Annotated in this window: 52 protein-coding genes and 4 tRNA genes (2 of these 56 cut by a window edge); 27 read left to right on the top strand and 29 right to left on the bottom strand. The window is 69.4% G+C overall.

What is annotated here, in order from left to right:
- From rpoB to ACO06I_RS03230, 8 genes are all read right to left on the bottom strand, one after another.
- On the bottom strand, positions 1-2,917 hold the 5' portion of the coding sequence (rpoB, locus tag ACO06I_RS03265; protein WP_421931192.1) for a DNA-directed RNA polymerase subunit beta. 1,172 nt of this gene lie to the left of the window's left edge; only the first 2,917 of its 4,089 coding nucleotides appear in the window; it begins with the start codon at positions 2,915-2,917; the stop codon falls past the left edge of the window.
- Positions 2,918-3,267: 350 nt separating this feature from the next.
- The gene (gene rplL, locus ACO06I_RS03260) at positions 3,268-3,648 is read right to left on the bottom strand and encodes a 50S ribosomal protein L7/L12 (protein ID WP_421931191.1); all 381 of its coding nucleotides are present in this window, start codon (positions 3,646-3,648) and stop codon (positions 3,268-3,270) included.
- Between the two features lie 45 nt (positions 3,649-3,693).
- Positions 3,694-4,209, bottom strand: coding sequence for a 50S ribosomal protein L10 (rplJ, locus tag ACO06I_RS03255; protein WP_304700488.1), 516 nt, complete (start codon positions 4,207-4,209; stop codon positions 3,694-3,696).
- Positions 4,210-4,617: 408 nt separating this feature from the next.
- On the bottom strand, positions 4,618-5,307 hold the full coding sequence (gene rplA, locus ACO06I_RS03250; RefSeq protein ID WP_421931190.1) for a 50S ribosomal protein L1: 690 nt from the start codon (positions 5,305-5,307) through the stop codon (positions 4,618-4,620).
- A gap of 3 nt (positions 5,308-5,310) precedes the next feature.
- Entirely contained in the window at positions 5,311-5,742 is a 432-nt protein-coding gene (gene rplK, locus ACO06I_RS03245) for a 50S ribosomal protein L11 (RefSeq protein ID WP_421931189.1), read from the bottom strand.
- Between the two features lie 111 nt (positions 5,743-5,853).
- Positions 5,854-6,423, bottom strand: a complete 570-nt coding sequence (gene nusG / locus ACO06I_RS03240) for a transcription termination/antitermination protein NusG (RefSeq protein WP_421931188.1) — start codon at positions 6,421-6,423, stop codon at positions 5,854-5,856.
- 5 nt (positions 6,424-6,428) lie between these two features.
- Positions 6,429-6,734: a preprotein translocase subunit SecE gene (gene secE, locus ACO06I_RS03235; protein WP_215340986.1), complete on the bottom strand. Its 306-nt coding sequence runs from the start codon at positions 6,732-6,734 to the stop codon at positions 6,429-6,431.
- Positions 6,735-6,802: 68 nt separating this feature from the next.
- Positions 6,803-6,878, bottom strand: a tRNA-Trp gene (locus ACO06I_RS03230).
- 188 nt (positions 6,879-7,066) lie between these two features.
- Here ACO06I_RS03230 and ACO06I_RS03225 point away from each other — a divergent pair.
- On the top strand, positions 7,067-7,240 hold the full coding sequence (locus tag ACO06I_RS03225) for a hypothetical protein (RefSeq protein WP_421931187.1): 174 nt from the start codon (positions 7,067-7,069) through the stop codon (positions 7,238-7,240).
- Between the two features lie 78 nt (positions 7,241-7,318).
- Here ACO06I_RS03225 and tuf read toward each other — a convergent pair whose 3' ends face one another.
- The 3 genes from tuf to ACO06I_RS03210 all read right to left on the bottom strand — a co-directional run bounded on the left by tuf (position 7,319) and on the right by ACO06I_RS03210 (position 8,742).
- Entirely contained in the window at positions 7,319-8,509 is a 1,191-nt protein-coding gene (gene tuf / locus ACO06I_RS03220) for an elongation factor Tu (RefSeq protein WP_421931186.1), read from the bottom strand.
- A gap of 24 nt (positions 8,510-8,533) precedes the next feature.
- A tRNA-Gly gene (locus tag ACO06I_RS03215) sits at positions 8,534-8,607 on the bottom strand.
- Between the two features lie 49 nt (positions 8,608-8,656).
- A tRNA-Tyr gene (locus tag ACO06I_RS03210) sits at positions 8,657-8,742 on the bottom strand.
- 123 nt (positions 8,743-8,865) lie between these two features.
- On the opposite strand from ACO06I_RS03210, the gene rlmB reads away from it, so the two are divergent.
- From rlmB to ACO06I_RS03190, 4 genes are all read left to right on the top strand, one after another.
- Positions 8,866-9,663, top strand: coding sequence for a 23S rRNA (guanosine(2251)-2'-O)-methyltransferase RlmB (gene rlmB / locus ACO06I_RS03205; RefSeq protein WP_421931185.1), 798 nt, complete (start codon positions 8,866-8,868; stop codon positions 9,661-9,663).
- Between the two features lie 126 nt (positions 9,664-9,789).
- Positions 9,790-11,463 (top strand): hypothetical protein, encoded by a 1,674-nt coding sequence (locus ACO06I_RS03200; protein WP_421931184.1) that lies wholly within the window; start codon positions 9,790-9,792, stop codon positions 11,461-11,463.
- A 73-nt stretch (positions 11,464-11,536) separates the two neighbouring features.
- Entirely contained in the window at positions 11,537-12,289 is a 753-nt protein-coding gene (locus ACO06I_RS03195; RefSeq protein ID WP_421931183.1) for a YjbE family putative metal transport protein, read from the top strand.
- 2 nt (positions 12,290-12,291) lie between these two features.
- Positions 12,292-12,975: a TerC family protein gene (locus ACO06I_RS03190; protein ID WP_421931182.1), complete on the top strand. Its 684-nt coding sequence runs from the start codon at positions 12,292-12,294 to the stop codon at positions 12,973-12,975.
- Between the two features lie 283 nt (positions 12,976-13,258).
- On the opposite strand, the gene ACO06I_RS03185 is transcribed toward ACO06I_RS03190, so the two are convergent.
- Complete coding sequence (locus ACO06I_RS03185) at positions 13,259-13,396, bottom strand: hypothetical protein (RefSeq protein ID WP_304700904.1); 138 nt, start codon at positions 13,394-13,396, stop codon at positions 13,259-13,261.
- Between the two features lie 98 nt (positions 13,397-13,494).
- Here ACO06I_RS03185 and ACO06I_RS03180 point away from each other — a divergent pair, with 98 nt between their 5' ends.
- A complete protein-coding gene (locus ACO06I_RS03180) occupies positions 13,495-14,691 on the top strand; it encodes an NAD(P)/FAD-dependent oxidoreductase (RefSeq protein ID WP_421931181.1) in 1,197 nt (398 codons plus the stop codon).
- Here the strand turns inward: ACO06I_RS03180 and ACO06I_RS03175 are convergent.
- Both ACO06I_RS03175 and ACO06I_RS03170 read right to left on the bottom strand, forming a co-directional pair.
- Entirely contained in the window at positions 14,669-14,965 is a 297-nt protein-coding gene (locus tag ACO06I_RS03175; protein WP_421931180.1) for a hypothetical protein, read from the bottom strand. The genes ACO06I_RS03180 and ACO06I_RS03175 overlap by 23 nt on opposite strands.
- Before the next feature lie 101 nt (positions 14,966-15,066).
- Positions 15,067-15,834, bottom strand: a complete 768-nt coding sequence (locus ACO06I_RS03170) for an SDR family oxidoreductase (RefSeq protein ID WP_421931179.1) — start codon at positions 15,832-15,834, stop codon at positions 15,067-15,069.
- Positions 15,835-16,036: 202 nt separating this feature from the next.
- Here ACO06I_RS03170 and ACO06I_RS03165 point away from each other — a divergent pair, with 202 nt between their 5' ends.
- On the top strand, positions 16,037-16,957 hold the full coding sequence (locus ACO06I_RS03165) for a LysR family transcriptional regulator (RefSeq protein WP_421931178.1): 921 nt from the start codon (positions 16,037-16,039) through the stop codon (positions 16,955-16,957).
- Positions 16,954-17,709 (top strand): EcsC family protein, encoded by a 756-nt coding sequence (locus tag ACO06I_RS03160; protein ID WP_421931177.1) that lies wholly within the window; start codon positions 16,954-16,956, stop codon positions 17,707-17,709. Before ACO06I_RS03165 ends, ACO06I_RS03160 begins: the two co-directional genes overlap by 4 nt.
- Here ACO06I_RS03160 and ACO06I_RS03155 read toward each other — a convergent pair.
- Positions 17,678-18,331: a DUF1868 domain-containing protein gene (locus tag ACO06I_RS03155; RefSeq protein ID WP_421931176.1), complete on the bottom strand. Its 654-nt coding sequence runs from the start codon at positions 18,329-18,331 to the stop codon at positions 17,678-17,680. The two genes, ACO06I_RS03160 and ACO06I_RS03155, sit on opposite strands and share 32 nt — an antisense overlap.
- Before the next feature lie 3 nt (positions 18,332-18,334).
- Entirely contained in the window at positions 18,335-20,149 is a 1,815-nt protein-coding gene (metG, locus tag ACO06I_RS03150) for a methionine--tRNA ligase (protein ID WP_421931175.1), read from the bottom strand.
- Positions 20,150-20,306: 157 nt separating this feature from the next.
- Here metG and ACO06I_RS03145 point away from each other — a divergent pair, with 157 nt between their 5' ends.
- The 3 genes from ACO06I_RS03145 to ACO06I_RS03135 are packed head-to-tail and all read left to right on the top strand — an operon-like array spanning position 20,307 to position 23,035.
- Positions 20,307-21,734, top strand: a complete 1,428-nt coding sequence (locus ACO06I_RS03145; protein ID WP_421931174.1) for a nitrilase-related carbon-nitrogen hydrolase — start codon at positions 20,307-20,309, stop codon at positions 21,732-21,734.
- Positions 21,731-22,561, top strand: a complete 831-nt coding sequence (locus ACO06I_RS03140; RefSeq protein WP_421931173.1) for a FadR/GntR family transcriptional regulator — start codon at positions 21,731-21,733, stop codon at positions 22,559-22,561. The genes ACO06I_RS03145 and ACO06I_RS03140 overlap by 4 nt, the downstream gene beginning before the upstream one ends.
- Positions 22,562-22,612: 51 nt before the next feature.
- A complete protein-coding gene (locus tag ACO06I_RS03135; protein ID WP_421931172.1) occupies positions 22,613-23,035 on the top strand; it encodes a DUF1761 domain-containing protein in 423 nt (140 codons plus the stop codon).
- Here ACO06I_RS03135 and ACO06I_RS03130 read toward each other — a convergent pair.
- Positions 23,032-24,177, bottom strand: coding sequence for a pyridoxal phosphate-dependent aminotransferase (locus ACO06I_RS03130; protein ID WP_421931171.1), 1,146 nt, complete (start codon positions 24,175-24,177; stop codon positions 23,032-23,034). The genes ACO06I_RS03135 and ACO06I_RS03130 overlap by 4 nt on opposite strands.
- Positions 24,178-24,531: a DMT family protein gene (locus tag ACO06I_RS03125; RefSeq protein ID WP_421931170.1), complete on the bottom strand. Its 354-nt coding sequence runs from the start codon at positions 24,529-24,531 to the stop codon at positions 24,178-24,180.
- Positions 24,532-24,623: 92 nt separating this feature from the next.
- On the opposite strand from ACO06I_RS03125, the gene ACO06I_RS03120 reads away from it, so the two are divergent.
- Genes ACO06I_RS03120 through ACO06I_RS03105 form a run of 4 tightly spaced genes read left to right on the top strand, consistent with a single transcriptional unit; the run spans position 24,624 to position 28,568 of the window.
- Positions 24,624-25,727, top strand: coding sequence for a polyamine ABC transporter substrate-binding protein (locus ACO06I_RS03120; protein WP_421931169.1), 1,104 nt, complete (start codon positions 24,624-24,626; stop codon positions 25,725-25,727).
- Entirely contained in the window at positions 25,724-26,887 is a 1,164-nt protein-coding gene (locus tag ACO06I_RS03115) for an ABC transporter ATP-binding protein (protein ID WP_421931168.1), read from the top strand. The genes ACO06I_RS03120 and ACO06I_RS03115 overlap by 4 nt, the downstream gene beginning before the upstream one ends.
- Positions 26,884-27,780, top strand: coding sequence for an ABC transporter permease (locus ACO06I_RS03110; protein WP_421931167.1), 897 nt, complete (start codon positions 26,884-26,886; stop codon positions 27,778-27,780). The genes ACO06I_RS03115 and ACO06I_RS03110 overlap by 4 nt, the downstream gene beginning before the upstream one ends.
- The gene (locus ACO06I_RS03105) at positions 27,777-28,568 is read left to right on the top strand and encodes an ABC transporter permease (RefSeq protein WP_421931166.1); all 792 of its coding nucleotides are present in this window, start codon (positions 27,777-27,779) and stop codon (positions 28,566-28,568) included. The genes ACO06I_RS03110 and ACO06I_RS03105 overlap by 4 nt, the downstream gene beginning before the upstream one ends.
- Here ACO06I_RS03105 and ACO06I_RS03100 read toward each other — a convergent pair.
- Positions 28,565-29,974 (bottom strand): amidase, encoded by a 1,410-nt coding sequence (locus ACO06I_RS03100; RefSeq protein WP_421931165.1) that lies wholly within the window; start codon positions 29,972-29,974, stop codon positions 28,565-28,567. The two genes, ACO06I_RS03105 and ACO06I_RS03100, sit on opposite strands and share 4 nt — an antisense overlap.
- Before the next feature lie 426 nt (positions 29,975-30,400).
- On the opposite strand from ACO06I_RS03100, the gene ACO06I_RS03095 reads away from it, so the two are divergent.
- The gene (locus ACO06I_RS03095) at positions 30,401-31,300 is read left to right on the top strand and encodes a class I SAM-dependent methyltransferase (RefSeq protein ID WP_421931164.1); all 900 of its coding nucleotides are present in this window, start codon (positions 30,401-30,403) and stop codon (positions 31,298-31,300) included.
- 16 nt (positions 31,301-31,316) lie between these two features.
- On the opposite strand, the gene ACO06I_RS03090 is transcribed toward ACO06I_RS03095, so the two are convergent.
- Positions 31,317-31,829: an SRPBCC family protein gene (locus ACO06I_RS03090; RefSeq protein ID WP_421931163.1), complete on the bottom strand. Its 513-nt coding sequence runs from the start codon at positions 31,827-31,829 to the stop codon at positions 31,317-31,319.
- 156 nt (positions 31,830-31,985) lie between these two features.
- Here ACO06I_RS03090 and ACO06I_RS03085 point away from each other — a divergent pair.
- A tRNA-Thr gene (locus ACO06I_RS03085) sits at positions 31,986-32,061 on the top strand.
- Positions 32,062-32,166: 105 nt separating this feature from the next.
- A complete protein-coding gene (locus ACO06I_RS03080) occupies positions 32,167-32,505 on the top strand; it encodes a PilZ domain-containing protein (RefSeq protein WP_421931162.1) in 339 nt (112 codons plus the stop codon).
- A 3-nt stretch (positions 32,506-32,508) separates the two neighbouring features.
- On the opposite strand, the gene ACO06I_RS03075 is transcribed toward ACO06I_RS03080, so the two are convergent.
- A complete protein-coding gene (locus ACO06I_RS03075; protein ID WP_421931161.1) occupies positions 32,509-32,697 on the bottom strand; it encodes a hypothetical protein in 189 nt (62 codons plus the stop codon).
- Between the two features lie 167 nt (positions 32,698-32,864).
- On the opposite strand from ACO06I_RS03075, the gene mgtA reads away from it, so the two are divergent.
- Positions 32,865-35,429: a magnesium-translocating P-type ATPase gene (gene mgtA / locus ACO06I_RS03070; RefSeq protein WP_421931160.1), complete on the top strand. Its 2,565-nt coding sequence runs from the start codon at positions 32,865-32,867 to the stop codon at positions 35,427-35,429.
- Here mgtA and ACO06I_RS03065 read toward each other — a convergent pair.
- Both ACO06I_RS03065 and ACO06I_RS03060 read right to left on the bottom strand, forming a co-directional pair.
- A complete protein-coding gene (locus tag ACO06I_RS03065) occupies positions 35,420-35,728 on the bottom strand; it encodes a UBP-type zinc finger domain-containing protein (protein ID WP_421931159.1) in 309 nt (102 codons plus the stop codon). The two genes, mgtA and ACO06I_RS03065, sit on opposite strands and share 10 nt — an antisense overlap.
- On the bottom strand, positions 35,721-37,415 hold the full coding sequence (locus ACO06I_RS03060) for an FAD-dependent oxidoreductase (protein ID WP_421931158.1): 1,695 nt from the start codon (positions 37,413-37,415) through the stop codon (positions 35,721-35,723). The genes ACO06I_RS03065 and ACO06I_RS03060 overlap by 8 nt, the downstream gene beginning before the upstream one ends.
- A 117-nt stretch (positions 37,416-37,532) precedes the next feature.
- On the opposite strand from ACO06I_RS03060, the gene ACO06I_RS03055 reads away from it, so the two are divergent.
- Positions 37,533-38,000 carry a YaiI/YqxD family protein gene (locus tag ACO06I_RS03055; RefSeq protein WP_421931157.1) on the top strand — a complete coding sequence of 156 codons (468 nt, stop codon included), beginning with the start codon at positions 37,533-37,535 and terminating at the stop codon, positions 37,998-38,000.
- Positions 38,001-38,062: 62 nt separating this feature from the next.
- The gene (locus tag ACO06I_RS03050) at positions 38,063-38,593 is read left to right on the top strand and encodes a c-type cytochrome (RefSeq protein ID WP_421931156.1); all 531 of its coding nucleotides are present in this window, start codon (positions 38,063-38,065) and stop codon (positions 38,591-38,593) included.
- A gap of 360 nt (positions 38,594-38,953) precedes the next feature.
- Here the strand turns inward: ACO06I_RS03050 and ACO06I_RS03045 are convergent, their stop codons facing one another.
- The 3 genes from ACO06I_RS03045 to ACO06I_RS03035 all read right to left on the bottom strand — a co-directional run bounded on the left by ACO06I_RS03045 (position 38,954) and on the right by ACO06I_RS03035 (position 44,396).
- Entirely contained in the window at positions 38,954-42,175 is a 3,222-nt protein-coding gene (locus ACO06I_RS03045; protein ID WP_421933592.1) for an efflux RND transporter permease subunit, read from the bottom strand.
- Positions 42,175-43,365, bottom strand: a complete 1,191-nt coding sequence (locus ACO06I_RS03040) for an efflux RND transporter periplasmic adaptor subunit (RefSeq protein WP_421931155.1) — start codon at positions 43,363-43,365, stop codon at positions 42,175-42,177. The genes ACO06I_RS03045 and ACO06I_RS03040 overlap by 1 nt, the downstream gene beginning before the upstream one ends.
- 260 nt (positions 43,366-43,625) lie before the next feature.
- Positions 43,626-44,396, bottom strand: a complete 771-nt coding sequence (locus ACO06I_RS03035) for a class II aldolase/adducin family protein (protein ID WP_421931154.1) — start codon at positions 44,394-44,396, stop codon at positions 43,626-43,628.
- 112 nt (positions 44,397-44,508) lie between these two features.
- On the opposite strand from ACO06I_RS03035, the gene ACO06I_RS03030 reads away from it, so the two are divergent.
- On the top strand, positions 44,509-45,126 hold the full coding sequence (locus tag ACO06I_RS03030; RefSeq protein WP_421931153.1) for an HAD-IA family hydrolase: 618 nt from the start codon (positions 44,509-44,511) through the stop codon (positions 45,124-45,126).
- Here the strand turns inward: ACO06I_RS03030 and ACO06I_RS03025 are convergent.
- Positions 45,123-46,685 (bottom strand): carboxylesterase/lipase family protein, encoded by a 1,563-nt coding sequence (locus tag ACO06I_RS03025; protein WP_421931152.1) that lies wholly within the window; start codon positions 46,683-46,685, stop codon positions 45,123-45,125. The genes ACO06I_RS03030 and ACO06I_RS03025 overlap by 4 nt on opposite strands.
- A gap of 31 nt (positions 46,686-46,716) precedes the next feature.
- Complete coding sequence (locus ACO06I_RS03020; RefSeq protein ID WP_421931151.1) at positions 46,717-48,348, bottom strand: carboxylesterase/lipase family protein; 1,632 nt, start codon at positions 48,346-48,348, stop codon at positions 46,717-46,719.
- A 53-nt stretch (positions 48,349-48,401) separates the two neighbouring features.
- On the opposite strand from ACO06I_RS03020, the gene ACO06I_RS03015 reads away from it, so the two are divergent.
- The 3 genes from ACO06I_RS03015 to ACO06I_RS03005 are packed head-to-tail and all read left to right on the top strand — an operon-like array spanning position 48,402 to position 51,366.
- The gene (locus ACO06I_RS03015) at positions 48,402-49,160 is read left to right on the top strand and encodes an IclR family transcriptional regulator (protein ID WP_421931150.1); all 759 of its coding nucleotides are present in this window, start codon (positions 48,402-48,404) and stop codon (positions 49,158-49,160) included.
- Positions 49,157-50,551, top strand: a complete 1,395-nt coding sequence (locus tag ACO06I_RS03010) for an MmgE/PrpD family protein (RefSeq protein WP_421931149.1) — start codon at positions 49,157-49,159, stop codon at positions 50,549-50,551. The genes ACO06I_RS03015 and ACO06I_RS03010 overlap by 4 nt, the downstream gene beginning before the upstream one ends.
- A gap of 38 nt (positions 50,552-50,589) precedes the next feature.
- Complete coding sequence (locus ACO06I_RS03005) at positions 50,590-51,366, top strand: dienelactone hydrolase family protein (protein ID WP_421931148.1); 777 nt, start codon at positions 50,590-50,592, stop codon at positions 51,364-51,366.
- Here the strand turns inward: ACO06I_RS03005 and glpK are convergent.
- Positions 51,363-52,862: a glycerol kinase GlpK gene (gene glpK / locus ACO06I_RS03000; protein ID WP_421931147.1), complete on the bottom strand. Its 1,500-nt coding sequence runs from the start codon at positions 52,860-52,862 to the stop codon at positions 51,363-51,365. The genes ACO06I_RS03005 and glpK overlap by 4 nt on opposite strands.
- Before the next feature lie 122 nt (positions 52,863-52,984).
- On the opposite strand from glpK, the gene ACO06I_RS02995 reads away from it, so the two are divergent.
- Both ACO06I_RS02995 and ACO06I_RS02990 read left to right on the top strand, forming a co-directional pair.
- Positions 52,985-54,109: a DUF2336 domain-containing protein gene (locus tag ACO06I_RS02995; protein WP_421931146.1), complete on the top strand. Its 1,125-nt coding sequence runs from the start codon at positions 52,985-52,987 to the stop codon at positions 54,107-54,109.
- 31 nt (positions 54,110-54,140) lie between these two features.
- Positions 54,141-54,579, top strand: the 5' portion of a protein-coding gene (locus tag ACO06I_RS02990) for an NAD kinase (RefSeq protein ID WP_421931145.1). 344 nt of this gene lie beyond the right edge of the window; the window shows 439 of its 783 coding nt (coding positions 1-439); it begins with the start codon at positions 54,141-54,143; its stop codon lies off the right edge, out of view.

Genomic DNA, 54,579 nt, shown 5'->3' with positions numbered 1-54,579 from the left:
CGCGGTCCTTGCCCAGGCGGTCGATCTCGGCGCGCTCGATGGCCATGGCGCGCTCGTCCTTGTCCACGCCGTGACGGTTGAACACGCGGACTTCCACGATGGTCCCGGCGACGCCCGGGGGCAGGCGCAGGGAGGTGTCGCGGACGTCGGAGGCCTTTTCGCCGAAGATGGCGCGCAGGAGCTTTTCTTCCGGCGTCATCGGGCTCTCGCCCTTGGGCGTGACCTTGCCCACCAGGATGTCGCCCGGCAGGACCTCGGCGCCGATCGCCACGATGCCCGCTTCGTCGAGGTTGCGCAGGGCTTCCTCGCCGACGTTGGGGATGTCGCGGGTGATCTCTTCCGGACCCAGCTTGGTGTCGCGGGCCATGACCTCGAACTCCTCGATGTGGATCGAGGTGAAGACGTCATCGCGCACGATGCGCTCGGAGATCAGGATGGAGTCTTCGAAGTTGTAGCCATTCCAGGGCATGAAGGCGACGAGGGTGTTCCGGCCCAGGGCCAGTTCGCCCAGGTCCGTCGACGGGCCGTCGGCGATGACGTCGCCGGTGTTGACCCGGTCGCCCACCCGCACCAGCGGACGCTGGTTGATGCAGGTCGACGTGTTGGAACGCTGGAACTTCTGCAGGCGGTAGATGTCGACGCCGGCCTTGGTCGGGTCGTTCTCTTCGGTGGCGCGGATGACGATCCGGGTGCCGTCGATCTGCTCGACGACGCCGGCTCGGCGTGCCACCACGACGGCGCCGGAGTCCACGGCCACGATGGCTTCCATGCCGGTGCCGACCAGGGGCGCATCCGACTGGATGAGCGGCACGGCCTGCTTCTGCATGTTCGAGCCCATCAGGGCGCGGTTGGCGTCATCGTTTTCCAGGAACGGGATCAGCGAGGCGGCGACGGAGACCACCTGCTTGGGCGAGACGTCCATCAGGTCGACGGTGTCGCGCGGCAGCAGGCCCGGCTCGCCATTGACCCGTCCGGCCACCAGCTCCTCGACGATCACGCCGTCCTTCAGGGTGATGTTGGCCTGGGCGATGACGTGCTTGGCCTCTTCCATGGCCGACATGTAGACCACCTCGTCGGTGGTCTTGCCGTCCTTGATCCGGCGGTAGGGGCTCTCGATGAAGCCGTACTTGTTCACCACAGCGTGCGTGGCGAGCGAGTTGATCAGGCCGATGTTCGGGCCTTCCGGCGTCTCGATGGGGCAGATCCGGCCGTAGTGGGTCGGGTGCACGTCGCGGACTTCGAAGCCCGCCCGCTCGCGGGTCAGACCGCCCGGGCCAAGCGCCGAGAGGCGGCGCTTGTGGGTGATTTCCGACAGCGGGTTGGTCTGGTCCATGAACTGCGAGAGCTGCGACGAGCCGAAGAACTCGCGCACGGCCGCGGCGGCCGGCTTCGCATTGATCAGGTCGTGGGGCATGACCGTGTCGATATCGACGCTGGACATGCGCTCCTTGATCGCCCGCTCCATCCGCAGCAGGCCGACCCGGTACTGGTTCTCCAGCAGCTCGCCGACCGAACGCACCCGGCGGTTGCCGAGGTTGTCGATGTCGTCGATCTCGCCGCGGCCGTCGCGCAGGCCCACCAGGGTCTTGAGGACCGCCAGCACGTCTTCCTTGCGCAGGATGCGCACGTCGTCGGGGCAGTCGAGCTCCAGGCGGATGTTCATCTTCACGCGGCCGACCGAGGACAGGTCGTAGCGCTCGCCGTCGAAGAACAGCGACTTGAACATGGCCTCGGCGGCTTCCACCGTGGGCGGCTCGCCGGGACGCATGACGCGATAGATGTCGAAGAGGGCGTCTTCGCGGGCCGAGTTCTTGTCCACGCGCAGGGTGTTGCGCATGTAGGCGCCCATGGTCACCTCGTCGATGTCCAGGGTGTCCAGGGTGGTGAAGCCCTGCTCTTCCAGCGCCGTGATCAGCGGCTGGTCCAGCTCGTCGCCGGCTTCGGCGTAGATCTCACCGGTCTGATGGTTCACCAGGTCGCGCGCCAGGTAACGGCCCACCAGGGCCTCCGGCGGCAGCAGCAGGGTCTTGAGACCCGCGTCGGCGAACTTCTTGGCGTTGCGGGCCGAGATCTTCTGGCCGGCCGGCGCGATCTCTTCGCCCGTCTCGCCGTCCACCAGAGGATACTCCGGCTTGGTCCCGCGCCAGCGCTCGGGCTTGTAGGGGGTGGCCCAGCCGGCCGCGCCCTTCTTGCCCTCCAGGCGCTTCTCGTAGGGCACCGCGTCGTAGAAGGTGGAGAGGATCTCCTCCCCGTCCATGCCCAGCGCCATCAGGAAGGTGGTGGCCGGCAGCTTGCGGCGACGGTCGATGCGGACAAAGACCACGTCCTTGGCGTCGAACTCGAAGTCGAGCCAGGAGCCGCGATAGGGGATCACCCGGGCGGCGAACAGCAGCTTGCCCGAGGAGTGCGTCTTGCCCTTGTCGTGGTCGAAGAACACGCCCGGCGAACGGTGCATCTGCGAGACGATGACCCGCTGCGTGCCGTTGACGATGAAGGTGCCCTTCTCGGTCATGAGCGGGATATCGCCCATGTAGACGTCCTGCTCCTTGATGTCCTTCACGGAGCGGGCGCCGGTTTCCTCGTCGGTCTCGAAGACGATCAGGCGAAGCTTGACCTTCAGCGGAGCCGCATAGGTCATGTCGCGCTGGACGCACTCTTCGACGTCGTACTTGGGTTCCTCGAACTCGTAGGTGACGTATTCGAGCACCGCGCGTTCGTTGAAGTCCTTGATCGGGAAGACGGACTTGAAGACCGCCTCCACGCCCTCGTCACGACGCTCGCCGGCGCGGGTCTCGCGCTGCAGGAACTGTTCGTAGGAGGAGCGCTGAACCTCGATCAGGTTCGGCATCTGCACGGCTTCAGGGATGCGGCCGAACGAGTGACGGATCCGCTTTTTACCGGTGAAGGATTGCGCCATTTTATTCCCTTGAGCGACGCCCGGAACGGTTTCCAGGCGTCAGGTCTTTTATCCCGCGTCCACCCTCGAACGCCCTTGCGGGCGCCGGACGCTGGAGCCCCTGTATCGCCAGGGGCGTTCCCTCGCATGGCCGGAGGGCGGTGGGCCATGCCTCGGAACATAGGCGCGCGACAGAATCGCGTGTGACACGAATCGTATTTTGCGAAGGAGCCGAGATAATCGCTCTCGCGCGGGATGTGAAGCCCTTATCGCGAATTAGTTCGTCGCGTCGTCCATCGCGGAACGAAAACGGGCCCCGGAGATCGCTCTCCGGGGCCCGCTCTAGACATGCGGCGAACCGCGCGTCAGTCTTACTTCACGGTGACGGTCGCGCCGGCTTCGGTCAGCTTCTTGGCGACGTCGTCGGCCACTTGCTTGGACACGTTCTCGACGACGTTCTGCGGAGCGCCTTCGACCAGGTCCTTGGCTTCCTTCAGGCCGAGGTCCGGACGGACGCCGCGGACTTCCTTGATCACGTTGATCTTCTTGTCGCCACCGGCGGTCAGGACAACGGTGAACTCGGTTTGCTCTTCGGCGGCTTCAACCGGAGCAGCGGCGCCGGCGGCGGCGGCCACGGCCACCGGAGCGGCGGCGGAGACGCCCCACTTTTCTTCCAGCAGCTTGGACAGCTCGGAGGCTTCCAGGACGGTCAGGGCGGACAGGTCATCGACCAGTTTTTCAAGCTTCGACATTTGGATAGTTCCTTAGGGAGTGGGTGTTGTCGGGGAAAATGACGATCAGGCGGCGTCTTTGGCGGCGTAGGCCGACATGACGCGGGCAAGCTGAGCGGCCGGGGCCTGCAGGACGCCGGCGATCTTGGTCGCGGGCGCTTGCAGAAGGCCGATGATCTTGCCACGGAGCTGGTCCAGCGACGGCAGGGTGGCGAGAGCGCTCACCGCCGACTTGTCCAGCACCTCTTGACCCATGAGCCCGCCGATCACGGTGAACTTGTCGTTCTCCTTGGCGAACTGGGTCGCGACCTTGGCGGCGGAGACAGCGTCCGGCGCATAGGCGATGGCGACAGGGCCGGTGAAGAGGGCGTCGCCCGCCTCGCCGACCGAACCGTCCAGGGCCTTCTGAGCCAGGGTGTTCTTCACCACCTTCAGGTGAGCGCCTTCCTTGCGGAGGCGGCCACGCAGATCGGTCATTTCCGCAACGGTCAGACCCAGATTGTGGGTCACGACCACGGCGCCGGCGTCGGCGAAGACGCCCTTGAGCGTCTCGATCGTCACCTGCTTTTGAGCGCGGTCCATTGCGGTCTCCATACTCAGGTCCAGCCGCCGGACGATTCCGGCGACCGCATAGATGATCGTTGCGTGAGGAAACCCCACGCGGCCGATCAGCCTGTCCGAGAGAAGCCGCAGCCTGCGCGCCCATTCGAAGCGAATGGTCGATGAGGCGTCATCTTCCCGTCTCCCCGCGGCTGAGGAAGGGCTCTTCCTCGCGTTATGGTCTCCGGTGACCCCGGAAACCCCGCAGTTCATGGACAGGATCGAGACCCGAAGGCCTCGAGCCCACCTCCCCTTGTCCGGGAGGCGAAACTTTAGAGGGGCGGGCTCTACACGAGCCCGGCCCGCCCGTCAAACCCGACGGGGAAAAGGAAACGGGCGGGCCCCGTGAAGGACCCGCCCGCCATATCCGACTTCAGCTCGATCCGAGCTTCAGACGCCGACCGAAGTGGTGTCGACGCGGAAGCCCGGGCCCATGGTGGACGAGAGGCTGATGCGCTTGATGTAGATGCCCTTGGCGCCCGAGGGCTTGGCCTTGTTCAGGGCGTCGACCAGGGCGCGCACGTTGGCCAGCAGGGCGTCTTCGGTGAAGCTCGCCTTGCCGATGCCGGCGTGGATGATCCCGGTCTTCTCGGTGCGGAACTCGATGGCGCCGCCCTTGGCGTCCTTCACGGCCTGACCGACGTTGGGGGTCACCGTGCCGACGCGCGGGTTCGGCATCAGGCCGCGGGGGCCCAGCACCTTACCCAGACGGCCGACGAGGGCCATCATGTCCGGCGTGGCGATCACGCGGTCGAACTCCATGAAGCCGCCCTGGATGCGTTCCACCAGCTCTTCGGCGCCGACGATGTCGGCCCCGGCGGCTTCGGCTTCGGCGGCCTTGGCGTCCTTGGCGATGACGCAGACGCGGACGTCGCGGCCGGTCCCGGAGGGCAGGCTGACGACGCCACGGACCTGCTGGTCGGCGTGGCGGGGATCGACGCCGAGGTTGACGGCGATCTCGATGCTTTCGTCGAACTTGGCGGTGGCGTTGGCCTTGACCAGTTTCACGGCGTCGGCGACGGCGTGGTTGGCGAGGCGGTCACCGGTCCAGGCTTGGACGCGTTTGGCTTGCTTGGGCATCTCTTAGGCCTCCACGATCTCAAGACCCATCGAACGGGCGGAGCCCTCGATGATCTTGGCGGCGGCTTCAACGTCGTTGGCGTTGAGGTCCTTCATCTTCTTCTCGGCGATGTCGCGCAGCTGGGTGCGCGAGATCGAGCCGGCCACGTCGCGGCCGGGCAGCTTGGAGCCGGACTTCAGGCCAAGCGCTTCCTTGATGAAGTGGGTCGCCGGCGGGGTCTTGGTGATGAAGGTGAAGGACTTGTCCTGGTAGACGGTGATCACCGTCGGCAGGGGTGTGCCCTTGGTTTCCTTCTCGGTGCGGGCGTTGAACTCCTTGCAGAAGCCCATGATGTTGACGCCGCGCTGACCCAGCGCCGGCCCGATGGGCGGCGAAGGCGTCGCGGAGCCCGCGGGCACCTGCAGCTTGATATAGCCCAGAATTTTCTTGGCCATGTTCTCCTCTGTGACCGGACGTCCGGTCTGTTGAGCCGTGGTCCGGCCCTGGCTGGGCCTCCCACGGATTTAAAAGCCCCTCCCCGCGGATGCGGAGAAAGGCGGCGCCAGTCAGGTCGTCTTTTCGACCTGGCTGTATTCGAGCTCGACCGGCGTGGCGCGTCCGAAGATGGACACCGTCACGCGCAGGCGGGCGCGTTCCTCGTCGACCTGTTCCACCGAGCCGTTGAAGCTGGCGAACGGACCATCGGTGACGCGGACCTGTTCCCCGATCTCGAACTGGATCGTGGGCTTGGGCCGCTCGACGCCTTCTTCGATGGCGCCGATGATGCGGGCGACTTCCTTTTCCGAGACCGGCTGCGGCTTGTTCTGGCTGCCCAGGAAACCGGTGACCTTCGGGGTGTTCTTGATGAGGTGGTAGGCCTCGTCGGTGAGCTCCATCTTCACCAGGACGTAGCCCGGGAAGAACTTGCGCTCGGCGTTGACCTTCCGGCCGCGGCGGATCTCCACCACGTCCTCGGTGGGCACCAGGATGTCGGAGAAGTTGTCCTCCAGACCCTGGCTGCGGGCCTGTTCGCGGATCGACTCGGCCACCTTCTTCTCGAAGTTCGAGTAGGCGTGGACGATGTACCACTTGTGGCGGGGATTGGCGGCGACGGTGGCGGGAGCTTCAGCGTTCATTTCGACTATCCCGCATTCGCGAGCTTGAGGAGGAAGGCCATGGCGAGGGTCAGGGCCCCATCCACCAGGGAGAAGAAGGTCGCGGCCAGCACCACCATGATCCCCACCATCACCGAGGTGATCCAGGTCTCCTTGCGGGTCGTCCAGGTGATCTTGCGCGCCTCGGCGCGGACTTCCCGGAAGAACTGGGCGGGGCTGGTCTTCTTCTTCGGCGCGGCCTGCGCCAGGGCCGATGCAGGCGCGATCACCGCGGCCGTCTTGGCGGCGCGGTTCTTCATCGCTTGCGGCGTGGAACCCGGTTTCCTGGCCATCTAGGCGCTCGACACTCTCTTATAGGCGGGCGGCGGACCTCCGCGCCCTGGTCTACGTACATATAGGTTGGCAGGAGTGGAGGGACTCGAACCCACGACCCTCGGTTTTGGAGACCGATGCTCTACCAGCTGAGCTACACTCCTACGACCCTCGCCCTTGCGGACGCGGCCTCTGAACAATGAACAGCGCGCCGGAAAGCCTTCCGGCGCGCGCTCATCGCTAGAGCCGGGTCGTTTAGCAGTGGCCGCCCCCCCAAGCAATAGTCGCGGCGCGCGGATCGAACCGGCCGGCGCCTGCGTTTGTCCGGGGTCCCGCCAGATCAGGAAATCCCATGCCAGACCGCGACCCCAACGCCGCCAAGACCCGCGACGAGGACATGAAGCCGGCCTCCCCGCCCCGCCCGGCCACCGAGCCCGCCGGGGGCAAGGATTCGAGCCGCAACGCCAAGACCCTGACCAATCCCTCCACCGGCGAGCCCGAGCCCGGCGCGCCGAAGCCCGCCTGACGCGCAGAAAAAAAGGCCTCCGGATCGCTCCGGAGGCCTGATCTTGTCTTCCTGCCCCCAAGAGGGAGCGGGTGGTGCCTACTCGACGATCTTGGAGACCACGCCGGCGCCGACGGTGCGGCCGCCTTCGCGGATGGCGAAACGCAGGCCCTGGTCCATGGCGATCGGGGTGATCAGCTCCACGTCCAGCTCGGCGTTGTCGCCCGGCATGATCATTTCCACGCCTTCCTTCAGCTTGATGATCCCGGTCACGTCGGTGGTCCGGAAGTAGAACTGAGGACGGTAGTTGGTGAAGAACGGGGTGTGACGGCCGCCCTCTTCCTTGGTCAGGATGTAGGCCTCGGCCACGAACTTGGTGTGCGGGGTGATCGAGCCCGGCTTGCAGAGAACCTGGCCGCGCTCGACGTCTTCACGCTTGGTGCCGCGCAGCAGCACGCCCACGTTGTCGCCGGCCTGGCCCTGGTCCAGCAGCTTGCGGAACATTTCCACGCCCGTGCAGATGGTCTTCTGGACGGGGCGGATGCCGACGATCTCGACTTCCTCGCCGACCTTGACGATGCCCTTTTCGATCCGGCCGGTCACAACCGTGCCGCGGCCCGAGATCGAGAACACGTCTTCCACCGGCATCAGGAACGGCAGGTCCACCGGACGCTCCGGCTGCGGGATGTAGGCGTCCACCGTCTCCATCAGCTTCAGGATCGACTTCTCACCGATTTCCGGATCGCCGCCGTCCAGCGCAACCTTGGCCGAACCCATGGTGATCGGGATGTCGTCGCCCGGGAACTGGTACGACGACAGGAGCTCGCGCACCTCCATCTCCACCAGTTCCAGCAGCTCGGCGTCGTCCACCAGGTCGACCTTGTTCATGTAGACCACCAGGGCGGGCACGCCCACCTGACGGGCCAGCAGGATGTGCTCGCGGGTCTGCGGCATCGGGCCGTCGGCGGCCGACACCACCAGGATCGCGCCGTCCATCTGCGCCGCGCCGGTGATCATGTTCTTCACATAGTCGGCGTGGCCGGGGCAGTCGACGTGGGCGTAGTGACGGTTGGCCGTCTCATATTCCACGTGCGCGGTGTTGATCGTGATCCCGCGCGCCTTCTCCTCCGGAGCCGCGTCGATGTCGGCATAGGCCATCGCCTTGGCCCCACCGGCCTTGGCCAGCGTCATCGTGATCGCGGCCGTCAACGTCGTCTTGCCATGGTCAACGTGACCAATCGTGCCGATGTTGCAGTGCGGCTTAGTGCGTTCGAACTTTTCCTTGGCCATGGGATCCTACGGGCGTTTGAGAGATGGAGCGGGTAGCGGGAATCGAACCCGCGTATTCAGCTTGGAAGGCTGCTGCACTACCATTGTGCTATACCCGCCGAGGTGGGTGCTCGTGTGCGAGCCTCCATAGAGTTTCGCTCCGGCGCGTGGTGGGGGAAGTAGGACTCGAACCTACGAAGGCGTACGCCAGGGGATTTACAGTCCCCCCCCTTTGCCACTCGGGACATTCCCCCAGCGCGCTCGGAGCCACACCGAGGTCCGAACAAAAAGCCTCCGCCGATCGGTGCGTCCGGTGCTAAAGCCGGTCGCGAGCGGCGGGAAATCTGTCCGGTTCCCGATTTGGAGTGCGCCTTATAGTGTCGTCACACAGCGAACGCAACGCGCCCTGGAAGGGTTCTAAGAAGGGGCCCCACGGAAGGCATTCCGGACGGCGGGACGCGGTTTCCGACGACTGGCTCTGGGGTTGGCACGCCGTGAGCGCCGCCCTGGCCAATCCAGCCCGCGAACCGGCCGACCGCCTGCTGGCCACCGCCGACCGCGCCAAGGAGCTCACGGCGCGATTCGGACGCAACCCGGCGCTGGAGATCGTCGAGCCCGGCGTCATCAGCCACAACCTGCCCAGCGGCGCGGTCCACCAGGGCCTGGCCCTGCAGGTCGCCCTGCTGGAGCCGGTGGCCCTGGAGGAATTCGAGGCCAGGCCGGGCGCGGTGGTGCTGATGCTCGACCAGGTCACCGACCCGCAGAACGTCGGCGCCATCCTGCGCTCGGCCGCAGCCTTCGGGGCGGCGGGAGTCATCCTGCAGGACCGCCACGCGCCGAAGCTGACCGGGGCGCTCGCCAAGGCCGCCGCCGGCGCCGTGGACCAGATCCCCACCGCCCACGTGGTGAACCTGTCGCGGGCCCTGGAGACCCTGGCCGACCTCGGCTGGCGGGCCGTGGGCCTGGACGGGACCGCCGACCAGTCCCTGGAGCAGGCGCTGGACGGAACCCCCACCGTCCTGGTGCTGGGATCGGAGGGCGAAGGCATCCGCCGGCTGGTGGCCGAACACTGCGACGCCCTCGGAAAGATCCCCATGCCGGGCGGTTTCGAGAGCCTGAATGTCTCGGCCGCCGCCGCGGTGGCGCTTTACGAGGCTTCCCGCACTCGCGCTTGAGGGGAATTGAATACCCGCCACGCGATTCCCCCTTTTGATTTCCGGCCCAGAGCGTGATCTGTTGCGTGACTGTTAAGGTTTAGGGCCAGTGTGCGGCTCGGATCTCGACATGGGATGGGGGCCCCAATGGCGAATATGTTGACCAAGTGGATGTTGCGCGGCGCAGCCGCGACCGTGCTGTTAACCGTCGCTGGCTGCAGCGGCCCCACCTCCCACGAGGTCGCCCCTCCCCCGGACGCCTACACCCAGGCCCCGCCGCCCGAGCTGATGGGCGCCGCGCCCGGCGCCGCCGATGACACCGGCCTGATGGGCGGACCCGGCGGCGCTCGGCAGATCGCCCCGGCCTCGCGGCCGGCTTCGCGCTACGCCGACCGCCTGGTCACCTACCGCCGCGCCGACGGCGTCCTGGTCACGGCCATGCGGCCGGTGCCCAACCCCGAGGACATGTCGGCCCGCGAGCGCCGCCTGGTCTATGGCGGCCGCTACGCGCCCCGGGCCCATGTGAGCTCCGGAACCCGCGCCCGCCATGCGGAGGTCGCCCAGGCCTATTACGCCCCGGCCAAGCCGCGCCCGGCGGTCGCCGCCAAGCCGGCGGTCGCGGCCGCCCGGCCCGCGCCCGTCGCCAAGCCCGTCATCGCCGCCAAGCCCGTGGTCGCCGCCGCGCCCAAGGTCGTGGAGCAGGCCAAGCCGGCGCCCGCGCCGAAGCCCGTCCCCGTCCTGGCCAAGGCGCCCCAGCCCAGCTTCCCGGCCACCGGCCTGGCGGTCCCCGCCGATCCCAAGCTCGCCAAGCTGCAGACCGCCGTCGGCGGCGAGGTGGCCTCCGGCTCCAAGCTCACCGTTCCCGAGGCCGTCACCAAGGGCCAGGCCGGCCAGGTGTCCCTGTCCCTGCCCCAGACCCTGCTGGCGACGATCCAGCGCGAGGCGGCCAAGCTCGGCCTGACCAAGGCCGCCAAGAAGGCCGAGGTCACCGCCACCCTCTCGGGAACCGGCTACGAAATCACCCCCAACGGTCCGCAGACCGCCAAGCTGAAGACCGGCGAAGCCGCCGCCTTCAACTGGCAGGTCAAGCCGGGCGCCGGGGAGCGTGGCCCCCTGAAGGCCGACGTCGACGCCCGCCTCACCGGGATCAAGCCGCCGATGAGCTTCTCCCTGGCCAGCATCGAACAGGCCCTGGCCGCGCTGATGCCGGAGGCCCCCGCCAAGAAGAAGGGCTTCGACCTCTCCGGCCTGCTCAGCAAGCTGACCATCCCGGGGATGAAGGACGTCGCCGTGCCCGGCGTCGGCCGCGTGCCCTCCAACAAGGTCGTCGCCGGCGCCCTGGTTCTGGCGGCTCTGGCCCTGCTGATCGCGCTGGCCCGCGGCGCCTCGGAGAACCGTCGCCGCGCCGAGCGTCGCCGCAAGTTCCGCACCATGACCGACACCGGGACCTCCCACGTCGAGCCGGAAGAGCATCATGGCGGCCTGGCCGCGCCCCTGGCGGCGGCCGCGGCCGGCGCCGCGGTGGCCGGGGCCATCGCCTCGCACCATCATGACGAGGGGCATGGCGACACCCACGGCGACCATGGCCACGACGCCCACGCGGCGCATGACGATCACGGCCACGCCGCCGCGCACGACGATCATGGCCATGCGGCCCATGACGACCATGGTCACGGCGACGCCCATGCCGCCCATGACGACCATGGCCATGCGGCGGCGCATGATGATCACGGCCATGCGGCCCATGACGACCATGGTCACGCCGCGCACGACGACCATGGCCATGACGCCCACCACAAAGAGCCCGAACACGCGCACTAGACCGTAAAATCCCTCCCCCGCGTAGGGAGGGATGCGGCTTGCCCTGTCAGGCGCGGCGCCGCATTGAGGGACCATGTCCCTTGCTCTGCACTTGCCCGCCGCCGGCGCGGTCGCCGCCTTCTTCCAAGTCGTGATGATCGATCTGGCGCTGGCCGGCGACAACGCCGTCGCCGTGGGCCTGTCGGCCGCCGGCCTGCCGGAAAAGCAGCGCCGCAAGGCCATCATCCTGGGTCTGGCCGGCGCGGTGGTGATGCTGATCGGGTTCGCCCTGATCACCGTCCAGCTGCTGAACGTGGTGGGCCTGCTGCTGGCCGGCGGCTTCCTGCTGCTCTGGGTCTGCTGGAAGATGTGGCACGAGCTGGCCGAGCAAGGCCGCGAGGCCTCGGCCGAGGGCGAGTTCGCCCTGGAAGAGGCCACCGGGGTCGCCATCGGCGCCCATCCCAAGCATGCCGCCAAGGCCAAGACCCTGGGCGCGGCCCTGCTGCAGATCCTCATCGCCGACCTGACCATGAGCCTGGACAATGTCCTGGCCGTCGCCGGGGCGGCGCGCGAACACCCCAAGGTGCTGATCGCCGGCCTGATGATCTCCATCACCTTGATGGGGGTGGCGGCCAGCTGGATCGCCAAGCTGCTGCACCGCTTCCGCTGGCTGGGCTATCTGGGCCTGGCCATCGTCCTCTATGTCGCCCTGCACATGATCTGGGAGGGCCACCGCAGCGTCCTGATCGATCTGGGCAAGGTGGAGGCCTATAACGCCGCCATGCCCGGCGCCCTGGACATCACTCCCGACGAGGTCGCGGCCCACGCCGCGCAGAAGAAGCGCTAGCCATGGGTGATCTGCTGGAGGTTGGCGTCTGGGGGGCCTTCGTCGCCTTTCTGCAGGTGATGCTCATCGACCTGGTCCTGGCCGGCGACAACGCCGTGGCCGTGGGCTTGGCGGCCGGGGGCCTGCCGGCCGAACAACGCCGCAAGGTGATCCTCTGGGGCCTGGCCGCCGCCGTGGTCATGCGGATCGGCTTCGCCCTGATCACCACCCAGCTGCTGGGGATCATCGGCCTGATGCTGGGGGGCGGCCTGCTGCTGCTCTGGGTCTGCTGGAAGATGTGGCGCGAGCTGCGCGAGCAGGCCACCCACGCCCAGGCCGACGCCCTGGCCGAGCACGCGCCGGTCAAGCCCGCCAAGAGCTTCCGGGCCGCCTTCCTGCAGATCCTCGCCGCCGACCTCTCCATGAGCCTGGACAACGTCCTGGCGGTGGCCGGCGCGGCCCGGGAGCACCCGATGGTGCTGGTCTTCGGCCTGATCTTCTCCATCGCCCTGATGGGGGTGGCCGCCAACTGGATCGCCGGCCTGCTGCACCGCCACCGCTGGATCGGATATCTGGGCCTGCTGATCGTGCTCTACGTCGCCCTGCACATGATCTGGGAGGGCCACCGCGACGCCGTCCACCGCCTGGGCCACGCGCCCACCTACAATGCGGTGATGCCCGGCCCGCTGGAGATCAAGCCCCGCTGAAAGCAGAACGGCGCGCCAAGCCCGGGAGGGGGTCTGGCGCGCCGGGGACCGGTCGTCGCGTTGAGGGACGGGAAATGACGTCCGGCCTTGGGATGAACAATGCCGCCCCCGGCTTGAACCCGCGCTGAACGGGGTCCGGCGCCGCCTGTTCATCTTCGATTGGAACAAAGCTTGGCCTTGGCTCGTTCCCCGATTGGCGACGAGCCCCAACCTCCAGTCGCCAAGGCCGGAGAGTCCCCGTTCCATGTCCCCCGGGGACTCTCCGGCTGTGGCCGCGCGAGGGTCAGGTCTTGAGGTCGGGCCGCGAGGCCAGGAAGGCCGCCTTCTCGGCGGCGGTCAGCACCTTGCCGGGTTTCAGCCGGGCGACCTTGGGGGTCGGCGGCGCATAGATGCGGGGCTGGCCCTTGGCTGGCGGTTTCATGTCGAGGCCCCTGAGTTGGACTCCCACCATCGCACACTCCGGCGTCCCTGAGGCGACAGATTGACGACGCCGGCCGCCGCCTCGGCTAAAGACGGCCCATGAACGAGACGATAGCGGTGATCGGCGGCGGGCCGGCGGGCCTGATGGCCGCCGAGGTGCTGAGCGGCGCCGGGCGGACGGTCACCGTCTATGAGCGCATGCCGAGCCTGGGGCGCAAGTTCCTGATGGCCGGTCGCGGCGGCCTGAACCTCACCCACTCCGAGGACTTCCGCGCCTTCGTCGGCCGCTACGGCCCGGCGGCCGAGCATCTTCGCCGTCGGCTGGAGGCCTTCACCCCCGCCGACCTGACGGCCTGGGCCGAAGGTCTGGGCCAGCCCACCTTCGTGGGCTCCAGCGGCCGAGTGTTTCCCAGGACCCTCAAGGCCTCTCCCCTGCTCCGCGCCTGGCTGGCGCGACTGGACCGCCAGGGGGTGACCTTCCGCACCCGCATGGACTGGCGCGGCTGGAACGCGGCCGGCGAGCTGGTGTTCGCCGGCGGCGAGACCGCGCGGCCCGACGTCACGATCCTGGCGCTGGGGGGCGCGAGTTGGGCCAAGCTCGGCTCGGACGGCGCCTGGGCCCAGACCCTGGCCGAGGAGGGGGTGGCCCTGGCGCCCTTCGAGCCGGCCAATGGCGGCTTCACCGTCGACTGGAGTCCGATGTTCCGAGAGCGGTTCGCGGGCCAGCCGCTGAAGGCCATCGCCCTGTCCCACGGCCGGCGCACCCTGCGCGGCGAGGCGGTGGTGGCGGCCTACGGGATCGAGGGCGGCGCGGTCTACGCCCTGTCGGCCGACCTGCGCGCGGCGATCGCCCAGGCGGGGTCGGCGACCGTGGAGATCGACCTGCGGCCCGGCCTGACCCGCGAGCAGCTCGCCGCCCGGCTGGACCGGCCCCGGGGCGGGCAGTCGACGGCCACCTTCCTGCGCAAGGCCGCCAAGCTCTCGCCCCTGGAGATCGGCCTCCTACGGGAGGCCCACGGCGTCGCCCTGCCCGCCGACCTGGCCGCCGCCATCAAGCGGGTTCCGATCCGGCTGACCGGGACCCAAGGGTTGGCGCGGGCCATCTCCACCGCCGGCGGGGTGCGCTTCGACGCGGTGGACGAGAATCTGATGCTGAAGGCCCGGCCGGGCGTCTATGTGGCCGGAGAGATGCTGGACTGGGAGGCCCCCACCGGCGGCTACCTGCTGCAGGCCTGTTTCGCCACCGGCGCGGCGGCGGCCCGGGCCATTCTGGCTAGACAGCCAGGTGGGGAATGATCCAGCGGCGGGGATATTTCCATCCCAGGGCGCGCACCTGACCGTCGGCCAGGCCCAGGGTCTTCATCAGGCTGGCCGGAACCTGGCTGATGGCCTGGACCGGCTCTAGGCCCGCCACCGGGCTGGAGGCCACGATTCCGGCCTTGAGCGCATGGTCGACGCCGGTCCACTCGGCCTTGGCGCGGTCCTCGTGACCCACGGCGAAGTAGTGGCGCAGGAAGGCCTTCTCCTCCGGAGCCTGCACCATCACGCCGATCAGCCAACCGCCCGCCATCCGGATCCCATAGGACCGTTCCGGCGGGCGGCCAAGGCGGGATGAGGAAAAGTGGAAACCGGTTTTCCGCCCGCATCCCGCCCAAGCAAAAGAGCTAGAACCTAGAACTCGGCCGAGCCGCCGTCGCAGGGCACGGTGGTCCCCGTCGTGTAGGCGCTGGCGCGCGAGGACAGGAAGATGGCCACCCCGGCGATGTCCTGCGGCGTGCCGATGCGGCCGCGCGGATTGGCCTTGGCGATGGCGTCGCCGGCCCGGGCCAGGGTGGCGGCCATCATGTGGCTGGGGAAGGGCCCGGGCGCGATGGCGTTGACCAGGATGTTCTCCGGCGCCAGGCGCTTGGCCAGGTGGCGGGTCAGCATGATGCAGCCGGCCTTGGAGGTGGAATAGGAATAGGTCTCCAGGCCGGGAGGCTCGATGCCGTTCACCGAGGCGATGTTGATCACCCGAGAGGGGGCCTCGTGGGTGGCGGCGGCGCGCAGTTGCGGCAGCAGCTTCTGGGTCAGGAAGAACACCGACTTGGTGTTGAGGTCCACCACCTTGTCCCAGCCGCTCTCGGGGAACTCGTCGATCGGCGCGCCCCAGGTGGCGCCGGCGTTGTTGACCAGCACGTCCAGCTTGGGCTCCCGCTCGGCGATGGCCGCGGCCAGGCCCTCGATGCCGGCCATGGCGCCCAGGTCGAAGGGCAGAGAGATGCAGGTCCCGAACTCCGACAACTCCTCGGCCACCCGGTCGCAGACCTCGGCCTTGCGCGAGGAGATGTAGACCTTGGCTCCGTTCTCCACATAGCCGCGGGCGATCATCTCGCCGATGCCGCGGCTGCCGCCGGTGACCAGAACGACCTTGCCTTCAACGCTGAACAGATTGCGCAATGGGTTTCCTCGCAAACAAAGAGCTGGCGTCGCTGCGCCGTTGAAAGCGGGCTTTATGGCGAGGCCCGGCCCGGGTGGCGAGGGCTTTCCGCCGGGTCAGGGCAAGTTTTCGAGTATCAGGTATGGCCCGGCCCCGCGCGTGGGCGCGTCGGCGATACCCTCCCTGGCGCGGCGCGGATTTCCGACCTAGCGTATTCGAGAGATGGGTGAATTCGATATCAATCACATACGCCGGATGGACGGCGGCCTGCTGCTGGTGTTCCGCGAGCTGTTGCGGCGCCGGCGCGCCTCCGAGGTGGCCGCCCGCCTGGGCCTCTCCCCCTCGGCGGTGAGCCACGCCCTGACCCGCCTGCGCGACCTGTTCGACGACCCGCTGTTCATCCGCCGGCCCCACGGCTTCGATCCCACCGCGCGCGCCCTGCAACTGGGACCGGAGGTCGAGGCCTTGCTGGAGCTGGCGGGGTCCCTGGGGCGTCAGGGTGGGTTCGACCCCGCCCAGACCGACCGCCTGTTTCGCATCAGCGCCCCGGAGTTCGTCACCGCCCTGATGGGCGCGCGCCTGATCGAGCGCCTGAACGGCGCGGCGCCGGGGGCGGGCTTCGAGGTGGCCTTCCTGGCCCAGGACCGCGCCGCCGACGCCCTTCGCCAGGGCCGGCTGGACCTGGCCATCGGCCGCTTCGGCCAGCCCCGCCCCGGCTTCACCCACGAGCTCCTGTACGAGGACCGCTATTGTGTGGTGGCGCGGCGGGGACATCCGGTGATCGACGGGCAGATCGACTTCGAGACCTATCGCGACATCGGCCACGTGCTGAGCTTCTCCCGCAGCGAGGCGCCCCAGGAAGAGGCCGTGGAGAGCCGCGCCCAGATCGCCGAATGGCGCCAGAGGACCGTGGCCATGGTGCCTCACTGGCTGACGGCGCTGGCCCTGGTGGCCGGCAGCGACGCCATCGCCACCCCGCCCCGCCGGCTGGCCGAACGTCAGGCGCCCCTGCTGGGCTTGCAGATCCTCGATCCCCCCTTCAAACCCCACGAGTTCGCCGTCAGCGCCCTGCGCCGCGCCGGCGGGGAGGACGCCGGGCTCGACTGGTTCCTCGACCAGGTGCGCGCGGCGGTGGAGCCATGAGCGAGATTTCCGACGTCGCCTACGACGCCCAGGTCCTGGCTGAGATGGCCGCCTGGCGCGAGCGTGTGCTCAAGCCCGCCGGGCCCTTCGACAAGGCCGCGCGCAATGTGCAGGACAGGATCAACAACCTGATCCCGGAGAAGCTGCACGACGTCATCACCGCGGCCATGGAGCAGATGACCCGGGCGATCCTCACCGGCGCCGACTACACCAGCCCGCCGCCGGTGGAGGGCGCGACCCTTCGGGCCCGCGAGGCCCAGGCCCGCGACAAGATCATGGCCTGGCGCACCACCGCGGCGGCCGAGGGCGGGGTGGCCGGCGCCGGCGGCTTCCTGCTGGCGGCGGCGGACTTCCCGGTGCTGATCGGGCTGAAGATCAAGCTGCTGTTCGACCTGGCCGCCATCTACGGCCACTCCGGCGACGACCTGGCCGAGCGGCTCTACATCCTGAGGATCTTCAGCCTGGCCTTCTCCAGCGCCTCGCGCCGGCCCGAGGCCTACGCCGCGTTGGCCGATTGGGACAGCGCCCGGGCCATGGCCGATGGGGGGCTGGAGAGCCTCGACTGGCGCCGCTTCCAGCAGGAGTACCGGGACTATATCGACCTGGCCAAGCTGGCCCAGCTCATCCCGGTGATCGGCGCGCCGGTGGGCGCCTTCGTCAACTACCGCCTGCTGGACCGCCTCGGCGAGACGGCGATCAACGCCTATCGGATGCGCTGGTTCAACCGACCGGCAGACGAAGCCTCGGCCTGAAGGCCAGCATGTCGTCGAAGGCGCAGTAGTCGGGGGCGCCAAGCTCCAGCACCTGGCCGGCGAGCCGTTCGCGCCAGGCTTCGAACGCCGCCTCGAAATCTGCCTGCTCATCGGCCGTGAAGGGCTCCAGCAGGTAGCCGACCTGGGTATGGAAGCCGTAGCTGTCGTGGCCCGGCTTGCGAACTCCCGTCGCCGCCGACAGGCGGTCGCGCAGGTCGCGCAGCCGCCGCTCTTCGTCGGCGTCGACCAGGGTGAGCTCGAAGCGGAAGGGTTGGATCGGCTTGGCCAGATCGACCCGCAGGCGATAGGGCGGCGCACAGGTCACGCCCTTCAGTCGCTCACCGACGACCTCGTCGCAGACCGGCATCGGCGCGTCCAGCGGGACCCCCTTCGGCCACAGGCCGGGGGTCCGATGCTGGTCGTCGGCGCCGCCGAAGACGGTCATGTGGTAGCTGGCGACGGGCAACAGGGCGAGCTTGCCTGCGAAACTCGCCCGCGCCGCCTCAGCCCTGACCTCGGCCAGGCTCCGCGCCAGCCAGCCGTCCGGCGGCAGGTGAGCGATCACCGTGTTCCCCGCGAAGGGCTTGGCGCGCCCGTCGCGATGGAACTTGGGGTGGCTCAAGCCCTAAGCCTCCGCCTCGACCGGCTCCGGGCCGCCGAAGCGTTCGAGCCAGGCGGCGACCTGATCGTTCTCGATCTTCTTGAACAGAACGTCGGGCGCGGCGACCTTGCGGCCGGCCGGCAGGACGTCGAGCAGGGCGGCGCCCTCCCCCGTCGGCCACTGGCCCGGGAAGGCCTCCCCCACCCCGCCGGCGATCTTCTCGGCGGCGAAGGGGATGAAGGGCTCGGAGACCTTGGCGAACAGGGCCACCAGGTTCAGGCCGGTGCGCACGGCCACCGCTGCCCGCAGCGGATCGGTCTTGATGGCGGTCCAGGGGGCGGCCTCGGTGAGGTACTGGTTCCCCAGCACCCAGAGCTGCCGCAGGGCCTGCGTCGCCTTGCGGAAGTCGATGGCCTCCATCTGCTCGTTCAGCTCGGCCAGCTTGGCGGTGACCTCGGCGTGGAGCTTCTCCTCCAGCGGGCCGGGGTCGCCACCCTCGGGGACGACGCCCTCGAAACGGGTCTCGGTGAACTTCAGGATGCGGTTGACGAAGTTGCCCAGCACGTCGGCCAGGTCGGCGTTCACCTGGGCCTGGAACTGCTCCCAGGTGAACATGGTGTCGCTGCTCTCCGGCGCATTGGCCATGATCCACCAGCGCCAGTAGTCGGCGGGCAGGATCTCGAGCGCGGCGTCGATGAACACCCCCCGCTGGTGCGTGGTGGAGAAGCGGCCACCGTAATAGTTGAGCCAGTTGAAGCCCTTCAGCGTGTCCACCAGCTTCCAGGGCGCGTTGGACGAGGGCCGCCAGGAGCCATCGGCGGTCTTCCTCTCGTTGGAGCCGAACAGGGTGCAGGGGAAGCCCACGGTGTGGAAGGGCACGTTATCCTTGCCCATGAACTCCACATAGCTGACGTCGGCGGCCGCGAGGCCTCGCCACCAGCTCTCGTACTCGGTCTCGCTGGCCGGATCGGCGCCGGGCTTGGCGGCCGACCATTCCCAGGTGGCGCCGATATATTCGATGGGGGCGTCGAACCAGACATAGAAGACCTTGCCCGCCAGGCCCGCCACGTCGGGGCGCTCGCCCGCCGGGTTGGGGCCCCAGTCGGCGGCGTTGACCGGCACGCCCCATTCCAGGTCCCGCGTGATGCCGCGGTCCTGCAGGCCCTCGTCGAGCCACTTCAGCGCCGTGGAGGTGACCAGCACCGGCCACTTGCCCTTCTTGCTGGTGATCCACTCGCGCAGCTTTCCGTCGAAGGCGGTCTGCTTGAGGAACAGGTGCAGGGAGTCGCGGATCTCGATGTCGTCCGAGCCCGAGACCGACGAGCGCGGATGGATCAGGTCGACGGGGTCGAGCTGGCGGGTGCAGTTGTCGCACTGGTCGCCCCGGGCGGCGTTGTAGCCGCAGTGCGGACAGGTGCCGACCACGTAGCGGTCGGGCAGGAAGCGCTTGTCGGCGTTGGAATAGACCTGCTGGGTCACCCGCCCCTCGATGAAGCCGGCCTCCCACAGCCCCTGCGCGAAGCGCTGGGTCAGGGTGCGGTTCTGGAGCGAGGACGAGCGGCCGAAGTGGTCGAAGCTGATGCCGAAGCCGGCATAGAGGTCGCGCTGGATCTGGTGCTGGTCGTCGCAATAGGACCGCACGTCCTGGCCCAGCGCCGCGGCGCCCAGCTCGGCCGGCGTGCCGTGCTCGTCGGTGGCGCAGATGTAGAGCGTCTCCTTGCCCCGCGCCCGCTGGAACCGGGCGTAGACGTCGGCCGGCAGCATGGAGCCCGCCAGGTTCCCCAGGTGCTTGATCCCGTTGATGTAGGGCAAGGCCGAGGTGATGAGGATGCGGGACATGGGCGGACTCGAAATGAGGAGTTGCGGGAAGCGCGGCTTATAGGGCGCCCCACATGGGAATCCAAAGCCGCCTTGGCCAGCGGCGGCCGTCAATGAATGGCGTTGCCAAGCCCGACTCTAATTATCATGATAATTAGAGTTATCTGGGAGGGTGGCGATGGGTTATCTCGTTCGCGCAGGATGCGCGGTGCTGGCCGGGGTCATGCTGGCGGCGGCGCATCGTCTGGCGCCTGTCTGGCCCCTGGCCTGGATCGCGCCCGTCTTCCTGTTGATCGCGGCGTTCAAGGCGGGGCCGCGCGAAGCCCTTCTGCTGGCCTTCGTGGCGGGCGCGCTCCAGGCCACCGGCGCCTATGCCTACTATGACCTGGTGACCGGTCCGGTCGTGGCGAGCGCGCTGGTGGTCTTGTTCGGGCTGCTGTGGGTCGGGGTGATCGGCCTCACCCGGCGTTTTGTCCTGCAGATGCCCGGCCCCCTGGCGGCCTTCGCCTATCCCACCGTCTGGGCCGCGATGGACCTGGCCTTCAGCCTGCTGTCGCCCCACGGCAGCATGGGGAGCATCGCCTACAGTCAGATGCCCGCCCTCCCGGTGATCCAGGTGGCGGCCCTGGGGGGTACGGCGGCCATCGCCTTCCTCATCTCCCTGCCCGCCTCGGCCCTGGCGGTGACGCTCCATCGCGGGTTCGCCCGCCCCGGCGTCAGCCTGGGCGTCCTCGCGCCCCCGCTGCTGGTTTGCGGGGCAGGCCTGGCGTTTGGCCTGGTGCAACTCCGCACGCCGGAGCCCACAGGGCGGCTGGCGGTGGGGTTGGCGGTGGTCGACCGCGACATTGATCCCCAGGCGCTCTTCACGGGGCAGGCCTCCCCCACCTGGCCCGCCTATAGGACCGCCCTCGACAGGCTGGCTGGCGCCCGCCTGCTGGTGCTGCCCGAGGCCGCCCACCAACCCACGGAGGCCCGAGCCGCCCAGCTCGCCGCCAGCCTCGGGCGCGAAGCCGCGACGCGAAACGCCTATCTGCTGGCCGGCATCGTCGCCCCGGAAGGCGGCAAGCCGTTCAATCGCGCCTGGGTCTTCGCCCCCGACGGCCGCCGGGTCGTCGACTACAGGAAACATCATCCGGCGCCGGGCGAGGTCGGCCTGATCATCCCCGGCGATGGCTATTCCACCTTCGACCTGGAGGGACGCCGGATCGGGGTGGCGATCTGCAAGGACCTCGACTTCGCCGCCCTGCCCCGCCGGTATGCCCGCATGGGGGTGCAGGCCCTGGTGGTTCCCGCCTCGGACTTCCGGGTCGACGGCCTGTTCCATGCCCGCATGGCGGTGTTGCGCGGCGTCGAGGGCGGCTTCACGGTCATCCGCGCCGCCGAGCATGGCGTGCTGACGGTCAGCGATCCCCAGGGTCGAATCCTTTCCCAGACCGCCAGCCGGTCGGGACCGGGCGCCATCCTGCGTTTCGACGCCCCGATTGGGCCGGCCAGGCCGACGGTCTACGCCGCGGTCGGGGACCTGTTCGGCTGGACCTGCCTGGTCCTAGTGGTCCTCGGACGTCTGGTGCTCGGGCGGCGGGCCAGTCCGAAGGCGCGGTCATGACGGCCCGCACGCCCCGCGGCTTGAAGCGCGCCGACCTGATGGTCGATCAGATCAAACGCTGGATCGTCGATGGCCAGGCCGGCCCCGGCGACCGCCTGCCCAACGAGGCCGAACTTCAGCGCCTGTTCGGCATGAGCAAAGGCACGGTTCGCGAGGCCCTGAAGTCCCTGGAAATCCAGGGACTGGTGCGGCTGAGGGCGGGACCGGGCGGCGGGGCGACGATCACCGAGGTGGGGTTCGATCGCGCGTTCCAGCTGCTGCAGAACCACTTCTTCTTCCAGCCGGTGGACATGGTGCAGATCTACCAGATGCGGCGCCTGCTGGAGCCGGAACTGGCCGCCATCGCCTGCCAGGCCCTGAGCGACGCCCAGCTCCACGGCCTGGAGGACAGCCTTGAGGCCTGCGGTCACGACCATGACGCACCGGCCGGACGGGTCGCCCAGGGGGCGGAGGACCTGGACTTCCATGACATGCTGGCACACGCCTGTCCCAACGCCCTGATGCGGTTCCAGGCCCTGGCCATCAACGAGATGCTGCGCCGGGTGGTGATCGTCGGCGGCGACCTGGAGGGCTTGGCGGCCCTGAACCACGCCAATGGCCAGGCGCACCGGGCCATCCTCACCGCCCTGCGGGCGCGGGACGCCGAGGCGGTCCGGGCCGCCATGCGCGCCCACATTGACGAGGCGGCCGGGCATGTCGCCGCGATGGGCGCCAGCTATTGGCAACGCCTAGTGCTGGATGAAGACGTCTTCGCCGACCTGAGGCTTTCCGGCGTCGCGCCCCTCGCCACCGCGCCTCCTCTTCCCCTCCGCAAAGCGTCAGCATAACGTCGGTATGAACGCGGGCGTCAGCCCCGCGCGGGCGCAAGGGAAGCGACAATGTTCAAGAACATCAACTGGATCGCCGTGATCATCGCCGTGGTGCTGCTCGAGGTGTTGGGCTACCTCTGGTACGGCCCGATGCTGGGCGCAGCCTGGACCGACGCCTACCGCGACGCCATCGGCCGCGAGCCGGACATGTCCAATATCGTGGTCACCCAGAGCCTGGGGGTGGTGAACACGCTGATCCTGGTGCTGGGCCTGGCCTGGGTGTTCGCCCGCATGGGCATCAATTCCCTGGCCGGCATCGGGGCCGCGGCGGCGGTGTGGTTCTTCTTCAACTTCACCACCATGTCGATCGAGTACCTCTATATGGGCCTGCTGCCGAACCTGGTGATCATCAACATGGGCTACCAGTTGGTGGCCTATCTGGTGGCCGGGGCGGTCCTGGGCCTCATGCCGAGCCGATCGAAGGCGGCCTAGGCCTTCGCCGCCGCGCTCCGCGCCGCGAACCACGGGATCAGGCGGTCGATGGCGGTCTGGATCTCCGGCGTCGAGACCGCGAAGCTCATGCGGATGAAGTGGCCGCCCTCGACGGGATCGAAGTCCAGGCCCGGCGCGGTCGCCACGCCGGTTTCCCGCAGCAGGTCCTTGCAGAAGGACAGGCTGTCCTGGGTCAGGTGCCCGATGTCGGCGTATATGTAGAAGGCCCCGTCCGGCGGCGCGATCTGGGTGAGGCCGAGCCTGGGCAAGGCCGCCAGCAGCAGGTCGCGGTTGGCGCGGTAGACCGCCACGTGCCCCTCGAGCTCGTCGCGCTCGTCCATGGCCGCCAGGGCCACGTGCTGGCTGAGCGTCGGGGCGGTGAGGAACAGGTTGCCGATATAGGCCCGCGCCCGGGCGAGGTCCCGCTGCGGCGCCAGCAGCCAGCCAAGACGCCAGCCCACCATGCTGAAATACTTGGAGAAGCTGTTCACCACCAGGGTGTCGGGCTCGAACTCCAGCATCGACCGCGCCGGGCCCACATAGCTGAGGCCGTGATAGATCTCGTCCGAAACGATGCGGATACCGCGGTCCCGGCAGACCCCGGCGATGGCCTCCAGTTCGGCGGCCTCGATGATGGTGCCGGTGGGGTTTGCGGGGCTGGCGACGATCACCCCGGCCGGCGCGGGGTCCAGGGCCGCCAGGTGGGCGGCGGTGAGCTGGAACCGGCTCTCCGCCCCGCAGGCGATCTCCACCGGCTCCAGGTGCAGGGCCTTGAGCGTGTTGCGGTAGGCGACATAGCCCGGCCGCGCCAGGGCCACCCGGTCCCCGGGATTGAAGGTGGAGGCGAGCGCCAGGACCAGGGCCGGCGAGGCCCCGCAGGTCAGGATCACCCCTTCGGGGGCGACGCTGACGCCATAGGTCTCCTGATAGTGCCGGGCGATGCGCGCGCGCAGGGCCGGGCTTTCCCAGTAGCCGCCGCGGTCGGTGTCCAGCATCTCGTGGGCGACGGCGATGGCCGCCTTCGGCGCGCCCGTCGAGGGCTGGCCGAACTCCATGTGGATGATCGAGGCCCCCTCGGCCTTCAGGCGGTGGGCGAGCGTGCTGATGCCGATGGCGTGGAAGGGATCGATCTGGGCGGGCATCTAGAGCGGTCCCTTGAAGACGAAGAAGGCCCCGGCGGCGATCAGCAGGAACCCGATGCCGTGATTCCAGGTGAACCGCTCCCCCAGATAGGTCACCGAGAAGATGGCGAAGATCACCAGGGTGATCACCTCCTGCATCGCCTTCAGCTCCATGGGATCATAGACGCCGCGCCCGATCCGGTTGGCCGGGACCGCCAGGCAGTATTCGAAGAAGGCGATCCCCCAGCTGGCCACGATCAGCAGCCAGATCGGCCGGTGCTCGACCTTCAGGTGCCCATACCAGGCGAAGGTCATGAAGACGTTGGAGGCGATCAGCAGGAGGATCGGGGCGATGGCCGCCGTGGTCATGGGCATGCAGGGGCTCCGGGCGCGGGTATCGATGATTTCGCACTTAACGCGGCGGTTCGCAGCCCTATAACCTTGCGGGACGCATGGGGGAGAACGCGATGGCGGATTGGGGCAAGCGGCTGGGCATGGCCGTGGTCGGGATGATGGCGCTGGTCCTGGCCTCCTGCGGCCAGGGCGGCCCTGGAACGCTGCACATCTACAACTGGTCGGACTATATCGACCCGGCGATCCTGAAGGACTTCACCAAGGAGACCGGCGTCAAGGTCGTCTACGATACCTTTGATTCCAATGAAGTTCTGGAGACCAAGGTGTTGCAGGGCAACACCGGCTACGACCTGGTCGTCCCCTCCAACCACAACGTCCCCCGCTACATCGCCGCCGGCGCCATCCAGCCCCTGGACAAGTCCAAGCTGACCGGCCTGGCCAACCTGTGGCCTGACATCATGGCCTATATGGAGCCCTTCGATCCGGGGGCGAAGTACAGCATCCCCTACATGTGGGGCACCATCGGCATCGGCTACAACAAGGACGCCATCGCCAAGCGTCTGCCCGGCGTGGCCATCGACAGCTGGGACATCGTCTTCAAGCCCGAGAACCTGGCCAAGCTGAAGGACTGCGGAGTCTATTGGCTGGACGCCTCGGAGGACATGTACGCCGTGGCCCTGAACTATCTGGGCAAGGACCCCAACTCCAAGGCGCTGGAGGACTATCAGGCGGCCACCGAGATGTTCCTCAAGGCCCGGCCCTATGTCCGCAAGTTCCACTCCTCGGAGTCCATCGAGGCGCTGGCCAACGGCGACATCTGCGTCGCCATCGGCTATTCCGGCGACATGCTGCAGGCCAAGAGCCGCGCCGAGGAAGCCGGCGACAAGGTGCACCTGGACTATGTGGTGCCCAAGGAAGGCAGCCAGGTCTGGTTCGACGTCTTCACCATCCCCAAGGACGCCCCGAACCCGGCCGCGGCCTACAAGTTCCTCGACTACATGCTGCGCCCGGAGGTGATCGCCCGGGCCTCGACCTTCACCGAGTACGCCAACGCCAACAAGGCGGCCACCGCCCTGGTGGCCCCCGACGTGCGGGACAACCCCAACGTCTATCCGACCCCCGACCAGCTGCTGACCCTGTTCGTCACCTCCTCCAAGGACCAGAGCCTGCTGCGCGAGGTGAACCGTCAGTGGACGCGGGTGCAGACCGGACGATGACCACCACGCGCCGGCCGCGCCTGAACATCGGCGCCGTCCGTTCCAGCTTCGCCCCCTGGACCGATCCGACCCTGGAGCCCCTGGTGCGGTTCGAGGGGGTCACCAAGCGTTTCGGGGCCGAGACGGCGGTGAACGACGTCTCGCTGTCGATCTATGAGAGCGAGTTCTTCGCCCTTCTGGGACCGTCGGGCTGCGGCAAGACCACCCTGATGCGCCTGCTGGCCGGGTTCGAGACCCCGGACGCCGGACGTATCACCCTGGCCGGCGAGGACCTGGCCGGCCGGCCGCCGCACCAGCGGCCGGTGAACATGATGTTCCAGTCCTACGCCCTCTTCCCCCACCTCTCGGTGGAGCAGAACATCGCCTTCGGCCTCAAGCAGCAGGGAACGCCGAAGGGCGAGGTCGCCGACCGGGTGACCGAGATGCTGGCCCTGGTGCGCCTGGAGGGCCTGGCGCGGCGCAAGCCCCACCAGCTCTCCGGCGGCCAGCGGCAGCGGGTGGCGCTGGCCCGCGCCATCGCCCCCAACCCCAAGATGCTGCTGCTGGACGAACCCCTCGCGGCCCTGGACAAGAAGCTGCGCGAGGAGACCCAGTTCGAGCTGATCGCCCTGCAGCAGCGGCTGGGCATGACCTTCCTGATCGTCACCCACGACCAGGAAGAGGCCATGGTCACCGCCGACCGGATCGCGGTGATGCGCGAGGGCCAGATCGTGCAGATCGGCCGCCCGGCCGAGGTCTACGAGACCCCCAACTCCCGCTACGTGGCCGACTTCATCGGCGACGTGAACCTGTTCGAGGGCGCGGTGACCGCCACCGATGGCAAGCGCGTGACGCTCGCCACCCCCGATTGCCCGGCGGGCTTCGAGGCCCTGGAGGACGTCCCGCTGGCCGTGGGCTCCACCGCCTGGCTGGGGGTGCGGCCCGAGAAGATCCAGCTGCACCTCGACCCGCCCAGGGAGGGTCCCAACCGCATGGCCGGCAAGGTCGCCGACTACGGCTATCTCGGCGACTGGACCACCTATGTGGTGGAGCTGGAGAGCGGCCGCACGGTGCGCGCCGCCCGCGCCAACGCCTCGCGCCTGGTGGCCCGGCCCATCGCCTGCGACGATCCCTGCTGGCTGACCTTCGCCCCGGACGCCGCCGTGGTGCTGACCCGATGAAGGGTCGCCCCAGGACCGGTCTGGCGGCCCTGGCCCCCTTCCTGTGGCTGGGGGTCTTCTTCCTGTTTCCGTTCCTGCTGGTGGCCAAGCTGTCCCTGTCGGACACCGCGCTCGCCATGCCGCCCTATGCGCCGAGACTGGACTGGAGCGCCGGCTGGGCCGGGGTGCGGGCCTTCTTCGCCGCCCTGGACTTCGAGACCTACGCCCGGCTGACCAACGACAGCCTGTACATCGCCTCCTACCTCTCCAGCCTGAAGTTCGCCGCCGTGGCCACGGGGATCCTGCTGCTGATCGGCTATCCCATCGCCTACGGCATGTCGCGGTTCGAAGCCTCGACGCGCCAAGCTCTGCTGATGGCGGTGATCCTGCCGTTCTGGACCAGCTTCCTGATCCGGGTTTACGCCTGGATCGCGGTGCTGAAGCCCGAGGGCCTGCTCAACACGTTTCTCTCCCAGTTCGGCCTGCCCGAGCTCAACCTGCTCAACACCGACACCGCGGTCTATATCGGCCTGGTCTACGCCTACCTGCCCTTCATGGTGCTGCCGCTCTACGCGGTGCTGGAGAAGCAGGACCAGAGCCTGCTGGAGGCCGCCGCCGACCTGGGCTGCACGCGGACCCAGGCCTTCTGGCGGGTGACCTTCCCCCTCTCCCTGCCGGGCGTCGCCGCCGGCGCCCTGCTCTGCCTCATCCCCATGGTGGGCGAGTTCGTGATCCCCGACCTGCTGGGGGGTTCGGGCACCCTGATGCTGGGCAAGACCATCTGGACGGAGTTCTTCGCCAACCGCGACTGGCCGGCCGCCTCGGCCGTGGCCATCGCCATGCTGGCCACCCTGGTGATCCCCATCGTCCTCTATCAGCGCCAGCAGACGAAGATGATCGAGGCCGGGCGATGAAACGCGGCGCCTCGGCGTTCAACCGGGTGGCGGTGACGGTGGGTCTGGCCTTCCTCTACCTGCCCATCGTCCTGCTGGTGGTCTATTCCTTCAACGCCAGCCGGCTGGTGACGGTGTGGGGCGGGTTCTCCACCAAGTGGTACGGCGCCCTGCTGCGGGACGACCAGCTGCTGGCCGCCATCGGGGTGACCCTGCGGGTCGGGCTGATCTCGGCCAGCCTCGCCACGGTGCTGGGAACCCTGGCGGCCGTGGCCCTGGTGCGCTCGGGGCGGTTCAGGGGCCGGCTGCTGTTCTCGGGCATGATCTATGCGCCCCTGGTGATGCCCGAGGTGATCCTGGGCCTGTCCCTGCTGCTGCTGTTCGTGGCCTTCGGCCTGCCGCGCGGCTTCTGGACGGTGACGGTGAGCCACGCCACCGTGACCCTCTGCTACGTGACGGTGGTGGTCCAGGCCCGGCTGATCAGCTTCGACAAGGCCCTGGAGGAAGCCGCCCGCGACCTGGGCTGCACGCCGCTGCGGGCCTTCTTCGCCGTCACCCTGCCCAATATCGCTCCGGCGGTGGCGGCGGCCTGGATGCTGGCCTTCACCCTCTCCCTGGACGACTTGGTGATCGCCAGCTTCACCTCGGGCCCCGGCGCCACGACCCTGCCGATGCGGATCTACAGCCAGGTGCGCCTTGGGGTCAGCCCGGAGATCAACGCGGTCTCCACCCTGCTGGTGGGGCTGGTGGCCACCGGAGTGATCGGCGCCTACCTGTTCCAGCAGCGGCGGGGCCGCCGCGAAGCCTAGATCGGGGCGACGCGGTCGAACCAGGGCTTGGCCGTCTCCAGTTGCCCGGCGAGGCGGAACAGGGTCGCCTCATCGGCCATGCGGCCCACGAACTGCAGGCCGATGGGCAGGCCCCCCGCCGACCAGGCCAGGGGCACGGTCATGGCCGGCTGGCCGGTGTTGTTGAAGGCCTGGGTGTTGGGCATGAACTTGAAGAGCCGCTCGGTGAAGGCCCGCAGGTCCTCCGTCAGGTGGCCGATGGGGATCGCCGGGCTGCCCAGGGTCGAGAGCAGCAGGACATCGTAGGTGGAAAACAGGCCCGCCACCGCCCGGCCGTAGGCGTGGATGGCCGCCAGGCCGCGGACATAGGTGGCCCCGCTGACCCCGGTCCCGCGCCGGTACATGCCCCAGGTGAGCATCTCCACCTCGTCCTCGCTGACCGGGCGGCCGCGCCGCTCGGCCTCCGCCTCGAAGGTGGCCGCGACGCCGGCGGCGATCACGTCGCCGGCGCCCTGCTGCATGGCCGCCAGGTTTCCCGGCACGGTCACCTCCTCCACCGTGTGGCCCAGGCTCTCGCAGAGCCGGGCGGCGTCCAGCACCGCCTGGACGCATTCAGGGTCCAGGGCGTCGGAGGCCAGAGCGGCGGTGGTGAAGCCGATCCGCAGCTTGCCGGGCGCGCGGCCCACCTCCTGGGCGTAGGGGGTGGCCGGCGCGTCCAGATAGTAGGGGTCACCGGGCTGCGGCCGACAGGCGATGTCCAGCAGGACGGCCGAGTCGCGGACCGAGCGGGTGACGGCGTGCTGGATCGAGGCCCCGCCCCAGCCCTCCCCCAGGGGCGAGAAGGAGACCCGGCCGCGAGAGGGCTTCAAGCCGAACAGGCCGCAGGCCGAGGCGGGTGTGCGGATGGAGCCGCCGCCGTCGCTGGCGTGGGCCGCCGGCACGATGCCGGCCGCCACCGCCGAGGCCGCCCCGCCCGAGGAGCCGCCGGGCGTGCGCGAGACGTCCCAGGGGTTGCGGCAGGGGCCCAGGAAGGTGCTCTCCGTGATGGGCATCAGGCCGTATTCGGGGGTGTTGGTCTTGCCGAAGATCACCAGGCCCGCCTGGCGGTAGGCGGTGGTGAGCGCGCTGTCGGCGGCGGCCACATTGTCCTTCAGCAGGGCCGAGCCCGAGGAGGTCACCGTCCCGGCCAGGGTCGCCCCCAGGTCCTTGAGCAGGAAGGGCACGCCGGCCAGGGGCCCGCTGGGCGGCTTGGCGGCTTCCTTCCGGCCCCAGTCGGCCAGGTCCAGGGTCACGGCGTTGAGGGCCGGATTGACCTGGCCCATGCGGGCGACCGCGGTCTCCAGCAATTCGGCGGCGGAGACCTCGCACTTGGCCACCAGGCTCGCCAGGCCCACGGCGTCGTGGCTGCGATAATCCTCGAACTTCATGGCGCTCTCCCCTGGATACTTCCGCCAGAGGATCACAGGGCGCTTGGCCGGCGCGACCCGGAAATTCGCATGAAGCGCATTTTTCTTGGGAACACTCTCCCGGCCCGCGAATTGATAGGGGGCGACGGCAAATCGCCCCCCCGACTTGAGCCGTCGCCCTGGCCCCGGGCTCCTTCACAGGAGCGCCGGGGCTTTCTCTTTCCCCCTGCGACACCAGGCCGGTTTGCGGTCGGCGCGAGTCTTGGGCATAACCCGGTCAGGTTTTTGGAGACTGGCGCTCAGTGAGCGACGGTCGACCTGTCGGGGGACAGGTGATGGCGCTTCCGGCTTGGCCGGGAGCGCCTTTTCCTTGCGCGTCTTCAGCGTCCCACGCGCTTGCCGCCCGCCGCTCAGGCCGACATAACCGCCCAAGCTATGGAGTCGCGCATGGTCGCCGAAGTCTATGTCCCGCCCATCAACTATGACGAGGAACGGCTCCGCTCGGCCAACATCTTCCGCGACACCTTCGGCCACCTGACGGACGGCCAGTGGCTGGCGACGCTCCGGGCCTCGGTCACCGATCAAACCATCGAGGGCGTCGTGTTCCCGGGCTTCCCGGACCCCGACCTGCAGTCCCGCGTGCACGGGAGTTCAGGGGTGGACGCGATCCACGAGGCCTTCATGTTCTACCTGTTCGTGAAGGGCAATCTGCAGGGATCCCTCCGCCTCGATCCCGACGCCCGCCTGCTCGACTTCGGGTGCGGCTGGGGGCGGATGATGCGCCCCTACATGCGTCACTATGATCTGGCGAACATCTACGGGTTCGAACCGTCGACCCTCTTCTCCAAGATCGCCCGCGGCCTGAATCCCTACGCCTGCATCCTGACGGGGGAATATCTGCCCAATCGGCGGATCCCGCGCGACAGCTTCGACCTCGTGATCGGCTATTCGGTCTTCTCCCACCTGTCGCCGCACTCGGCGGCCCTGTGGCTGCGCGAGACCGCCGAGGTCCTGAGACCGGGGGGGTTCGCGGCCTTCACCACCTGGGGCGGCCGATTCCTGGCGGAACTCGCCAACCAGAAGGCGCGCGCCGAGGCCGGCGAGGAGGTCCACTGGTTTTACACCTTCGTGCTGAGCAAGATCGGCGACACCGCCGACGCCCTGCGGCGGTACGAGGCCGGGGAGTTCATCTGGCACGACACGGGTCTGGGCCCGCTCTATGGCGAGGCCTATTTCGGCCCCGAACCGCTCCGGAAGATCATCGAGGACAACCTCCTGCCCCTGGAGCTGGTGCTGTTCGACACCAACAGCCTGCCGCAGGACACCTTCATCCTGCGTCGAACCTGATCGGCGCCGGCCGCGGCTAGTAGGCGACCTCCACGCCCACCAGATCGCGGTAGGCGTCGCGGGTGGCCTTGAAGGCCTCGAAGGGGAACTTGATGGGAACCCCGGCCAGGGCGCAGGCCAGCATCTCCAGGTGCGCCGCCCAGCCGGCGGCCGAGCGCCCGGCGTCCTCGTCGGGGGGCAGCTTCAGGGTCAGGGTCAGGTCGACGGCCGCCCCGCGCGGGGCGATCTCCCAGCGGACGGGCCGCTGAGGCTCGCCGGGGCCGCTCCAGGAGTATTCCAGCAGGCGGCCGGGCTCCACGGCGCTGACCGTCGAGTCGACCACCACGCCGCTGTCGCCGAAGTCGAGCCGCACCGCGCCGCCGGGCCGCAACTCGATCGTTCCGGGCGCCAGCCACTGCGGGAGCAGTTCAGGCGCGGTTAGGGCGGTCCAGACGGCTTGCGGGTCGGCCGCGATCTCGCGGCTCAGGGTCGCCACCACCATCGGGCCCTCGCGGAAGAAGGTCGCGGGGCCAAGTTGAGCGTCTGACATGGGTCACCTCCTGATCCCGACCCTAGGGGGCCGCGCGGCGAGGCTCGTTGACCCACGTCAAAGCGCGTTCCCGTCCCAGGCGGAAGCGGTTGCCCCCCTCGCCGCGAAGCAGCTAAGGAATGGCGACCCGGCCCCAGCCCCGGGGCCACCACAGACGCCGGATTAGCTCAGCTGGTAGAGCAGCGGTTTTGTAAACCGAAGGTCACGGGTTCGAGTCCTGTATCCGGCACCACTTCGAACCACCTATCCGGCGCGGAACTGCGCCGCCTCGCCGCATTCCGCCGGCGAAAGGCGAAGCTTAGAAAAATTTAGCATCCTTGGCCTATGAGCTTGGCCCATGTCTGAAGCCGCCTGGATTGATCGTCGTGTAGAACCTCGCGCCCCCGTCAGCGATCGGGTGCGGGTCTTCTATGGTCCCAACCTCGGATCCTGGTGGGACGCCACCATGCGCGACGTCAGCGCCAGCGGGCTGAAGCTGGAGATTCCGGCCCTGGTGCCCCTGCCCAAGGCGCTCACCGTCCTGCATGTTCCTGACGGTCAGGTGTTCATCGTGCGGGCCAAGTGGCGCAACCACGACATGGTGGGCTGCAAGATCAACCAGAAGCACAGCCTGGAAACCGAGACCGACCCCGCCTTCGCCCAGATCAAGGCCGCCTGGCAGTCGCTGAAGACCTAGGGCCTAGGTCAGCCCCGTCGCATTGCCAGCCCCGGGGCGTTTGGAGTTCTCGCAAGGATAGGCGCTGAGCGGCTTGGCCCGTTCCTCGGCGAGAAGCTGTTCGATGACCCGACGTTGATCGGGCTCACGCTCCGACAACAGCAGTCGTTCGAAATGGGCGACGTTCAGAGCTCGCAAGACTTCCGGCGCCATGAGAACCTCCAGTCCAAGACATGGGGGATACTAAGTATTTAATCATGCGCTTCTTTTGTTCGCCTGTCACGCGCCTTGCTTCAACCTTAGGGCGATTTGCCGCGCGACCGACGGCGTCGGTTTAATCCAGATCAAGGCGGCCGGTCCCGCACGGCCGATGCTGCCGCATGGCCCGCCGCTCCGTCCCGCCCCCGAGCGCTCACCCGGACGCCGAATGGAGCCGCCCGGCGGAGGCCGTCCTGGCGGCCCTGGGCGCCAGCCGCGACGGGCTGAGCCCGAGCGCGGCGGCCGAGCGCCTGCGGCGGACCGGTCCCAACATCGTGCGCGACGAAGGCCACCAGGGCGTCCTCGGTCTGGCCCTGCGTCAGGTCCAGAACCCCCTGGTGCTGATCCTGGTCTTCGCCGCCCTGATCGCGGGAGTGATGCAGGAGTGGCTGGAAGCGGCCATCATCCTGAGCATCGTCCTGGGGAGCTCCGCCCTCGGCTTCACCCAGGAGTACCGGGCCTCCAACGCCGTGGCCCAGCTCCGCCAGCGGCTGTCCCTGATGGCCAAGGTGCGGCGGGGCGGCCAGGCGCTCGCCGTCCCCTTCAGCGAGATCGTGCCCGGCGACATCGTGCTGCTGTCGGCCGGCGCCATCGTGCCCGCCGACGCGATCGTCCTGGAGGCCCAAGACCTGCTGGTGAGCGAGGCCGCCCTGACCGGGGAGTCCTTCCCCGTGGAGAAGCGCCCGGGCCTGGCCGCGGCCGACGCCCCCCTGGCCGAGCGGACCAACATGGTCTTCCTGGGCGCCTCGGTGCGCAGCGGCATGGCCGAGGTCCTGGTGATCCGCACCGGCCAGGCCACCCAGTACGGCGCCATCGCCGAGCGCCTGAAGACCAAGCCCGTGGAGACAGACTTCGCCCGCGGGGTGCGCCAGTTCGGCGGCCTGCTGATCCGGGTGATGGTGGCGGTGGTGATCTTCGTCCTGGTGGTGAACCAGCTCCTGGGACGCCCCTTCATCGAGTCCCTGCTGTTCGCCGTCGCCCTGGGGGTCGGGCTGTCGCCGGAGCTGCTGCCGGCGATCATCAGCGTCACCCTGGCGGCGGGTGCCCGGGACCTGGCCAAGCGGGGTGTGCTGGTCCGCCAACTGGACGCCATCGAGAACCTGGGCGGGATGACGGTGTTCTGCACCGACAAGACCGGCACCCTCACCGAGGGCCAGATCGTTCTGGAAGCCGCCACCGACCCCCAGGGCCAGGCCTCGCCGGAGGTGGCGCGCCTGGCCTTCCTGAACGCGGCCTTCGAGACCGGCATCGCCAATCCCCTGGACGAGGCCCTGATGGCGGCAGGGGCCGCCGCGGGCCTCGACACCGCGGGCTGGCTGAAGGTCGACGAGATCCCCTACGACTTCACCCGCAAGCGCCTGACCATCGTCGTCCAGGCGCCGGCCGCGCCGCAGGCGCGCCTGCTGATCACCAAGGGCGCCTTCAGCAACGTGCTGGACCTCTGCGTCACCTGGCGGGACGGCGATCGCGAGACGCCCCTGACGGCGGCGGCGAGGACCCGCCTGGAGGCCTATTTCCAGGCGCGCGGCGAGGAGGGGTTCCGGGTCCTGGCCCTGGCCACACGGAGCATGGAGGTCCGCCCCGACTACGTGCTGGCCGATGAGAGCGAGATGTGTTTCCAGGGCTTCCTGGTCTTCATGGACCCGCCCAAGCCCGAGGCGGCGGCCGCCATCGCCGCCCTGGCGGCGCTCGGGGTCTCGGTGAAGGTGCTGAGCGGCGACAACCGCCACGTGGTCGGTCACGTGGCGCGCAGCCTGGGCCTGGACACCGACACCCTGCTGACGGGCGCGCAGGTCGCCGCCCTGAAGGACGAGGCGCTGTGGAACCTCGCCCAGCGCACCACCGTCTTCGCCGAGGTCGATCCGCAACAGAAGGAGCGAATCGTGCGCGCCCTGCAGCGGATGGGGCACTGCGTCGGCTATCTGGGGGACGGCATCAACGATGCGCCGTCCCTGTTCACCGCCGATGTCGGGGTCTCGGTGGAAGGCGCCGTCGACGTGGCCCGTCAGAGCGCCGACGTGGTCCTGACCCGCCGCGACCTCGGGGTGCTGCGCGACGGGGTGGTGGGGGGGCGGCGGACCTTCGCCAACACCCTGAAATACATCTGCATCACCACCAGCGCCAATTTCGGCAACATGGTGAGCATGGCCCTGGCCGCGCCCTTCCTGCCGTTCCTGCCCATGGCGGCCAGCCAGATCCTGCTGAACAACTTCCTGTCCGACCTGCCCTCCATCGCCATCTCCACCGACGCCGTGGAGGCCAGTCAGCTGGGCTCGGCCCAGCGGCTCGGGGTCGCCGACATCCGGCGCTTCATGATCGTCTTTGGCCTGGTGAGCTCGGCGTTCGACCTGCTGACCTTCGCCGTGCTGCTGCGCCTGTTCCGGGCCCATGAGGCCACCTTCCAGACCGCCTGGTTCGTGGTCTCCCTGCTGACCGAGTTGGCGGTGGTCATGGTGCTGCGCACCCGGCTGCCGGCCTGGCGCAGCCGTCCCGGGACCCTGCTGGCCGCGACCACGGCGGGGGTGGCGATCCTGGCCATGGCCACGCCCTATCTGGGAAAGCTCTCGGCTCTGTTTGGCCTCACCCCCCTGTCGGCCGCCCTGATGGCCACCCTGGTGGCCATCGTCCTGGCCTATATCGCGGCCACCGAGGCGGTGAAGCTGTGGTTCTTCCGGCCTCAGACATAGCGCGGGATCGGCCCGACCTGCGGGGTCATGTCGTCGGTCAGGTCCAGGAACACCTCGTCCACATAGCACCAGCCCCAGCCCTCAGGCGGATCGTAGCCCTCGATCACCGGATGGGCGGTGGCCTGGAAGTGGGCGGTGGCGTGCCGGTGCGGGGACTGGTCGCAGCAGCCGACGTGCCCGCAGGTGCGGCACAGGCGCAGATGGACCCACTTCGAGCCGATCTTCAGGCAGTCCTCGCAACCCTTGGCGCTGGGGGTCACGGGGCGGATGGCGTCGCCGTGGGCGCAGGTGTCAGGCATGGCTGGGCTCCCGATTGGGCAAGGGACCGGTGTCGGCCAAGTAGGCGTGCAGGGCGGCCACCACCTGCGCGCCCTCTCCCACCCCGGCGGCGACCCGCTTGACCGAGCCGGCGCGCACATCGCCGATGGCGAAGACCCCGGGGCGGCTGGTCTGCATCGGCCGGGGCAGCACGCCGGCACGCAGGTCGAGGTCCAGGCCGGTGGGGATGAAGCCCTTGGCGTCCACCACCACCTCCGACCCGGCCAGCCAGTCGGTATTGGGATCGGCCCCGATGAACAGGAACAGGTGGCCGATCTCGCGGGCGGTCTCGGCCCCGCTGCGCGGATCGCGCCAACGCACGGCGCGCAGGACGCCCCCCTCCCCCTCCAGGGCGCTGATCTCGGCGGGCGTCACAACCTCCACATTGGGCTGGGCGCGGATGCGGTCGATCAGGTAGCGGGACATGGTGGCCTCCAGCGGCCGACGCGCCAGCATCCAGACCTTCTTTACCTGGGTGGACAGATAGACCACCGCCTGGCCGGCCGAGTTGCCGCCGCCCACCAGCACCACCTCCTGGCCCGCGCAGAGCCGGCCCTCCAGGGGCGAGGCCCAGTAGTGGACGCTGGCGCCCTCGAAATCCGAATGGCCGGCGATGTCGAGGCGTCGGTAGCGGGCCCCGGTCGCCACGACCACGGCCCGGGCCCGGGCCCGCTGGTCGCCGCCAAGTTCGAGGGTGAAGGGCGCGCCGGTCTCCGAGGGGGGCAGGCGCACCGCCTCGTCGGGGATGGCCATCTCCACCCCGAACTTCTGGGCCTGATTGTAGGCTCGCGCCATCAAGGCCATGCCGCTGATCCCCGTCGGGAAGCCGAGATAGTTCTCGATGCGCGAGGAGGCCCCGGCTTGGCCGCCGAAGGCGCGGCAGTCCAGCACCAGGACCGAGAGCCCCTCGGACCCCGCATAGACCGCCGCGGCGAGTCCCGAGGGCCCGGCGCCGACGATGGCGACGTCATAGATCCGGTCGGGATCGATGGGCCCCACCATGCCGATGCAGCGGGCGAGCTGCCCCTCGGTGGGATTGCGCAGCAGTTGGCCGCCGGGACACAGCACGATGGGCAACTGGCCCGGCTCGACGCTGAAGCGGTCCACCAGGGCGCGGGCCTCGGGATCGGTCTGCGGGTCCAGGGTCTGGTGCGGATGGCCGTTGCGCGACAGGAAGCCTACCAGCCGCAGGACGTCCGGATCGCCGATGTGGCCGACGATCACCGGGCCGGCGGCGCCGCGCTCGATGAGGCCGACCCGGCGCAGGATCAGGGCGCGCATGATCGTCTCGCCCATCTCCGCCTCGGCCACCAGCAGGGCGCGCAGGCGTTCGGGCGGCAGGACCACGGCCTCGACGTCGCTGACGGCGGTGGCGTCCACCAGGCTGGGGCGGCCGCTGAGCTGGGCCAGCTCGCCCATGAAGGCGCCGGGCCCATGGGTGACGATCAGCTCCGGCGCCCCACCCTCCCCGCGCCCGACGATGTCCACCGCGCCGGACAGAATCAGGGTCAGGCCGTGGCCGGCCTCCCCGGCTCGGACGATGGCGGCGCCGGCGGGATAGGTCCGCGCCTCGCCGAAGCGCCGGGCGCGGGCGGTTTCGGCGGCGCTCAGGGTCGGAAACCTCTGGTCGTGGCGGGCGTCGTCGAGAGGGGGCTGGGGTGCGGCCATGGCCTATCCTTCCACCCGCGCCGCGGGGATGAAAAGCCATGCGATGACGCAAAGAGGCAGGCGCCCGATCTTGCGGCGCCCCTGTCGTTTTTCCGTGGATGGCGCTAGGGACGCCTCATGACCCACAAGCCCATCGAGATCTTCATCGACGCCGACGCCTGCCCGGTGAAGGACGAGATCTACAAGGTCGCCCAGCGCTACGGCCTGAAGACCTGGGTGGTCTCCAACGCCTTCATGATGATCCCGAAGTCCTCGATGATCGAGCGGGTGATCGTCGACGCCGGCCCCGACGTGGCCGACGACTGGATCGCCGAGCACGTGACCCCCGGCGACGTGGTGGTGACCAACGACATCCCCCTGGCCGAGCGCGTGCTGCAGGCCCAGGGCCACGCGGTGACTCCCAACGGCAAGCCCTTCACCGCCAACTCCATCGGCCAGGCCATCGCCAACCGCGCCCTGATGGAGCAGCTGCGCTCCACCGGCGACATTCTGGGCGGCCCCAAGCCCTTCGACCGCAACGACCGGTCGCGGTTCCTTCAGGCCCTGGACGAGATCATCCAGAAGGAGCGGCGCAAGCGGGGTTGAGGCGCTTGCCAACGGTGCGGCTTGGAGTAGCTTGCCGCCCGTCCTGACTGGAGAGATTTCCCATGCGCCGCCTCGCCCTGACGCTCGTCGCCACCGTTTGCCTCGCCGGCCTGTCGGCCTGCGGCAAGACCGCCGAGAAGGGCGAGAAGGGCGAGGAGCACGCCGAGGCCGCCGCCCCGGCCGCCGCCGTGGCCGAGCCCACCGACGAGGAGAAGCACGAGCTGCTGGAGAGCCTGCCGGCCCCCTACAACACCGGCGACCTGGCCAACGGCAAGAAGGTGTTCGCCGTCTGCAAGTCCTGCCACACCATCGTGCCCGGCGGCGCCAACATGACCGGCCCGAACCTCTACGGGATGTTCGGCCGCAAGCCCGGCTCGGCCGCGGACTTCAACTATTCCGACGCCGTGAAGGCTGCGACCTTCACCTGGGACGCCGAGCACCTCGACCAGTGGCTCACCAGCCCCAAGACCTTCCTGCCGGGCACCAAGATGACCTTCATCGGGGTCAAGGACGCCAAGGACCGGGTCGACCTGATCGCCTATCTGAAGGTCGAGACCGGTTACAAGCCGCACGAGGCCAACGAAGCGCACTAGGGCCGATCGTCGTGACCTCGGATCGACTCAATTCCAGGTCATCGCCCCCGGCGCGCCGCCACCGCAGAGCGGCCGGTTTCAACCGCACATCACAGGCTCGCTCGGAAAACGTGTGGTGACGTGCAGGCAACCTTGACGCGCATGTCGGGCGCCGTCACCATAATGGGGTCGGGTCTGGTCGAGCATCTCAGCCGCGACAATTCCACCCCGCCCGTCTCCCCCCTGGTGAGGGCGGGTCTAGGGGCGTGGCCTCCCCCGCTGGGGTCATGCCGGCGCCGGCTGTGCGACGCCCCCGTCGCCGCCGGCGCAACCATCCCATAGACGCACTTCCCTCCCCGCCTCGGCGGGGAGGGCTCTTGCCTATTCGGCGGCGTTGGCCGCGCGGGTCTGCTCGGCCTCCTCGAAGGCCTCGATGCGGCGCGAGGTGGCGAGCGGCGACTTCGTGAAGCGGGCCAGCAGGTTGTAGAAGATCGGCACGATGAACAGGGTCAGCAGGGTCGTGAAGATGGCCCCGAAGAAGATCACCACCCCGATGGTCTTGCGGCTTTCGCCGCCGGCCCCGCCCCAGACGATCAGCGGGATGGAGCCCGCCGCCGCCGAGATGGAGGTCATGATGATGGGCCGCAGGCGCAGGGAGGCGCTCTCGATCACCGCTTCGCGGATCGACAGGCCGTCGTCGCGCAGCTGGTTCGCGAACTCCACGATCAGGATGCCGTTCTTGGCGGCGATGCCTACCAGGATGATCAACCCGATCTGGCTGTAGGTATTGATGGTGGAGCCGGCCACCAGCAGGCCGAACAGGCCCCCCAGCACCGCCACCGGCACGGTGAGCATGATCACCGCCGGGTGGATCCAGCTCTCGAACTGGGCGGCCAGCACCAGGAAGACCAGCAGCAGGGCCATGCCGAAGGCCAGGCCCACGGCGCCGCCGGCCTCGAGGTAGTCGCGGGCCGTGCCGCCCCACTTCACCGTGGTGCCGGGATGTTTGGCCACCTCGGCCTGCAGGAAGGTCACCGCCTCGCCCACCGTGTAGCCGGGATTGAGCTGGACCGAGAGGGTGATGGCCCGCAGGCGATCGACCCGGGAGCGGTCGGGGGTGTCGCCGCGCACATGGGTGGTGACCACCGAGGAGAGCGGGACGGTGGCGCCGGAGTTGGTGCGCACATAGAGGTTGGCCAGGTTGCTCTCGTTCTGGCGGTTGGCGCGGTCGGTCTGCAGGATGACGTCGTATTCCTGACCGTCGCGGATATAGGTGGTGACCTTGCGCGAGCCGAACATGGTCTCCAGCGCCCGGCCCACCGACTGGGCCGAGACCCCGAGGGTGGCGGCCTTGTCGCGGTCGAGGTCCACCAGCAGTCGCGGCGAGGTGGGCTCATAGTCCAGGCGCGGCCGGGCCATGCCGGGATTGGCCTGGACCGCGGTCATCAGCGGCCGGATGAGGCGCTCGATCTCGGGATACTCGTTGCCCACCACGATCAGGTCGACATTGCCCCCGCCGCCGCCGCCCCGCTGCAGGCTCGGGCGGACCGAGGCGATGGCGCGGATGGCGGTGATCTTGGAGAAGTCCTTGTTGAGCTGAGCGGCGAGGTCCTGGGAGCTGATCTTGTGCTTGGCGTCGTCCGGCAGGGCGGCGTTGGCGTTGCCCGTGTTGAACTGGTTCTGGCCGAAGCGCGGAACGCCCAGGGTGTAGCGGCTGATGGTCCCGTCCTTCAGCAGGGCCTGAAGGCGGGCCTCCACCTGCTTGGCGGCCGGCAGGGTATAGTCGTAGCCGGCGCCCTCGGGACCCTGGATGTTGATGTCGACGCGGCCGCGGTCCTCGTTGGGGACCAGCTCCCGCGGCAGGGTATTGAAGAGGACGAAGGCCAGGCCCGCCAGCACCACCACCAGGCCCACCGCGGAGACCGAGGCCGCGCGCCGGCCCAGCAGGGCGTCGAGGGAGGCGTGGTAGGAGGCCCGCAGCTTGCCCATGCCGGAGTCGACGTGGCGGGCGATGAAGCCCTCGCCCTGGGCCGGGCGCAGCAGCTTGGAGGCCAGCATCGGCGACAGGCTGAGCGCCAGCAGGGCCGAGAAGGCCACCGCCGCGGTGATGGCCACGGCCAGCTCCACGAACAGCTTGCCGATATAGCCCGGCAGGAACATCAGCGGCGCGAAGACCGAGATCAGCACGACGGTGGTGGCCACCACGGCGAAGAACACCTGGCGGGCGCCGCGCTGAGCGGCCACCACCGGGGGTTCGCCCTCGTCCACCCGGCGCTGGATGTTCTCCACCACCACGATGGCGTCATCCACCACCAGGCCGATGGCCAGCACCAGGGCCAGCAGGGTCAGCAGGTTGATGGAGAAGCCCAGGGGGGCGAGCACGATGAAGGTGGAGAGGATGCAGATCGGGGCCACCACGGAGGGGATGACCGCCGCCCGCCAGGTGCCCAGGAAGACGAAGTTCACCAGCGCCACCAGGGCCAGCGAGATAGCCATGGTGATCCAGACCTCCTGGATCGCGTGCTTGGTGAAGACGGTGAAGTCCACCGCGATCTCCAGCTTGGTGCCGGGCGGCAGGGACTTGTTGATCTCCGGCAGCTGGTCGGCGACCCCCTTGGAGATCTCCAGGTCGTTGGCCTGGCTCTGGCGGGTGATGGCGATGCCCACCATGTCGCGGCCGTTGGAGCGGAAGGTGCGGCGACGCTCGTCGGCCCCTTCCTCGATGCGGGCGATATCCCCCAGCCGGGTGACATAGGCGTTGGACCCCGCGTCGCTGGCCGAGGCCGCGCCGCCGGCGGCGGCGCTGGACCCCAGGGCCCCGCCCTCGCCGGCCACGCTGGCGGAGGTGGTCGCCGCGGTGCGCGAGGCGGTCACCGGCAGCTCGCGGAACTGTTCGGGCGTGGAATAGCCGCGGGCGACGCGGATCGTGAAGTCCTTGGCGGGGGCCTCCAGGGCGCCGGCCGGGAGTTCGAGGTTCTGGGCGTTCAGCGCGGTCTCGACATCGTCGACGGTGATGCCGCGCGAGGCCATGGCCTGGGGATCGAGCCAGATGCGCATCGAATAGAGCTGGCTGCCGCCGAGGTTCACCTGGGCGACGCCGGGAATCGTGGAGATCCGCTCCACCAGGTAGCGGTTGGCGTAGTCGGAGAGCTGCAGCCGGTTCAGCTTGTCGGACGAGAACGCCAGGAACATGATCGGCGAGGCGTCGGCGTTGGCCTTGGCGATCTGCGGCGGGTCGGCCTGCTCGGGAAGCTGCGAGGTGACCCGGCTGACGGCGTCGCGCACGTCGTTGGCCGCGGTGTCGAGATCGCGGTCCAGCTTGAAGGAGACGCTGATCCGCGAGGTGCCGTCCCGCGAGGAGGAATTGACCCGGTCGATGCCCTGGATGCCGGCGACCTGGCGCTCGATCACCTCGGTGATCCGCTCCTCCACCACCTCGGCCGAGGCGCCGCGATAGGTGGTGCTGACCGAGACCACGGGCGGATCGACGCTGGGAAGTTCGCGGACCGACAGCGAGGTGAAGCAGGCCAGCCCCACCACGCACAGGATGATCGCCGCCACCGCGGCGAGCACCGGGCGGCGGACGGAAATGTCGGACAGCATCATGCCGCGGGCCGGGCGCCGCCCGCTCCCTGGCGCTGGCCGCCCTGGCCGGCCGGACGAACGGCCTGGCCGGGCTGAACCTTGTTGAGACCGTCGCCGACCACGCGGTCGCCGGCGGCGACCCCGTCCTTCAGCTCCACGAAGCCGTCCTGGCGCACCCCGGTGACCACCGGGCGCTGCTCGGCCACCGTCTTGTCGCCCTGCTTGGCCAGCACATAGACGAAGGCGTTGTCGCCCTGGACCGAGACCGCCGATTCCGGGGCCGACAGCGCGACGCGCGTGCCCTGGGCGATGGCCACCCGCATCATCATGCCGGGCTTCAGCCGGCGGTCGGGATTGGGGAATTCGGCGCGGGCGGTGAGCGCCCGGGTCTTCTCGTCGATGCGGGTGTCCAGCAGGGCGATACGACCGCTGATCTGCTCGCCGGGATAGGCGTCGACCGTGGCGGTGACCGGCTGGCCCTGGCGGACCGAGGCGATGTAGCGGTCGGGCACCTGGAAATCGACCCGGATGGCGCTGGTGTCGTCGAGGGTGACGATGGCCGCGCCCGGATTGATCAGAGCGCCCGGCGCGATGTCCGACAGGCCGACGACGCCGGAGAAGGGCGCGCGGATCAGCCGGTCGCCCTGGCGGGCCTGGGCGGCGGCGACATTGGCCTTGGCCGAGAGATAGTTGGCCTCGTACTGGTCGATCATGGCCTTCGAGGCGAAGCCCTGCTGGCCGAGGGCCTTGTAGCGGTCATAGGCGCGCTGGGCCTGGACCATGCTGGCCCGGGCCTGGGCGAGGCCGGCGTCCTGCTCGGTGGCCTTCAGCTCCACCAGCACGGCGCCCTTGCCGACCGCCTGGCCGGGGGAGAAGCGCACCCGCTCCACCAGCTGGGTGGCGGCCGCGGTCAGGGTGACCGACTGGCGGCCCTTGGCCACGCCGATCACGTCGATGGTGTCGGTGAAGGGCCGGGCCTGGATGGCGACCACCGAGACCTCCGCGGGACCTCCCATGCCGCCCATGCCGCCGGGACGTCCAGCGCCGCCCTGCCGGCCGGCCTGGCCGCCGCCGGGCCCTTGGGCCATGGCCGCGGGGGGGCCGCCCGGGCTCGCCTTCTTACCGAGGGTCAGCTTGTACGCGCCCGCGATCAACATGAGGATCAGCACAAGGACCGCGCCGGCGAGGAAGAAATGGCGTCGTAGCAAGCGGGGGGACTCCGTCGCCTCGATAATGCGGGCGGCAATGGGGTTCAATTATCGCGCGGTCTTATGGTCAGTACGTAGCGCCCGTCCAGTGACAGAACGATGGCTGTACGTGTCTGGCCGGAAATAGGACGCAGACAGACCGCCCAATCGCCGTAATTGGCGGGGGCGAGCCTTGTAATCAATCGGTTAGCGCCAAGAAAACGGGCGCCCCGTCAGGAGCGCCCGCAGACTGTTGTTATGCCAAAATCATCCGTGCGCGGTCAGGCGTCGTAGCCCGGCAGCTCCCGATCGAGTCGGCGCAGGGCGCCCGGCCAGGCGAGCTTGCCGCCGATGCCGCGCATGACCTGGCCCTTGACCTCGGTCTGGGCGGCCTCGGGCGCGAACAGCACGTTCTCGCGGCCGGCCGACAGGGCCATGACCTGCATCTGGCAGGCGCGCTCCAGGTAGTACATGCCGGTCCAGCAGTCGGCGGCGCTTTCCCCCACCGACAGGGTGCCGTGGTTGCGCAGCAGCATCAGGGTCTTGTCGCCGATGTCGGCCACCAGGCGCTCGCGCTCGTCCAGGTTCAGGGCGATGCCCTCATAGTCATGATAGGCCAGCCTGGGCAGGACGATGCAGGCGTGCTGCGACAGGGGCAGCAGGCCCTCCTTCTGGGCCGCGACCGCGACGCCCTGGTCGGAGTGCAGGTGCATGACGAACTTGGCGTCCTCGCGCGCGGCGTGGATCGCCGAGTGGATGGTGAAGCCCGCCGGATTGATGAAGTACGGGGTCTCCTGGAGGATCTTGCCGTCCAGGTCGATCTTGACCAGGGACGAGGCGGTCATCTCCCCGAAGTACATGCCGTAGGGGTTGATCAGGAACTGGTGTTCCGGCCCCGGAATCCGCGCCGAGATGTGGGTGTAGATCATGTCGTCCCACCCGTAGAGCGCCACGAGGCGATACAGGGCGGCGAGGTCCACGCGGGCTTCCCATTCCTCCGCGCTGACCTTGCCCTTCAGAGAATTCACGCCTGCAAGCGAACCATCGGCCATGGCGGCCTCCCTCGTCTGATCGTTGGTGATCGTTGGTTACAGGGTCGCGCCGCGGGGCCCCAGCGTCAAGCCGGGCTTGTCGGCGCGCATGCCCCGGCCGAAGCTGCCCCCCATGAGTCCGAGGAAGCTGAGCGGGGTGATCTTCGACGCCGACGGGGTGCTGCAACACGCGGGCCCCTTCGCCGTCGAGGACGGCCTCTGGCCGGCGCTCCGGGCCCGGGCCTTCGTCGACGATCTCTATGGCCGGCTGGGCGCCGCCGAACTGTCCGACGCCCAGACCTTCGTCGCCGCCTGCGCCCGGGCCCTGGAGGCCGCCGGATGGCCGCATGGGCCCGCCGCCTTCCTCGACGACTGGAGGACGCGCGCCATCGAACCGGACCCGGCCATGCTGGAGGACGTCCGCCGGCTTCGGGCGGCCGGGATCGCCTGTCATGTCGGCTCCAACCAGGACGCCTTCTGGGCCGCGCACCTGGAGCAGGGCTTGGGCTACGGAGCCCTGTTCGACGGCCTCCACCTCTCCTGTCGCCTGGGGGCCGCCAAGCCTCAGGCCGCCTTCTTCGAGGCCATGCTGGCGGCCATCCCCCTGCCCCGCGAGGAGCTGGTCTTCTTCGACGACAAGGCGGCCAATGTGGAGGCCGCCCTGGCCTGCGGCCTGGAGGCCCGGCTGTTCACCGACCGGGCGCAGTACCTGCGGGACCTTGATGACCTCTACGGGCTCGCCTCAGGCTAACCCCGCCGGCTCGCCGCGTGCTGCTCCCAGTAGGTGCGGAAGAAGCTGCGCGGATCGCCGGCCGATTGTGTGGGATGGCCGAAGACGAGGGTGTTGCGCTCGGCCAGGTCGTAGGGCGCCCAGGCGGGCGTTGCGGGATTGTCCGGCCTTCCGGTCGCCGCCAGCGAAACCCAGGCCGAGGCGATCTCGTCGGCCAGCCGCAGGTTGTCCGCCGTCGGCCCGGCCAGGGGGAAGCGGATGTCGTGCATGGAATAGGCGACGTCGATGCCGTGCACGGCGCCGTACCGGCCGCCGAAGGCCGGGCTCGGGCTGGCCCACAGATAGGCCCAGGTCGGCGCCCCGCCGGCGGCCACCCGGCGCTCCAGCATGGTGTTGGCTCCCAGCCGGAACGAGGTGTCGGAATTGATCCGGGCGTTGACGATGAAGGCCGTGGCCTGCGGGTCCTCATCGCGATAGGCGGCCAGCAGCATGCCGGCCTCGGCGCCCACGCGACGCTCCAGCTTCTGCCGGACCTCGTCCCAGCCCATTTCGAAATTGGTTTCCCGATAGGTCCGCTCATCCAGGGCGGTGGAGACGACCAGCGGGATGTCCAGGGACTCCTCGGGCGCGCCGGGGGCGAACGGATGGTGCGGGATCGCCTGGCCAAGGACGGGCGCGAAGGATCGCGGGGCCTCGCCCCGCGACCGATCCTCCGCCTCCACCTCGGCCTGGGCGGCCAGCAAGGTGGAGAAAGGCACGGCCTGAAGCGCCTTGATCTGGTCGGCGCGCAGACCCAGAACGCGTAGCAGCTGGTCGGCGGCCTTGGCGGCCTGGTCCCGGGTCATGGCGGTGAGGCGCGATCCGCTCATCACGCCGGCGCTGGAGAACAGCCCCTTGGCCACGGGCATGCCCAGGAGGTGGCTGACCTTCGCCCCGCCCCCGGACTGGCCGACGATCAGGACGCGGGCCGGATCGCCCCCGAACACCTCGATGTTTCGCGCCACCCATCGCAGGGACGCCACCAGGTCCTGCATGCCCGCCGCCCCGGAGTCCGCGAAGGGGCCCTCCTCCCCCAGATAGAGATAGCCCAACGCGCTCAGGCGGTGGTTCACGGTCACCACCACGCAATCCCCGAAGCGCGCCAGCATCTCGCCATCGCCGCCGGGGCTGTTGCTGGAGCCGCCATAGAAGCCGCCGCCATGGAAGCGGACGATCACCGGCCGCTTCGCCGCGGGATTGGGATCGGGCGTCCAGAGGTTCAGCACCAGGCAGTCCTCCCCCATGCCGCCGGGCTGCACGTCGTTGAGGATCAGGTCGGCATAGGCGTGCCGCCGGTCGCCCGGGATCTGCGGGGCGATATTCCCGTAGTCCAGGGCGTCGCGGACCCCGGCCCAGGGCTTGACGGGTTGGGGCGGCGCGAACCGGTTCGCGCCCGAGGTGTCGGCCCCGTAGCGCAGGCCCTTGAACACCGCGATGCGTCCGGACCTCAGGCCGCGCACCTTTCCGTCCGCGGTTTCGACGATGGGAAAGAGCTTGGCTTCGCCGGCGGCGAGCGGCGCCGGCTTGAGGTCAGTGGTCATGGTCGTCTCCGGAATTCAGGACGCGTCGGGATCAGGCCGCCGGCTGCCGGTGCAGCGTCCCCTTGAGCTGCTGGGTCGGGTAGCGTTCCATCGCCAGCCGCTCTTCGCGATGCGGATCGCTGGCGCTGGTCGAGGCCGTGTCGAACAGCATCACCGTGCGCTGCTCCAGGTCGTAGGGCCGCCATGCCGGGATCGCCGAGGTGTTGGGATCGCCGGTGCGGGCGAAGGCGAGCCAGGCCTGGCTCATCTGGCGCGCCATGGCGGCCGTCTCCTCGCTCGCCTCGCCCACCATGTGCGGGGCCTTGGACACGTTGTCGAACATGAAGGGCAGGTCCAGGGAATGGGGCGTGATCCGCCGCCCACCCTCCACGGGGGTGCGCCACATCAGCCGGTAGGACCACACCGGCGCAGCCCCCTGGGCCGCCTTGCGCTCGGTCTGCAGGACGCTGTCGCGCCAATAGCCTCGCGCGGTGGTGATCTTGAAAAACAGTTCGGAGGGCGAGGCTTCAGGACTTTCCCGGCGGAAGATTTCCACGATCTCGGACACATCCTCGGCGGGCAGATAGCCCTTCAGCCGCTCCGCGAGGCTCACTTCGTCCAGGCTGAAGGTGGTCTCGTCGGCGCTGCCCACCTGGTTGGACAGCTCGGTCCGGCAGGTGCCGATCATCATCGGGATGTCGGCCGATAGGGCCGGCGCCGCCGGGTCCCACGGGTGGGCGTCGAAGACCACCTCGTCGAGGGTGGGCGAGAAGCGCGAGGGATGTTCGCGCAACAGGGCCCGGTTGGCCTTCACCAGGTCGACGAAGGGCAGGTCCTGCAGTTTGCGCGCGTCGGCCCGGCTGAGGCCGAGGTGGGCCAGCAGACGGTCCAACTGTTCGTTGGCCCGGTCGCGCGGGGTGAGCCGCAGGTGCGAGCCGCTCTGGACGATGCCCCGGTGGAACAGGCCCTTGGCGCCCCTGGCGGCCATGGAGATGCTGACCTTCCGGCCGCCGCCGGACTGGCCGTAGATGGTGACATTGCCGGGATCGCCGCCGAAGCGGCCGATGTTCTCTCGCACCCATTCCAGGCCCGCGACGATGTCGAGGTATCCGGCATTGGCGGAGCCGGCGAAGTCGTCGCCCAGGGCGTCCTGCAGCATCAGGTGCCCGAAGACGTTCATCCGGTGGTTCAGGCTGACACAGACCACATCGCCTTTCGAGGCCAGGTTGACCCCGTCATAGAGGATGGACGAGCCCGAGCCGGCCTCGAAGCCGCCGCCGTGCAGCCAGACCATGACCGGCCGACGGGCCTCGTCCGCTCCTGGGGTCCAGACGTTCAGGACCAGGCAGTCCTCCCCCATCTCCGGCTTGTTGCCGGGATAGCCGCCGTCGGACAGCGTGCTGCGGGTCTGCGGCGCGGTCTGGCCATAGAGGACCGCCTCGCGCACCCCGGACCACGGCGCCGCCGGCTGCGGCGGGCGGAAGCGGTTCGCGCCGCCGGTAGGCGCGCCATAGGGAATGCCGCGGAAGATCGAGACCCCGCGGAACAGTTCGCCGCGGACCTTGCCCTGGGCGGTCTCCACCACGGCGCTCGTCCGCACCCTGTCGCCCGTGCTCACCGCCACATCGCTTCCCATGCCCCGCTCCGGATTGCCGTCGTTCCATCGTACGGAACGACGTTCCATTGACACGATGGTCGGCTCCAGGGCAGATCATGTCAACCAAGGGGAGAGAGCCGATGACGGCGGAACTGGTCTCGATGGCGGAAGGCGTGGTGCCCCGCACCTTCGCGGTGCTCGAGGTGTTGGCGCAGTCGCCGGAGCCCTTGAGGCTGTCGGCCGTCGCGTTGCGGCTCGGCCTCCAGAAGAGCACCGCACACCGGATCCTGGCCGCCCTGATCGGCCTCGGCTTCGCGCAGCAGAGCGCAGAGACAGGCTGCTATTCCGCGACCCTCAAGCTCTGGGAACTGGGCGCCAATGTCATCACCGAGCACCCGATCAAGCGGGCGGCGTCGGGGTTCCTGCAGGAGCTGCAGCGGGCCACCGGCGAGACCGTCAGCCTGGTGATCCGCGCCGGCGACGACGTCCTCTATCTCGACAAGATGATCTCGCCGCGACCGATCCGCTTCACCACCCGGATCGGCAGCCGGGTCCCTGCCCCGCTTACGGCGGGCGGCAAGGCGATCCTGGCCCATGCCGGCGACGCCGGGGCGGTGCTGGAGCGAACCGCCGCGGCCCTGGGCGACAGGCGGCGCCTCGATATCGCGGCCCTGACGGCGGAACTGGAACAGGTCCGGGAGCGCGGCTACGCCATGGCCGGCTACCAGCCGGGAGTCGTCGGCTTCGCCGCGCCGATCATGACCCGAGGCCCGGAGGCGGCCGCGGCGATCTCGGTCTCGGCCCCCGCCGAGCGGGTGGACGAGGCAGGCCGCCGGGAGATCATCGAGCACCTGCTCTCCACCTGCGCCAGCATGGCCGAACGGGTGGGGCGCCTTTGACCGCGGCGCGGGACGAGGCGGCGCCGGTCGGGCCGGCGCTCTGCGCCTACATCGCCCACAGCCAGACCGCGGCGATTCCGGAGAGTTTCCTGAGCCTGGGCCGGCTGCACATTCTGGACACCCTGGCCTCCATCGTCGCCTGCCGCGACCTGGCGCCTGCGCGGCTGGCCCGGGACTTCGCCATCGCCCAGTCCGGCGACGCCTGGCAGAACGCGGCCACGATCCTGGGCACGGGCGCGACGGCCTCCCTCAGCGACGCGGCCTTCGCCAGCGCCATGGCCGCCCACGGCGCCGAGATCAACGACTTCATCCCCTCGGCCTTCGTGCAACCGGGTCCCGCGGTGGTCAGCGTCGCCCTGGCCCTGGCCGAGCAGCGCGGACTGTCCGGCGAGGCGGTGCTGCGCGCCGTGATCACGGGCTACGAACTGGCGGGCCGGATGCCCAAGGCCCTGGGGATCGGCAACCTGCGCCGCGCGGGGATCGCCAATCACGGGATTGGGCCGGTGTTCGGCGCGGGCGCCGCGGCGGCGTCGATCTTGGGACTGGCGGAGGACCGCATCCCCGATGTCATCACCTATTGCGTGCAGCAGGCGGGCGGGTCCTGGCAGTGGCTGCTGGACGTCGAGCACGTGGAGAAGTCCTTCGTCTTCGCCGGCATGGGCGCGCGCGCCGGCCTGAACGCGGCCCTGATGGCCGAGGCGGGCTTCACCGGCGTCCGTGACAGCCTGGACCATCCCGAGGGCTGGATGCGCTCGGCGATCTTCACCGGCGGCGACGCCGACCGGGCCGGCCTGATCGAGGGGCTGGGGGAGCGGACCGAGCTCATCCACACCGCCTACAAGCGCTATCCCGTCGGCGGGCCCACCCAGCCGGCCGTGAAGGGTTTGCTGGATCTGCTGCCCGACCTCGACGCCAAGGCCGTGGACGGCGTGCGCATCGAGATGCCGGGACGGTGGCAAGCCTTCCGGGACGCCGCCATGCCGGCCCTCAACCTGCGCTATCTGACGGCCATCATGCTCATCGACCGCCGGCTGGACTTCGTCTCGGCCCAGTCCCTGGAGCGGATGGGCGGCGACGCCGCCGTCCACGCCCTGATGGCCAAGGTCGATGTGGTTCACGACCCCGCCCAGGAGACTCCGCCCGGACAGCCACGCACCGAGTCCGCCCGCGTCATCGTCCGGCTGAAGGACGGCGCGATCCGTGAGGTCTATGTCCCCCACGTCACCGGCTTCCCGTCGCACCCGATGGACGCCGGCGAGGTGGAGGCCAAGGCCCTGGAGCTGATGACACCGCGTCTCGGCGCCGAGCGGGCGCAGGCGGTGGTTCGGGCGGTGGCCGGCATCGAGACCCTGCCTCAGGCCGCCGTGCTGGCCCAACTAATCGCAACCTGACGGCCGCGAAGACGGCCGCCGCTTGAAGGGGAGAGACCATGGAATTCATTGGCGAGAAGACCGAGGACGGCGTCACCCGGCGCGAATTCCGGCTCACTGTCGACGGCGACGCGGTGCCAGGCGTCATCTGGACGCCGGAGGGCGCCGAGGGGCCCCGCCCCCTGATCCTGATGGGACACGGCGGATCGCAGCACAAGAAGGTGGCCAACCTGACGGCGGCGGCCATCGGCCATGCGCAGAAGCTGGGCTACGCCACCGTCGCCATCGACGCGCCGGGCCACGGGGACCGGATCACCCGGGAGCAGGCGGAGAAGGCGCGGGCGGCGGCGGCCGAGGCCGGTCGGGCGGCGCAGAAGGGCGAGCGTCCCGCCGCGCCATCGAGACCTTCGCGGGACGCCGCCGTGGCGGTGAAGCACGTGGCCGAGTGGAAGGCCACGCTGGACGCCGTCCAGGGGCTGGATGAGATCGGCGCGGGTCAGCCGGTGGGCTATTGGGGCGTGTCCATGGGGACCCGTTTCGGCGTGCCCTTCGTGGCCGACGAGCCGCGGATCACCTGCGCCACCTTCGGCCTGTTCGGGGTCTTCCCGGGGCTCGAGGACCACAGGGCCGCCGCCGAGCGCATCCGCATCCCCCTGATGTTCGTGTTCCAGTGGGAGGACGAACTGATGACCCGCGAGCAGGGCCTGGCCCTGTTCAACGCCTTCGGATCATCCGAAAAGACCATGCACATCAATCCTGGTCGCCACGTGGAGATTCCGGCGCACGAACGCGAGGCCTGGCTGGCCTTCTGGAAGCGTCACCTGGAGCGGCCCTAGCCCTCGGTCCGCACCCGGGCCACGGCGTCGAGCCAGCGGGCATAGGCGGCCTCGCGGCCGTGGGCGTCGAGCTTGGGATCGTGGCGCTCGGTGGCCGGCCGCGACGCGGCGGCGTCCTCCACCGTGGCGTAGACGCCGGCCCCCAGCCCCGCGAACAGGGCCGCGCCCAGCGCCGTGGTTTCCTGATAGGTGGCCCGGCCAACCGGCACCCCGGTGAGGTCGGCCAGGCGCTGGCTGAACCAGGAGGAGCGCGACATGCCCCCGTCGATGCGGATCTCCACCGACTTGCCGAAGGCCTCGGGCGCATCGGCGCGCATGGCCTCCACCAGGTCGCGGGTCTGCAGGGCGCAGGCGTCGAAGGCGGCCTGGGAAATCTCCGCCAGGGTGGTGTCGCGGGTCAGGCCAAACAGGGCGCCCCGGGCCTCGGCGTCCCACCAGGGCGCCCCCAGGCCGGTGAAGGCCGGCACCATGACCACCCCGTGGTCGTCCTTGGCGCTCTGGGCCAGGGCCTCGATGGCAGAGCCGCCGCCGGGCACGTTGAGCCCCTCGTTGATCCATTGCAGGGCGGCGCCGGCGATGAAGATCGAGCCCTCCAGGGCGTAGGTCGTCCGCCCCTTCACCCGCGCGGCCACGGTGGTCAGCAGCTTGGCCCGCGAGAGGGGCGCGGTCTCGCCGGTGTTCACCAGCATGAAGCAGCCGGTGCCGTAGGTGGCCTTCATCTCGCCGGGCGCGATGCAGCCCTGGCCCATCAGGGCGGCCTGCTGGTCGCCGGCCACGCCGCGGATCGGAATGGCGCGGCCCAGCAGGGCGGCGTCGGTCTCCCCATAGTCGGCGGCGCAGTCCAGCACCTGGGGCAGCAGGGCGGCCGGGACGTCGAGCATGGCGAGCATTTCGTCGGACCAGCGCTGGCGCTTGATGTCGAACAGCAGGGTGCGTGAGGCGTTGGTGGCGTCGGTGGCGTGAACCTTGCCGCCGGTCAGCTTCCAGATGACCCAGGAATCCATGGTGCCCACCAGCAGTTCGCCGGCCTGGGCGCGGGCGCGGGCTCCGGGGATGTCCCCCAGCAGCCAGGCGATCTTGGTGCCGGAGAAATAGGGATCCAGCAGCAGACCGGTGATCTCGGTGACCCGGGGCTCGTGGCCCGCGCGGCGCAGGCGCTCGCAGGTGGCCGCGGTGCGGCGGTCCTGCCAGACGATGGTGCGGTGGATCGGCTCGCCGGTGATCTTGTCCCAGATCACCACCGTCTCGCGCTGGTTGGTGATGCCGATGGCGGTGATGTCCTCGATCGGCCGCCCGGACTTGGCGATCGCCTCGGCCATCACCGTGACGCTGGTGGAGAAGATCTCGTTCGCGTCGTGCTCCACCCAGCCGTCGGCAGGATAGAACTGCTCCAGGGGACGACCGGCCTCGGCCAGGGCGCGGCCCTGGGCGTCGAACAGGATGGCGCGGGTGGAGGTGGTCCCCTGGTCCAGGGCCAGGATCAAAGGTTCGGCCATTTCGCCCCCTAAACTCATTACAAGCTGCACAGTGCGCCGCAGGCGTGTTCAGCGGGTTGTAACCATGTTTTCATACCGTCCTGAGCAGAATCGCCGCGAACGAGTCCAGCAAGGAAACGGGTTTGAGCGTAGCCGCCAAGACCGAAGAGATTCTAGGTCTCGCCAGGAGCCGCGCGGTTCACGACCGCGAGCGCCTGCTGCTGGCCATCGTCGACCTGTGCGACGCCGGCGACGGCGCCGAGGCGGTGATGAGCGCCCCGCCCGTCCAGGCCCTGCTCTCCTCCATCTTCATGAGCCTGGTGGTGGAGGCCGAGCGCGACATCCGCCGCCGCCTGGCCGAGAAGCTGGCCACCGCGGCCTGGGCGCCTGCCGCCCTGATCAACGTCCTGGCCCTGGACGACATCGAGATCGCCCGGCCGATCATCGCCGCCAGCCCGGTGCTGCAGGACCAGGACCTGGTGCGCCTGCTGGTGGAGGCCACCATCGAGCACCAGATCGAGGTGGCCCGCCGCCCGCATCTCGGCTTGCCGGTGGTGATCGCCATCCTCAAGCAGAACGAGCCCGCGGTGCTGACGGCGCTCGCTGGCAATATCAGCGCCGAGGTCAGCGGGGACGAGATCACCACCCTGGTCCAGGCCTCGCGGCGCATCGCCTCCCTGCGCTCGCCCCTGACCAAGCACCCGGCCCTGACCGACGACCTGGCCCGCGAGATGTACCTGTGGGTCGGCCAGGCCCTGCGCCAGGCCCTGACGGCTCGCTTCCGACTCGATTCCGCGGCCATGGATGCGGCGCTCGCCGAGTCGGTGCGCGAGGCCCACGGCGGCCTGCCCTCAGACCACGAACGCCACGAGGTCACCGAACGCGAGGGCGAACGCGAGGAGATGGAGCAGCGGCTGCTGGCCAAGCTCGACATCGCCGGCCAGTTGCGCCCGGGCTACCTGCTGCGGGCCCTGCGCGAGCAGAAGCTGTCCCTGTTCATCGGCGGCCTGGCGACGCTGGGCCGCTTCGACCCCGACCATGTGCGGCGCTCGGTGGATTCCGACCGCCCCGAGCTGCTGGCCCTGGCCTGCGCGGCCGTCGGCATCGACCGCAGTGTCTTCCCCACCATCCTGGCCCTGGTCCGTGAACTGAACGGCGGACGCCCCGGCGGCGGCCCGGAGGGGGAGCGCCGAGCCTCGGGCGCCTTTGGCCCCTTCGCGCCGGACATCGCCAACGCCGCCTTCCGCCAGGCCGCCGGCAGGGTTTGACAAGACCGCCGTTTCTCGCGCACCTCGGGCCATGTTCAAGGCCGAGCCCTTCGTGTCCCGCCTCGCCTTCCTGGCCAGCGACCGGTCGGAAGCCCAGGAGGCGCGCGCCGCCCTGATCGCCCGCTATGGCGACGCCCCGATGGAGGACGCCCAGGTGATCGTGGCCCTCGGCGGCGACGGCTTCATGCTGGAGACCCTTCACGACCAGATCGGGACGCCCAAGCCGATCTACGGCATGAACCGCGGCTCCGTCGGCTTCCTGATGAACGAGTACAGCGAGGACGCCCTGCTGGAACGGATCAACCTGGCCGAGCGCGCCGTGATCCACCCCCTGCGCATGACCGCCCTCGACGTCCGGGGCCAGGAGCACAAGGCCCTGGCCATCAACGAGGTCTCCCTGCTGCGCCAGACGCGGCAGACCGCCAAGCTGCGAATCTCCATCGACGGCAAGGTGCGGTTGAACGAACTGT

Origin of the sequence: Phenylobacterium sp. (assembly GCF_965229015.1) — a bacterium.
Taxonomy (GTDB): domain Bacteria; phylum Pseudomonadota; class Alphaproteobacteria; order Caulobacterales; family Caulobacteraceae; genus Phenylobacterium.
Note: the sequence above shows the minus strand (reverse complement) of the source record. Positions and strands in the feature narration are given on the sequence as shown.

What these genes read in the sequence shown, in the direction of transcription:
- rplL (WP_421931191.1), bottom strand. Translation starts at nt 3,648, where the DNA reads ATGTCGAAGCTTGAAAAACTGGTCGATGACCTGTCCGCCCTGACCGTC.
- rplJ (WP_304700488.1), bottom strand. Translation starts at nt 4,209, where the DNA reads ATGGACCGCGCTCAAAAGCAGGTGACGATCGAGACGCTCAAGGGCGTC.
- rplA (WP_421931190.1), bottom strand. Translation starts at nt 5,307, where the DNA reads ATGCCCAAGCAAGCCAAACGCGTCCAAGCCTGGACCGGTGACCGCCTC.
- rplK (WP_421931189.1), bottom strand. Translation starts at nt 5,742, where the DNA reads ATGGCCAAGAAAATTCTGGGCTATATCAAGCTGCAGGTGCCCGCGGGC.
- nusG (WP_421931188.1), bottom strand. Translation starts at nt 6,423, where the DNA reads ATGAACGCTGAAGCTCCCGCCACCGTCGCCGCCAATCCCCGCCACAAG.
- secE (WP_215340986.1), bottom strand. Translation starts at nt 6,734, where the DNA reads ATGGCCAGGAAACCGGGTTCCACGCCGCAAGCGATGAAGAACCGCGCC.
- ACO06I_RS03225 (WP_421931187.1), top strand. Translation starts at nt 7,067, where the DNA reads ATGCCAGACCGCGACCCCAACGCCGCCAAGACCCGCGACGAGGACATG.
- tuf (WP_421931186.1), bottom strand. Translation starts at nt 8,509, where the DNA reads ATGGCCAAGGAAAAGTTCGAACGCACTAAGCCGCACTGCAACATCGGC.
- ACO06I_RS03200 (WP_421931184.1), top strand. Translation starts at nt 9,790, where the DNA reads ATGGCGAATATGTTGACCAAGTGGATGTTGCGCGGCGCAGCCGCGACC.
- ACO06I_RS03195 (WP_421931183.1), top strand. Translation starts at nt 11,537, where the DNA reads ATGTCCCTTGCTCTGCACTTGCCCGCCGCCGGCGCGGTCGCCGCCTTC.
- ACO06I_RS03190 (WP_421931182.1), top strand. Translation starts at nt 12,292, where the DNA reads ATGGGTGATCTGCTGGAGGTTGGCGTCTGGGGGGCCTTCGTCGCCTTT.
- ACO06I_RS03185 (WP_304700904.1), bottom strand. Translation starts at nt 13,396, where the DNA reads ATGAAACCGCCAGCCAAGGGCCAGCCCCGCATCTATGCGCCGCCGACC.
- ACO06I_RS03180 (WP_421931181.1), top strand. Translation starts at nt 13,495, where the DNA reads ATGAACGAGACGATAGCGGTGATCGGCGGCGGGCCGGCGGGCCTGATG.
- ACO06I_RS03175 (WP_421931180.1), bottom strand. Translation starts at nt 14,965, where the DNA reads ATGGCGGGCGGTTGGCTGATCGGCGTGATGGTGCAGGCTCCGGAGGAG.
- ACO06I_RS03165 (WP_421931178.1), top strand. Translation starts at nt 16,037, where the DNA reads ATGGGTGAATTCGATATCAATCACATACGCCGGATGGACGGCGGCCTG.
- ACO06I_RS03160 (WP_421931177.1), top strand. Translation starts at nt 16,954, where the DNA reads ATGAGCGAGATTTCCGACGTCGCCTACGACGCCCAGGTCCTGGCTGAG.
- metG (WP_421931175.1), bottom strand. Translation starts at nt 20,149, where the DNA reads ATGTCCCGCATCCTCATCACCTCGGCCTTGCCCTACATCAACGGGATC.
- ACO06I_RS03145 (WP_421931174.1), top strand. Translation starts at nt 20,307, where the DNA reads ATGGGTTATCTCGTTCGCGCAGGATGCGCGGTGCTGGCCGGGGTCATG.
- ACO06I_RS03140 (WP_421931173.1), top strand. Translation starts at nt 21,731, where the DNA reads ATGACGGCCCGCACGCCCCGCGGCTTGAAGCGCGCCGACCTGATGGTC.
- ACO06I_RS03135 (WP_421931172.1), top strand. Translation starts at nt 22,613, where the DNA reads ATGTTCAAGAACATCAACTGGATCGCCGTGATCATCGCCGTGGTGCTG.
- ACO06I_RS03130 (WP_421931171.1), bottom strand. Translation starts at nt 24,177, where the DNA reads ATGCCCGCCCAGATCGATCCCTTCCACGCCATCGGCATCAGCACGCTC.
- ACO06I_RS03125 (WP_421931170.1), bottom strand. Translation starts at nt 24,531, where the DNA reads ATGCCCATGACCACGGCGGCCATCGCCCCGATCCTCCTGCTGATCGCC.
- ACO06I_RS03120 (WP_421931169.1), top strand. Translation starts at nt 24,624, where the DNA reads ATGGCGGATTGGGGCAAGCGGCTGGGCATGGCCGTGGTCGGGATGATG.
- ACO06I_RS03115 (WP_421931168.1), top strand. Translation starts at nt 25,724, where the DNA reads ATGACCACCACGCGCCGGCCGCGCCTGAACATCGGCGCCGTCCGTTCC.
- ACO06I_RS03110 (WP_421931167.1), top strand. Translation starts at nt 26,884, where the DNA reads ATGAAGGGTCGCCCCAGGACCGGTCTGGCGGCCCTGGCCCCCTTCCTG.
- ACO06I_RS03105 (WP_421931166.1), top strand. Translation starts at nt 27,777, where the DNA reads ATGAAACGCGGCGCCTCGGCGTTCAACCGGGTGGCGGTGACGGTGGGT.
- ACO06I_RS03100 (WP_421931165.1), bottom strand. Translation starts at nt 29,974, where the DNA reads ATGAAGTTCGAGGATTATCGCAGCCACGACGCCGTGGGCCTGGCGAGC.
- ACO06I_RS03095 (WP_421931164.1), top strand. Translation starts at nt 30,401, where the DNA reads ATGGTCGCCGAAGTCTATGTCCCGCCCATCAACTATGACGAGGAACGG.
- ACO06I_RS03090 (WP_421931163.1), bottom strand. Translation starts at nt 31,829, where the DNA reads ATGTCAGACGCTCAACTTGGCCCCGCGACCTTCTTCCGCGAGGGCCCG.
- ACO06I_RS03080 (WP_421931162.1), top strand. Translation starts at nt 32,167, where the DNA reads ATGTCTGAAGCCGCCTGGATTGATCGTCGTGTAGAACCTCGCGCCCCC.
- ACO06I_RS03075 (WP_421931161.1), bottom strand. Translation starts at nt 32,697, where the DNA reads ATGGCGCCGGAAGTCTTGCGAGCTCTGAACGTCGCCCATTTCGAACGA.
- mgtA (WP_421931160.1), top strand. Translation starts at nt 32,865, where the DNA reads ATGGCCCGCCGCTCCGTCCCGCCCCCGAGCGCTCACCCGGACGCCGAA.
- ACO06I_RS03065 (WP_421931159.1), bottom strand. Translation starts at nt 35,728, where the DNA reads ATGCCTGACACCTGCGCCCACGGCGACGCCATCCGCCCCGTGACCCCC.
- ACO06I_RS03060 (WP_421931158.1), bottom strand. Translation starts at nt 37,415, where the DNA reads ATGGCCGCACCCCAGCCCCCTCTCGACGACGCCCGCCACGACCAGAGG.
- ACO06I_RS03055 (WP_421931157.1), top strand. Translation starts at nt 37,533, where the DNA reads ATGACCCACAAGCCCATCGAGATCTTCATCGACGCCGACGCCTGCCCG.
- ACO06I_RS03050 (WP_421931156.1), top strand. Translation starts at nt 38,063, where the DNA reads ATGCGCCGCCTCGCCCTGACGCTCGTCGCCACCGTTTGCCTCGCCGGC.
- ACO06I_RS03045 (WP_421933592.1), bottom strand. Translation starts at nt 42,175, where the DNA reads ATGCTGTCCGACATTTCCGTCCGCCGCCCGGTGCTCGCCGCGGTGGCG.
- ACO06I_RS03035 (WP_421931154.1), bottom strand. Translation starts at nt 44,396, where the DNA reads ATGGCCGATGGTTCGCTTGCAGGCGTGAATTCTCTGAAGGGCAAGGTC.
- ACO06I_RS03030 (WP_421931153.1), top strand. Translation starts at nt 44,509, where the DNA reads ATGAGTCCGAGGAAGCTGAGCGGGGTGATCTTCGACGCCGACGGGGTG.
- ACO06I_RS03025 (WP_421931152.1), bottom strand. Translation starts at nt 46,685, where the DNA reads ATGACCACTGACCTCAAGCCGGCGCCGCTCGCCGCCGGCGAAGCCAAG.
- ACO06I_RS03020 (WP_421931151.1), bottom strand. Translation starts at nt 48,348, where the DNA reads ATGGAACGTCGTTCCGTACGATGGAACGACGGCAATCCGGAGCGGGGC.
- ACO06I_RS03015 (WP_421931150.1), top strand. Translation starts at nt 48,402, where the DNA reads ATGACGGCGGAACTGGTCTCGATGGCGGAAGGCGTGGTGCCCCGCACC.
- ACO06I_RS03005 (WP_421931148.1), top strand. Translation starts at nt 50,590, where the DNA reads ATGGAATTCATTGGCGAGAAGACCGAGGACGGCGTCACCCGGCGCGAA.
- glpK (WP_421931147.1), bottom strand. Translation starts at nt 52,862, where the DNA reads ATGGCCGAACCTTTGATCCTGGCCCTGGACCAGGGGACCACCTCCACC.